The 51,202-nt window shown below is 73.4% G+C and carries 47 protein-coding genes and 2 riboswitches; of the genes, 27 read left to right on the forward strand and 20 right to left on the reverse strand.

The window, feature by feature from the left end:
* Positions 1-397 (reverse strand): TSUP family transporter (locus ACFPZN_RS42635; protein WP_378288307.1); only part of this gene is annotated, 397 nt, incomplete at its 3' end.
* 193 nt (positions 398-590) lie between these two features.
* Between ACFPZN_RS42635 and ACFPZN_RS42640 the strand changes: the two genes are divergently transcribed.
* The 4 genes from ACFPZN_RS42640 (at position 591) to ACFPZN_RS42655 (ending at position 4,684) form a co-directional block, all read left to right on the forward strand.
* Complete coding sequence (locus tag ACFPZN_RS42640; RefSeq protein ID WP_378288308.1) at positions 591-1,538, forward strand: 5-dehydro-4-deoxyglucarate dehydratase; 948 nt, start codon at positions 591-593, stop codon at positions 1,536-1,538.
* A gap of 144 nt (positions 1,539-1,682) precedes the next feature.
* A complete protein-coding gene (locus ACFPZN_RS42645) occupies positions 1,683-2,666 on the forward strand; it encodes a tripartite tricarboxylate transporter substrate binding protein (RefSeq protein ID WP_378288309.1) in 984 nt (327 codons plus the stop codon).
* A complete protein-coding gene (locus ACFPZN_RS42650) occupies positions 2,663-3,163 on the forward strand; it encodes a tripartite tricarboxylate transporter TctB family protein (protein ID WP_378288310.1) in 501 nt (166 codons plus the stop codon). The genes ACFPZN_RS42645 and ACFPZN_RS42650 overlap by 4 nt, the downstream gene beginning before the upstream one ends.
* A gap of 30 nt (positions 3,164-3,193) precedes the next feature.
* Entirely contained in the window at positions 3,194-4,684 is a 1,491-nt protein-coding gene (locus ACFPZN_RS42655) for a tripartite tricarboxylate transporter permease (protein ID WP_378288311.1), read from the forward strand.
* A gap of 261 nt (positions 4,685-4,945) precedes the next feature.
* Here the strand turns inward: ACFPZN_RS42655 and ACFPZN_RS42660 are convergent, their stop codons facing one another.
* Together ACFPZN_RS42660 and ACFPZN_RS42665 are read right to left on the reverse strand one after the other, a co-directional pair.
* Positions 4,946-5,620: a response regulator gene (locus ACFPZN_RS42660; protein ID WP_378288312.1), complete on the reverse strand. Its 675-nt coding sequence runs from the start codon at positions 5,618-5,620 to the stop codon at positions 4,946-4,948.
* Positions 5,617-8,220 carry a DUF4118 domain-containing protein gene (locus tag ACFPZN_RS42665; RefSeq protein ID WP_378288313.1) on the reverse strand — a complete coding sequence of 868 codons (2,604 nt, stop codon included), beginning with the start codon at positions 8,218-8,220 and terminating at the stop codon, positions 5,617-5,619. The genes ACFPZN_RS42660 and ACFPZN_RS42665 overlap by 4 nt, the downstream gene beginning before the upstream one ends.
* Before the next feature lie 443 nt (positions 8,221-8,663).
* Here ACFPZN_RS42665 and ACFPZN_RS42670 point away from each other — a divergent pair, with 443 nt between their 5' ends.
* The 7 genes from ACFPZN_RS42670 (at position 8,664) to ACFPZN_RS42700 (ending at position 15,242) form a co-directional block, all read left to right on the forward strand.
* On the forward strand, positions 8,664-9,923 hold the full coding sequence (locus ACFPZN_RS42670) for a PP2C family protein-serine/threonine phosphatase (RefSeq protein WP_378288314.1): 1,260 nt from the start codon (positions 8,664-8,666) through the stop codon (positions 9,921-9,923).
* A 135-nt stretch (positions 9,924-10,058) separates the two neighbouring features.
* Positions 10,059-11,165, forward strand: coding sequence for an ABC transporter ATP-binding protein (locus ACFPZN_RS42675; RefSeq protein ID WP_378288315.1), 1,107 nt, complete (start codon positions 10,059-10,061; stop codon positions 11,163-11,165).
* Positions 11,166-11,213: 48 nt separating this feature from the next.
* Positions 11,214-12,398 (forward strand): ABC transporter substrate-binding protein, encoded by a 1,185-nt coding sequence (locus ACFPZN_RS42680; RefSeq protein WP_378288316.1) that lies wholly within the window; start codon positions 11,214-11,216, stop codon positions 12,396-12,398.
* Between the two features lie 30 nt (positions 12,399-12,428).
* The gene (locus ACFPZN_RS42685) at positions 12,429-12,590 is read left to right on the forward strand and encodes a hypothetical protein (protein WP_378288317.1); all 162 of its coding nucleotides are present in this window, start codon (positions 12,429-12,431) and stop codon (positions 12,588-12,590) included.
* The gene (locus ACFPZN_RS42690) at positions 12,587-13,459 is read left to right on the forward strand and encodes a metallophosphoesterase (RefSeq protein ID WP_378288318.1); all 873 of its coding nucleotides are present in this window, start codon (positions 12,587-12,589) and stop codon (positions 13,457-13,459) included. The genes ACFPZN_RS42685 and ACFPZN_RS42690 overlap by 4 nt, the downstream gene beginning before the upstream one ends.
* Positions 13,453-14,421 (forward strand): carbohydrate ABC transporter permease, encoded by a 969-nt coding sequence (locus ACFPZN_RS42695; RefSeq protein WP_378288319.1) that lies wholly within the window; start codon positions 13,453-13,455, stop codon positions 14,419-14,421. Before ACFPZN_RS42690 ends, ACFPZN_RS42695 begins: the two co-directional genes overlap by 7 nt.
* Positions 14,418-15,242: a carbohydrate ABC transporter permease gene (locus tag ACFPZN_RS42700; protein ID WP_378288320.1), complete on the forward strand. Its 825-nt coding sequence runs from the start codon at positions 14,418-14,420 to the stop codon at positions 15,240-15,242. The genes ACFPZN_RS42695 and ACFPZN_RS42700 overlap by 4 nt, the downstream gene beginning before the upstream one ends.
* An 11-nt stretch (positions 15,243-15,253) precedes the next feature.
* On the opposite strand, the gene ACFPZN_RS42705 is transcribed toward ACFPZN_RS42700, so the two are convergent.
* From ACFPZN_RS42705 to ACFPZN_RS42715, 3 genes are read right to left on the reverse strand one after another with little or no spacing between them, the layout of a single operon-like run.
* Positions 15,254-16,060, reverse strand: coding sequence for an ABC transporter ATP-binding protein (locus tag ACFPZN_RS42705; RefSeq protein WP_378288321.1), 807 nt, complete (start codon positions 16,058-16,060; stop codon positions 15,254-15,256).
* Positions 16,030-17,118 (reverse strand): FecCD family ABC transporter permease, encoded by a 1,089-nt coding sequence (locus tag ACFPZN_RS42710; RefSeq protein WP_378288322.1) that lies wholly within the window; start codon positions 17,116-17,118, stop codon positions 16,030-16,032. Before ACFPZN_RS42710 ends, ACFPZN_RS42705 begins: the two co-directional genes overlap by 31 nt.
* The gene (locus tag ACFPZN_RS42715) at positions 17,115-18,083 is read right to left on the reverse strand and encodes an ABC transporter substrate-binding protein (protein ID WP_464042028.1); all 969 of its coding nucleotides are present in this window, start codon (positions 18,081-18,083) and stop codon (positions 17,115-17,117) included. The genes ACFPZN_RS42710 and ACFPZN_RS42715 overlap by 4 nt, the downstream gene beginning before the upstream one ends.
* Before the next feature lie 84 nt (positions 18,084-18,167).
* Positions 18,168-18,366, reverse strand: a riboswitch (cobalamin riboswitch).
* A gap of 61 nt (positions 18,367-18,427) precedes the next feature.
* Positions 18,428-18,600: riboswitch (cobalamin riboswitch) on the forward strand.
* A 44-nt stretch (positions 18,601-18,644) separates the two neighbouring features.
* On the opposite strand from ACFPZN_RS42715, the gene ACFPZN_RS42720 reads away from it, so the two are divergent.
* Genes ACFPZN_RS42720 through ACFPZN_RS42735 form a run of 4 tightly spaced genes read left to right on the forward strand, consistent with a single transcriptional unit; the run spans position 18,645 to position 23,508 of the window.
* On the forward strand, positions 18,645-20,210 hold the full coding sequence (locus tag ACFPZN_RS42720; RefSeq protein ID WP_378288324.1) for an ABC transporter substrate-binding protein: 1,566 nt from the start codon (positions 18,645-18,647) through the stop codon (positions 20,208-20,210).
* A 1-nt stretch (position 20,211) separates the two neighbouring features.
* Positions 20,212-21,150: an ABC transporter permease gene (locus ACFPZN_RS42725; protein ID WP_378288325.1), complete on the forward strand. Its 939-nt coding sequence runs from the start codon at positions 20,212-20,214 to the stop codon at positions 21,148-21,150.
* A 4-nt stretch (positions 21,151-21,154) separates the two neighbouring features.
* The gene (locus ACFPZN_RS42730) at positions 21,155-21,964 is read left to right on the forward strand and encodes an ABC transporter permease (protein ID WP_378288326.1); all 810 of its coding nucleotides are present in this window, start codon (positions 21,155-21,157) and stop codon (positions 21,962-21,964) included.
* Positions 21,961-23,508 carry an ABC transporter ATP-binding protein gene (locus ACFPZN_RS42735; RefSeq protein WP_378288327.1) on the forward strand — a complete coding sequence of 516 codons (1,548 nt, stop codon included), beginning with the start codon at positions 21,961-21,963 and terminating at the stop codon, positions 23,506-23,508. Before ACFPZN_RS42730 ends, ACFPZN_RS42735 begins: the two co-directional genes overlap by 4 nt.
* Positions 23,509-23,603: 95 nt before the next feature.
* Here the strand turns inward: ACFPZN_RS42735 and ACFPZN_RS42740 are convergent, their stop codons facing one another.
* Both ACFPZN_RS42740 and ACFPZN_RS42745 read right to left on the reverse strand, forming a co-directional pair.
* Positions 23,604-24,212 (reverse strand): superoxide dismutase, encoded by a 609-nt coding sequence (locus tag ACFPZN_RS42740; RefSeq protein WP_378288328.1) that lies wholly within the window; start codon positions 24,210-24,212, stop codon positions 23,604-23,606.
* A 103-nt stretch (positions 24,213-24,315) separates the two neighbouring features.
* A complete protein-coding gene (locus tag ACFPZN_RS42745; RefSeq protein WP_378288329.1) occupies positions 24,316-25,221 on the reverse strand; it encodes a LysR family transcriptional regulator in 906 nt (301 codons plus the stop codon).
* 214 nt (positions 25,222-25,435) lie between these two features.
* On the opposite strand from ACFPZN_RS42745, the gene ACFPZN_RS42750 reads away from it, so the two are divergent.
* Complete coding sequence (locus tag ACFPZN_RS42750) at positions 25,436-26,221, forward strand: PaaI family thioesterase (RefSeq protein ID WP_378288330.1); 786 nt, start codon at positions 25,436-25,438, stop codon at positions 26,219-26,221.
* Positions 26,222-26,491: 270 nt separating this feature from the next.
* Positions 26,492-27,799, forward strand: coding sequence for a vanadium-dependent haloperoxidase (locus tag ACFPZN_RS42755; RefSeq protein ID WP_378288331.1), 1,308 nt, complete (start codon positions 26,492-26,494; stop codon positions 27,797-27,799).
* A 27-nt stretch (positions 27,800-27,826) separates the two neighbouring features.
* On the opposite strand, the gene ACFPZN_RS42760 is transcribed toward ACFPZN_RS42755, so the two are convergent.
* Genes ACFPZN_RS42760 through ACFPZN_RS42785 form a run of 6 tightly spaced genes read right to left on the reverse strand, consistent with a single transcriptional unit; the run spans position 27,827 to position 34,950 of the window.
* Positions 27,827-28,873, reverse strand: coding sequence for an LLM class flavin-dependent oxidoreductase (locus ACFPZN_RS42760; RefSeq protein ID WP_378288332.1), 1,047 nt, complete (start codon positions 28,871-28,873; stop codon positions 27,827-27,829).
* A gap of 3 nt (positions 28,874-28,876) precedes the next feature.
* Positions 28,877-29,695: a DUF1684 domain-containing protein gene (locus tag ACFPZN_RS42765; RefSeq protein WP_378288333.1), complete on the reverse strand. Its 819-nt coding sequence runs from the start codon at positions 29,693-29,695 to the stop codon at positions 28,877-28,879.
* Positions 29,692-31,422, reverse strand: a complete 1,731-nt coding sequence (locus ACFPZN_RS42770; RefSeq protein WP_378288334.1) for a dipeptide ABC transporter ATP-binding protein — start codon at positions 31,420-31,422, stop codon at positions 29,692-29,694. The genes ACFPZN_RS42765 and ACFPZN_RS42770 overlap by 4 nt, the downstream gene beginning before the upstream one ends.
* Complete coding sequence (locus tag ACFPZN_RS42775; RefSeq protein ID WP_378288335.1) at positions 31,419-32,348, reverse strand: ABC transporter permease; 930 nt, start codon at positions 32,346-32,348, stop codon at positions 31,419-31,421. The genes ACFPZN_RS42770 and ACFPZN_RS42775 overlap by 4 nt, the downstream gene beginning before the upstream one ends.
* A complete protein-coding gene (locus tag ACFPZN_RS42780; RefSeq protein ID WP_378288336.1) occupies positions 32,345-33,304 on the reverse strand; it encodes an ABC transporter permease in 960 nt (319 codons plus the stop codon). Before ACFPZN_RS42780 ends, ACFPZN_RS42775 begins: the two co-directional genes overlap by 4 nt.
* Before the next feature lie 47 nt (positions 33,305-33,351).
* Positions 33,352-34,950: an ABC transporter substrate-binding protein gene (locus tag ACFPZN_RS42785; RefSeq protein ID WP_378288337.1), complete on the reverse strand. Its 1,599-nt coding sequence runs from the start codon at positions 34,948-34,950 to the stop codon at positions 33,352-33,354.
* 213 nt (positions 34,951-35,163) lie between these two features.
* Here ACFPZN_RS42785 and ACFPZN_RS42790 point away from each other — a divergent pair, with 213 nt between their 5' ends.
* From ACFPZN_RS42790 to ACFPZN_RS42800, 3 genes are all read left to right on the forward strand, one after another.
* Positions 35,164-36,186, forward strand: a complete 1,023-nt coding sequence (locus ACFPZN_RS42790) for an LLM class flavin-dependent oxidoreductase (RefSeq protein WP_378288338.1) — start codon at positions 35,164-35,166, stop codon at positions 36,184-36,186.
* Positions 36,187-36,231: 45 nt separating this feature from the next.
* Positions 36,232-36,723, forward strand: a complete 492-nt coding sequence (locus ACFPZN_RS42795) for a MarR family winged helix-turn-helix transcriptional regulator (RefSeq protein WP_378288339.1) — start codon at positions 36,232-36,234, stop codon at positions 36,721-36,723.
* Positions 36,724-36,820: 97 nt separating this feature from the next.
* Positions 36,821-37,315, forward strand: coding sequence for a beta-class carbonic anhydrase (locus ACFPZN_RS42800; RefSeq protein WP_378288340.1), 495 nt, complete (start codon positions 36,821-36,823; stop codon positions 37,313-37,315).
* A gap of 7 nt (positions 37,316-37,322) precedes the next feature.
* Here the strand turns inward: ACFPZN_RS42800 and ACFPZN_RS42805 are convergent, their stop codons facing one another.
* Complete coding sequence (locus tag ACFPZN_RS42805; protein ID WP_378288341.1) at positions 37,323-38,180, reverse strand: helix-turn-helix domain-containing protein; 858 nt, start codon at positions 38,178-38,180, stop codon at positions 37,323-37,325.
* A gap of 209 nt (positions 38,181-38,389) precedes the next feature.
* Here ACFPZN_RS42805 and ACFPZN_RS42810 point away from each other — a divergent pair, with 209 nt between their 5' ends.
* Positions 38,390-38,773 carry a VOC family protein gene (locus tag ACFPZN_RS42810; protein WP_378288342.1) on the forward strand — a complete coding sequence of 128 codons (384 nt, stop codon included), beginning with the start codon at positions 38,390-38,392 and terminating at the stop codon, positions 38,771-38,773.
* 39 nt (positions 38,774-38,812) lie between these two features.
* Here the strand turns inward: ACFPZN_RS42810 and ACFPZN_RS42815 are convergent, their stop codons facing one another.
* Genes ACFPZN_RS42815 through acuI form a run of 3 tightly spaced genes read right to left on the reverse strand, consistent with a single transcriptional unit; the run spans position 38,813 to position 42,766 of the window.
* Positions 38,813-40,510: a class I adenylate-forming enzyme family protein gene (locus tag ACFPZN_RS42815; protein WP_378288343.1), complete on the reverse strand. Its 1,698-nt coding sequence runs from the start codon at positions 40,508-40,510 to the stop codon at positions 38,813-38,815.
* A gap of 28 nt (positions 40,511-40,538) precedes the next feature.
* Positions 40,539-41,735 carry an FAS1-like dehydratase domain-containing protein gene (locus ACFPZN_RS42820; RefSeq protein WP_378288344.1) on the reverse strand — a complete coding sequence of 399 codons (1,197 nt, stop codon included), beginning with the start codon at positions 41,733-41,735 and terminating at the stop codon, positions 40,539-40,541.
* A 47-nt stretch (positions 41,736-41,782) separates the two neighbouring features.
* Entirely contained in the window at positions 41,783-42,766 is a 984-nt protein-coding gene (acuI, locus tag ACFPZN_RS42825; RefSeq protein ID WP_378288345.1) for an acrylyl-CoA reductase (NADPH), read from the reverse strand.
* Between the two features lie 263 nt (positions 42,767-43,029).
* Here acuI and ACFPZN_RS42830 point away from each other — a divergent pair, with 263 nt between their 5' ends.
* Together ACFPZN_RS42830 and ACFPZN_RS42835 are read left to right on the forward strand one after the other, a co-directional pair.
* Complete coding sequence (locus ACFPZN_RS42830) at positions 43,030-43,596, forward strand: TetR/AcrR family transcriptional regulator (RefSeq protein ID WP_378288346.1); 567 nt, start codon at positions 43,030-43,032, stop codon at positions 43,594-43,596.
* A 129-nt stretch (positions 43,597-43,725) separates the two neighbouring features.
* Positions 43,726-45,921, forward strand: coding sequence for an MMPL family transporter (locus tag ACFPZN_RS42835; RefSeq protein ID WP_378288347.1), 2,196 nt, complete (start codon positions 43,726-43,728; stop codon positions 45,919-45,921).
* Positions 45,922-45,940: 19 nt separating this feature from the next.
* Here ACFPZN_RS42835 and ACFPZN_RS42840 read toward each other — a convergent pair whose 3' ends face one another.
* Positions 45,941-46,867 carry an alpha/beta hydrolase gene (locus ACFPZN_RS42840; protein ID WP_378288348.1) on the reverse strand — a complete coding sequence of 309 codons (927 nt, stop codon included), beginning with the start codon at positions 46,865-46,867 and terminating at the stop codon, positions 45,941-45,943.
* Positions 46,868-47,138: 271 nt separating this feature from the next.
* Between ACFPZN_RS42840 and mftR the strand changes: the two genes are divergently transcribed.
* Positions 47,139-47,729: a mycofactocin system transcriptional regulator gene (mftR, locus tag ACFPZN_RS42845; protein ID WP_378288349.1), complete on the forward strand. Its 591-nt coding sequence runs from the start codon at positions 47,139-47,141 to the stop codon at positions 47,727-47,729.
* A gap of 18 nt (positions 47,730-47,747) precedes the next feature.
* Here mftR and mftG read toward each other — a convergent pair whose 3' ends face one another.
* On the reverse strand, positions 47,748-49,346 hold the full coding sequence (gene mftG / locus ACFPZN_RS42850; protein ID WP_378288350.1) for a mycofactocin dehydrogenase MftG: 1,599 nt from the start codon (positions 49,344-49,346) through the stop codon (positions 47,748-47,750).
* A 138-nt stretch (positions 49,347-49,484) separates the two neighbouring features.
* Between mftG and mftA the strand changes: the two genes are divergently transcribed.
* The 3 genes from mftA to mftC are packed head-to-tail and all read left to right on the forward strand — an operon-like array spanning position 49,485 to position 51,129.
* A complete protein-coding gene (gene mftA, locus ACFPZN_RS42855) occupies positions 49,485-49,607 on the forward strand; it encodes a mycofactocin precursor MftA (RefSeq protein ID WP_378288351.1) in 123 nt (40 codons plus the stop codon).
* 14 nt (positions 49,608-49,621) lie between these two features.
* On the forward strand, positions 49,622-49,897 hold the full coding sequence (mftB, locus tag ACFPZN_RS42860) for a mycofactocin biosynthesis chaperone MftB (protein ID WP_378288352.1): 276 nt from the start codon (positions 49,622-49,624) through the stop codon (positions 49,895-49,897).
* Complete coding sequence (gene mftC / locus ACFPZN_RS42865) at positions 49,894-51,129, forward strand: mycofactocin radical SAM maturase (RefSeq protein ID WP_378288353.1); 1,236 nt, start codon at positions 49,894-49,896, stop codon at positions 51,127-51,129. The genes mftB and mftC overlap by 4 nt, the downstream gene beginning before the upstream one ends.
* Positions 51,130-51,202: the final 73 nt, after the last annotated feature.

The raw sequence follows: 51,202 nt of genomic DNA on the forward strand, positions 1-51,202 counted from the left end.
CCGCGCGCGCCGCCCGCGCCTCGGCCCACGCGCGCAGGCGGTCGCGCGCCAGCAGCAGCGCCGATCCGAGCGCGATGAGCCAGGGCACCACCGCCTCGAACGCCGAGGCGGGGGTGGTGAGCAGGAGCCACGCGCCGAGGGACCCGCCCGCGGCGGCCACCGCGACCAGCCGCAGGACCCGGCGGGTCTGGCCGCGCAGTTCGGGACGCGACCCGGTGGCGGCGCCGACCGTGGTGGAGAACATCGCGACGGTGTTGGTGACGTTGGCGACGACCGGCGGCAGCCCGAAGGCGAGCAGGGCCGGGTAGCTGGCCAGGGAGGCCAGGCCTGCGATGGATCCGGCCAGCCCGGAGGCCAGGCCCGCCGCCATCAGCAGGGCGCCCGAGGACAGGTCCACCCGTCAGGCCGTCCGGGCGCGACGGAGATTGTCCGCTCGAAGGCCGGGGCGGGCGGCCCGGCGCCCTCGTGCGGGGGGAGTCATCACACCTCTTGGGGGGCTCTGAAATCGATCGCGGCCGGAGTATTGACACCCATACCGAAATGCGGCCAAGCTGCTCGCCACATGTCATCCAACTATATATGGAGACAAGTTGGCGGTAACGACGACCCACGGCGAGACGATCGAACGGCTGCGCCGGGGCATGGCGGCGGGAGTGCTCGCGTTCCCGCTGACCGCCTTGGACGCTGGCGGGCGCATCGCCCTCGACGCCTACCGCGCCCACCTGCGCTCCCAGCTCGCCGCCGGTCCCGGCGCGCTGTTCCCCTGCTGCGGGACGGGTGAGTTCTTCTCCCTCGCCGAGGACGAGTACGAGCAACTCGTCACGGCCGCCGTCCAGGAGGCGGCCGGCACCGTGCCGGTCGTCGTGGGCGCGGGCTACGGCTGGGCGCAGGCCGCCAGGTTCGCGGCCATCGCCGAACGCGCGGGCGCGGACGCCCTGCTCCTCCTGCCGCCCTACCTCGTCGAGACGCCGCCGCGGGGACTGGTCGAGCATGTGCGCCGCGTCGCCGCGAGCACCGCGCTGCCGCTCATCGTCTACCAGCGGGCCCAGGTGCGGATCGAGGTCGCCGACGCACCCGCCCTCGCCGCGATCCCCGGCGTGATCGGCGTCAAGGACGGGCACTGCGACCTCGACCGGCTCCAGCGCATCAAGCTGGCCGCCCCCGAAGACTGGCTGTTCTTCAACGGCGCGGCCACCGCCGAGATGCAGGCGCGCGCCTACCGCGCCATCGGCGTCCCGGCCTACTCCTCCGCCGTCCACGCCTTCGCCCCCGAGATCTCCCGGGCCTTCTTCACCGCCCTGCACGCCGAGGACCACGAGCGCGTCGACAGGCTGCTCGAGGAGTTCTACATGCCCTTCGTCGAACTGCGCGACAGGGGGACCGGGTACGCGGTCTCCCTCGTCAAGGCGGCGGCCAGGCTGCGCGGCGCGAACGTGGGCCCGGTGCGCGCTCCCCTCATGGACCCCGCCCCCCGGCATCTGGAGGAACTCGACACCCTGCTGACCACCGGACTGGCCCTCGTCGGCGCCACCCGCTGACCCCGCTCCTTCACTACCCCCGCCCCTTCAACACCCCCGCCCTTCGTCCCCCGCCCTCTCCGCCCACCCCCCATCCCAGCAACCCGGCCGAGTCCACGCTCAGGTCCGGCCCTCCCCTTCCGTGCTGGTGAAACGGAGAATGAAATGAGAATCGGCGTATTCCTGGCCGCCGTCACCGTCACCGTCGCCGCGTCCGCCTGCTCCGTCCAGGGCGGCGGCGCCGACAAGGGCTCCTCCGGCTACCCCGCCAAGCCCGTCGAGTTCACCGTGCCGCAGGACCCCGGCGGCAGCACCGACCTGCTCACCCGCGCCCTGGCCAAGAACATCGACAAGCCGCTCGGGCAGAAGGCCGTCGTGGTGAACAAGCCGGGCGCCAACGGCAAGATCGCGGGCAAGGACGTGTTCGGGAGCAAGCCCGACGGCTACCGCGTCGCGGTGATGCCGCAGTCGCTGTTCGCCATCGGCCCGCTGATGCTGAGCGACCCCGACGCCATCCAGGTCAAGGACATGACCCTCGTCAGGGGCCTCGCCGTCGAGGACTACGTCCTGGTGGTGCCCGCGTCCTCCGAGTACCGCACGCTCAAGGACCTGCTCGGCGCGGGCAGCCTCAAGTACGGCACCACCGGGCCCGGCACCGGCAGCCAGCTCTCGCAGGCACTGCTGTTCGGCACGGCCAAGGTCAAGGCCTCGCCCGTCCCGTTCGACGGCGGCGCCCCCACGGTCACCGCGGTGCTCGGCGGCAAGGTCGACGTCGCCTCCGTCCAGATCGCCGAGGGCTTCAAGCACGTGCAGGCGGGCAAGATGCGCGCCCTGGCGGTCTTCTCCGAGAAGCGGCACGAGGCGCTCCCGGACGTGCCGACCGCCAAGGAGTCCGGCTACCAGGTCCTGGTCGACCAGCGCCGGTTCGTCGCCGCCCCGGCCGGGCTGCCCACCGACGTCCGCGACAAGCTCGGCGCCGCCATCGACAAGGCCGTCGCCTCGCCCGACTACCTCCGGCTGCTCAAGGCGAGCTACATCGTGCCGTGGAACGCCGACGGCGAGCAGGCCGCGGCGCAGATCAACGAGAGCCTCAAGCGGTTCACCGCCATGTCGCAGCAGCTCGGCATCGACCTCAAGGCGCAGCAGTGACGCCGAAGGCCGAGGACGAGACGGCGGACGAGACCGGCTCGTCCCCCGACGTCCCGCGCGCACGCGCGCAGAACGTGGTGGCCGCGCTGGTGCCGCTCGCGGTCGGGGTGGTCGCCGCGGTCATGTCCTGGAACCTCGGGGTCGGCACGCTGCCGGCCCCGGGGCCGGGGCTGTGGCCGCTGCTCGTCAGCGTCGTCATGGTGGTCCTCGCCGCGCTGCTGGTCCTGCGGTCGCGGCCGCGCGGCGACGAGGAGCCGTTCACCAAGGACGTCGTGACGGTCGCCGTCGCGGTGGTCTCGCTCCTGTGCTACGCGTTCCTGTTCGAGCTCATCGGCTTCGAGGTGCCCACCCTCGCGCTCCTGGTGCTGTGGATGAAGGGGCTGGGCCGGGAGGGCTGGCGCGTCACCGCCGCGGTCTCGGTCGTCGCGACGGCGGCCCTCTACCTGCTGTTCATCACCGGGCTCGGGGTGTCGCTGCCCCACCTGATCCACCTGTGAACCCCCGCACCCGCCTGTGAGGACGACGACATGGACTTCCTCTCCCCGGTGATCTCGGGCTTCGGGGTGGTCTTCCAGCCGGAGAACCTCCTCTACTGCCTGCTCGGCGTCACCCTGGGCATGCTGGTCGGCGTCCTGCCCGGCCTCGGCCCGGCGGCCACCATCGCGGTGCTGCTGCCGATCACCTACAACATCGACCCGACCGCGGCGATCATCATGCTGGCCGGGATCTTCTACGGCGCCCAGTACGGCGGCACGATCACCTCGGTGCTGCTGCGCCTGCCCGGCGAGGCGTCCACCGTCGTGACCGCCCTGGACGGGCACGCGATGGCCCGGCAGGGCCGCGCCGGATCGGCCCTCGGCCTCGCCGCCATCGGCTCCTTCGTCGGCGGCACGGTCGCGATCGTCGCGCTGACGTTCGTCGCGCCGCTGGTGGCGGGGTTCGCGCTGGACTTCGGCCCGTCGGAGTACACCGCGCTCGCGCTTCTCGGCATCCTGCTGATCACCACGCTCGGCAGCGGGTCGCGGCTGAAGAGCGGCCTCATGGCGACGGTCGGCCTGCTGCTGGCCACCGTCGGCCAGGACCCGCTGGAGGGCGCCGCCCGCCTGACCCTCGGCGTCGACCAGCTACTGGACGGAATCGACTTCGTGATCGTCGCGATGGGCCTGTTCGGCGTCGCGGAGATCCTGCACAACCTGGAGTCGCTGCGGCGGCCGGGCGCCCCGATGGCCGAGGTGGGCTCGGTCTACCCGTCCCGCGAGGAGATCGGCGAGTCCAAGGCGGCGATCGGCCGCGGGTCGGTGCTCGGCTTCCTGCTCGGCATCCTGCCGGGAGGCGGCGCGACGATGTCGTCGATGGTCTCCTACGCGCTGGAGAAGCGGGTCGCCAAGAAGCCCGAGCGTTTCGGCAAGGGCGCGGTCGAGGGCGTCGCCGGGCCGGAGACCGCCAACAACGCCGCCGCCACCTCCTCCTTCATCCCGCTGCTGACGCTGGGCCTGCCCGCCAACGCCACCATGGCGGTCATGTTCGGCGCGCTGACCATCCAGGGCATCACGCCGGGCCCGACGCTGGTGGACGAGAAGCCCGACCTGTTCTGGGGCGTCGTCAACTCCATGTACGTCGGGAACCTGCTGCTCCTGGCGATGAGCATGCCGCTGATCGGGCTGTTCGTACGGGTCCTGCGCGTCCGGGCGGCGATCCTGGCCCCGCTCACGATCCTGATCACGATGATCGGGGTCTACACGGTCCGGATGAGCGTCTTCGACATGTTCCTGATGGTGGGGCTGGGCGTCGTCGGCTACCTGATGAAGAAGGCCGGTTTCGAGCCCGGCCCGCTCGTCCTGGCCTTCGTGCTCGGCTCCCTGCTGGAGTCGTCGTTCCGGCGGTCGATGCGCATCTTCGGCGGCGACCTCACCGGGTTCCTCACCCAGCCCATCACCGCCGTCCTGCTCGCCGCGATCGTCCTCATCGTGCTGGCGCCCGCCGCCCTGCGCCTGAGACGGCGCACCGCCGGGGCCTGACCAAACTGGTCCGATCCGACCGGGCCCCTCGTGTCACGGCACGTGCGCGCCTGGGGCCCGGCCGCCGGTGGGCAGGCGCGTTCCCACGACGACGCTGCCGTCCCTGTTCGGGTCTGCACGAGAACGCGAACCCGTGCCCGCGCGCCGCCCGCACGGCCCGCCGGACCAGCGGCGGGAGATCGTCGACGTCCTCGTCCTCGTACGCCCGCGTCCCCTCGAGCCCCATGCGGGAATTAGGGGCGACGGGGACATCGCGGTGGTTCAGAGTTCGAAGCGGTAGCCCATGCCCGGCTCGGTGATCAGATGGCGGGGGTGGGCCGGGTCCGGCTCCAGCTTGCGGCGCAGCTGGGCGAGGTAGACGCGCAGGTAGTTGGTCTCCTTCTCGTACGCCGGCCCCCACACCTCGCGCAGCAGCTGCCGCTGTCCGACCAGCCGTCCGGCGTTGCGGACCAGCACCTCCAGGATGTGCCACTCGGTGGGCGTCAGGCGGATGTCCGCGCCGTCCCGGTGCACCTTCTTGGCGGCCAGGTCCACGCTGAAGTCCCCCGCGTCCACCACGGCGTCCTGGTCGGCGGGCGCCGCCCGCCGCACCGCCGCGCGCAGGCGGGCCAGCAGCTCGTCCATGCCGAACGGCTTGGTGACGTAGTCGTCGGCCCCGGCGTCGAGGGCCTGCACCTTCTCGGCGGAGGCGTGCCGGGCCGACAGCACGATGATCGGGACGTTCAGCCAGCCGCGCAGCCCCCTGATCACCTCCACCCCGTCCATGTCCGGCAGCCCGAGGTCGAGCAGCACCACGTCCGGGTGCCGCCGCGCGGCCGCCTCCAGCGCGGTCCGGCCGTCGGCAGCCGTGTCCACCTCGTAGTCGCGGGTCCTGAGGTTGATGCGCAGGGCCCGGACGATCTGCGGCTCGTCCTCGATGACGAGAACGCGAGTCACGGCGTCTCCCTCCGTCGGTCCGGTGTTGCTCCGCCGGCGGGGACGGCGTCCGGCGGACCGGCCGCGTCCCCGTCCCCGGCGGCGAGCGGCAGGGCGAAGACCATGGTGAGGCCGCCGCCCGGGGTGTCCTCGGCGTACAGGGTCCCGCCGACGGCCTCGGTGAAGCCGCGGGCGACGGCCAGCCCCAGCCCGACCCCGGTGCCCCCGGGCGAGTCCCCGAGCCGCTGGAACGGCGCGAAGATCTGCTCCTTCGCCGTGTCGGGCACCCCCGGCCCCCGGTCGGCGACGCGGATCTCGACCCGGCCGGCTCCGCGGCCGAACCGCAGCTCCCCCGCCGACACCAGGACGGTCTCGCGGCTGTGCCGGACGGCGTTCTCGACCACGTTCGCCAGCGCCCGCTCCAGCAGTCCCGGATCGGCGGCGACCGCGGGCAGGGTCTCGGGCACCTCGACCTCGACCCGGTCCACCGGCACGCCCCGCAGCGCTCCCGGCACCACCTCGTCCAGCGCGACCGGACGGGTCAGCGGGACGACGGCGCCCGTCTGCAGCCGGCTCATGTCCAGCAGGTTGCCGATCAGCCCGTCCAGGCGGTCGGACGACTCCTCGATGGAGGCGAGCAGCTCGGCCTCGTCCTCGGGGGCCCAGGTCACGTCGTCGGCGCGCAGGCTGCTCACCGCGGCCTTGATCGAGGCCAGCGGGGTGCGGAGGTCATGGGACACCGCCGCGAGCAGCGCGGTGCGGATCCGGTTGCCCTCGGCGAGCCGGCGGGCCTGGGCGGCCTGCTCGTCCAGCCGCCGCCACTCCAGCACCGCGGCGGCCTGCGCGGCGAAGGCCGAGAGCACCCGGCGGTCGGCCGCGGGCAGCACCCGTCCGCGCAGGGCGAGCACCATCTCCCCCCGCCCGTCCGGCGCCTCGCCCTCGGCCACCTGGACCCGGGCCTCGGCCTGGCCGGGATCGGCGCACGGATCCGGGCCGGCGGCCTCCACCGCCTCCCAGCCGGCGCCGCCCCGTGCCAGGAGCACCGCCGAGCTCACCCCGAAGGTCTCCCGGACCCGCTCGAGCAGGGCGGGCAGCGCCTTCTCCCCGCGCAGCACGCTGGTGGCCAGCATGCTCAGCGTCTCGGCCTCGGCGCTGCTCTGCGCCGCCTGCCGGGTCCGGCGGGCGGCCAGGTCGACCACCGACGACACCGACATCGCGACCCCGATGAAGATCAGCAACGCGACGGTGTTCTGCAGGCCGGCGATGGTGAGGGTGTGGAAGGGCGGGGTGAAGAACCAGTTCGCCAGCAGGGTGCCCAGCACCGCCGCGACCACCGCGGGCCACAGTCCGCCCGCCAGCGCCACCCCGACGGTCAGCGCGAGATAGAACAGGATGTCGGTGACCAGCCCGACATGCTCGCTGATGCCGGCCAGGAGGGCGGTCAGGACCGGCGGGCCCAGCAGCGCCAGCACCCACCCGGCGGCCCTGCGGCGCCGGCTCAGCGCCGACCCGGCCGTCCCGGCGATCCCGCGGCCCTTGCCCACGTGCTCGTGGGTGACGATGTGGACGTCCAGCTCGCCCGACTCCCGGGCCACGGCGGCGCCGACCCCCGGGGCGAGCAGGAACTGCCAGCCGCGCCGCCGGCTCGACCCCAGCACCAGCTGGGTCGCGTTGACCCCGCGCGCGAACTCCAGGAGCGCCGTCGCCACGTCGTCGCCCACGACCTGGTGGTAGGTGCCGCCCAGGCTCTCCAGCAGGGCCCGCTGGCGGGCCAGCGCCCGCGGCGAGCCCTCGGCCAGCCCGTCGCTGTGCACCACCCGGACGGCCAGCAGGTCGGAGCGTCCCGCGCGGGCCGCGATGCGGGCGGCCCGCCGGATGAGGGTGTCGCCCTCCGGCCCGCCCGTCAGCGCCACCACGATCCGCTCCCTCGCCTCCCACGGCTCGGTGATCCCGTGCTGGTCGCGGTAGCGGGCCAGGCCCTCGTCCACCCGGTCGGCCACCCACAGCAGCGCCAGCTCGCGCAGCGCGGTCAGGTTGCCGGTCCGGAAGTAGTTGGCGAGGGCGGCGTCGACCTTCTCCGGGCCGTACACGTTGCCGTGCGCCAGGCGGCGGCGCAGCGCCTCGGGCGTCATGTCGACCAGCTCGACCTGCTCGGCCCGGCGCACCACCGCGTCCGGCACCGTCTCCCGCTGCCGGACGCCGGTGATGCGCTCCACCACGTCGTTCAGCGACTCCAGGTGCTGGATGTTGACGGCGGAGATCACGTCGATGCCCGCCTCCAGCAGGACCTCGATGTCCTGCCAGCGCTTGGCGTTGCGGCATCCGGGGACGTTGGTGTGCGCCAGCTCGTCCACCAGCGCCACCTGGGGCCTGCGGGCCAGGACCGCGTCCAGGTCCATCTCGGTGAACTCCGCCCCCCGGTACCGCACGGTGCGGCGCGGGACCACCTCCAGGTCGCCGATCTGCTCGGCGGTGCGGGCGCGCCCGTGCGCCTCGGCGAAGCCGACGACCACGTCGGTGCCGCGCCCGGCGCGCCGCCGCCCCTCGTTCAGCATCGCGTAGGTCTTCCCCACGCCGGGTGCGGCGCCCAGGTAGATGCGCCAGGTGCCGCGCGTGCCCATACCGGCTTCACCTCCCCCATCCGGACACTCCCCTGATTCCGGCCTGGCGAAATCTAGTCGATCAGACGCCGTGGCGGTCGCGGCGGGCGGGGTGACGATCACGGACGCCCCCGGCAGTAAAACGCCACAATCGGCGCATTTCCAGCCGTCTTGACGCGCCCTTAGCGCCCACCCGGACCCGCTTAACGCGCCCCTAGCGCTCCCGGCGCGGCGCCGACCTCACCGCCGCCAGACGCGCAGGCCCGGCGCCCCGGCGGAAGCGGCGGTAGGTGTTGATCCAGCGGATCAGATCATCCCTCGGGAACCGCCTCGCCGCAGGCCCCCGACCTGGGGTTTTTCCACCCGTACGGCAGGGCAGGGGAGGAACAAGCCGCGGAACGCCCGCCGATCACGGACCGCGCCCCCGTGCGAGCCCGACCGCGCGACCCGACGATGGAGAGGTGATGGGAGCCGACCGGGGGGAACGGCTGCTGGGGGACCTGGTGGAGGCCAGCCACCTGATGTCGATGCAGCAGATCCCCACCGCCGTGGCCGAGCACGCCGAGCGTGCCGGCATCCGGAACGTGCTGATCTACGTGGCTGACCTGCAGCAGAGCGTGCTGCGGCTGCTGCCCGAACGCGACGGGCAGCCCGTCCATCCCGGGGAGGCGGCGGAGCTGCGGGTCGAGGGCACCCTGGCGGGCCGCGCCTTCCGGACTCTGGACCTGGTCCAGGCGCAGGGCCAGGACGCCGGCACCGACGTGTGGTGGGCGCCGCTGCTGGACGGGACCGAACGCATCGGCGTCGTGCGGGCCACCGTGGACGGCGCCGACGAGGAGACCCTGGACATCCTGCGGCGCATGACCGGCCTGGTGGCGCTGATGGTGGTCAGCAAGCGCCCCTACAGCGACACCCACGCCCGGCTCGTCCGCGTCCAGCCCATGTCCGTGTCGGCGGAGATGCAGTGGCGGCTGATGCCGCCGCTCACCTTCGCCAACGACCGGGTGTCGATCGGCGCCGTCCTCGAACCGGCCTACCAGATCGGCGGCGACGCCTTCGACTACGGGCTGGCCGGCGACATCGTCAACCTGGCGATCTTCGACGCGATGGGGCACGACACCTCGTCCGGGCTCACCGCCACCCTCGCCATCGCCGCCTGCCGCAACAGCCGCCTCCAGGGCGCCGACCTCGTCGAGACCGGGCGGAGGATCGGGGAGGTCCTGAGCGGGCAGTTCGACTCCGGCACCTATGTCACGGCGCTGCTTGCCAGCCTGGACACCCGCACCGGACTGCTGTCCTGGGTCAACCACGGCCATCCGCCGCCGGTGGTCATCCGCGGCGGGCGCTGGGTCACCACGCTGGCCTGCCCGCCCGCCAGTCCCCTGGGCACCGGCCTCGGCGACGCCGCCGAAGCGTGCTCCGAGCAGCTCGAGCCCGGCGACCGGCTGCTGCTCTACACCGACGGGATCATCGAGGCCCGCAACGCGGAGAAGCAGGAGTTCGGGCTGCACCGGTTCGTCGACTTCATCATCCGCCACAACGCCGACGGGCTCCCCGTCCCCGAGACCCTCCGCCGCCTCATCCGCGGCATCCTCGACCACCACGCCGACCGGCTCGACGACGACGCCACCGTCCTCCTCCTGGAGTGGCACGGGCCCACCGGTCCCGGCCGGCCGGGACCGGACGACGACGTGCGCCAGCGAGAGGTCATCACTCTCGGTTGATCGCTCCTGCCTATCGCGCCGGAGCGGCAGTGGCGGAGTCCTCGCAGGTCATGCCGCATATAGCCGCGATCGGGCGGTGGCGGGCCGCGTCCCGCGTTCACCCTTTGTCCACGGACCGCTGCTGCACTCTGCGCCGTGAGCCGTATTCGATTGCAAGGGCTGACGCGGCGGTTCGGCCAGGTGACCGCCGTGGACGATGTGTGGCTGGACGTGGCCGACGGGGAGTTCCTGGTCCTGCTGGGCCCGAGCGGGTGCGGCAAGTCCACGCTGCTGCGCATGATCGCCGGCCTGCTGGAGCCGTCCGGCGGGCGGGTGCTGCTGGACGACGCCGACATCACCCACGCCCCGCCGCAACGGCGGAACCTGGCCATGGTGTTCCAGGGCTACGCGCTCTATCCGCACCTGTCGGTCGCCCGGAACATCGGGTTCCCGCTGCGCGCCAGGCGGTTGCCCAAGGCCGTCGTCCGCGCCAAGGTCGCCGAGGTCGCGGCCATGGTCGAGCTGACCGGGCTGCTGGATCGCAGGCCCCGTGAGCTGTCGGGCGGCCAGCGGCAGCGGGTGGCCCTCGCCCGGGCGCTGGTCCGCGACCCCGGCGCCTTCCTCATGGACGAGCCCCTGTCCAACCTCGACGCCAAGCTGCGGGCCACGACCCGGGCCGAGATCGCCGCGCTGCACCGCCGCCTGGGCGCCACGGTCGTGTACGTCACCCACGACCAGGTGGAGGCCATGACGATGGCCACCCGGATCGTGCTGCTGAACGAGGGACGTGTGGAGCAGACCGGCACCCCCGCCGAGGTCTACGACGAGCCGGCCTCGGTGTTCGTCGCCCGGTTCCTCGGATCTCCCCCGATGAACCTCCTGGACGCGACCCTGCACGCGGCCGGCTCCGACCTGGTCGCCCGCGCCCCCGATGTGGAGGTGGCGCTCGGTCTCGACGGCGCCGGGCTGCCCGACCGCGCGGTGACGCTGGGCGTGCGGCCCGAGCACCTGGGTTTCGCGCCCCGCGGGAACGCGCCGTTCCGTGCCGAGGTCATGTCCGTGGAGAACCTGGGCGGCGAGGAGGTCGCGCACTGCCGGGTGGGCTCCGCGCAGGTGAGCGTGCGCGGGGCGCGTCCGCTCGGAGTCGCGCCCGGCGATCGCGTGGGGCTGTCGGCCCGTCCCGGGCACCTGCATCTCTTCGACGCCGGAAGCGGGCGCCGGCTGGTCTGGCGGCCCGCCGGCGTCCAAGCGACGACCGTCTGAGCCCGCTTCGCCCCTTTCTGTCTGGCCCGTTTCTCTAAGGAGCACGCAATGAGAAAACCCCTGTCCTTGGCATGCGCTTTTTCGGCGGTGCTCGTGACGGCCGCCGCCTGCGGAATGGGGGGCGGCGGGGACGCGGCCGGCGATCCCGTGGCCCGCGTCTCCGCACTCGCCCCGGACCAGAAGGTCTCGATCGTCCTGGAGAGTTACAACTTCGGGCAGGCGGGCGCGTGGACGGACACGTTCACCGAGCTGATCGCCGCCTTCCAGAAGGAGCATCCCAACATCAGGGTCACCGCCCAGAAGCCGCAGGGCAACAGCGCCAACCCCGCCACCGACACGATCTCCAGCCTGCAGAACCAGATCGCCACCGGCGGGCCGCCCGACGTCGCCCAGCTCGGCTTCAGCGATCTGGACTTTACGGTCAACCGGCTCAAGGCCCTGCCCCTGGACGACCTGGTCGGCAAGGAGGAGGTCGCGCGCAACTTCGCCGGCGCCCGGCACCCGTACGCGCCCACGACGCGGACGCTCGGTGACTGGAACGGCAAGACCTACGGCGTGCCGTTCGTGCTCTCCACCCCCATGCTGTACTTCAACGCCGACCTGTTCGCCAAGGCCGGGCTCGACCCGTCCAAACCGCCCACGACGTGGGACGAGGTCCGGACCGCCGCGCTGGCCGTCAAGGAGAAGGGCGGCAAGGACGGCGTCTACGTCGACTGCCTCACCAAGGCCGCCAAGGACTGGTGCTTCCAGGCGCTCGCGCTGTCCAACGGCGGACGGGTCATCTCCCAGGACCGCACAAGGCTGACGTTCGCCGATCCGCAGGCGGCCGGCGCGGTCCGGACCATGCGGCACCTGGTCGCCTCGGGCGCCATGCCGAACCGCACGCAGCAGCAGGCGGTCGACGGGTTCGCGCGCGGCGACATCGGCATGATCCTCGAATCCAGCTCGATGCAGGGCACGTTCCTGAAGGCGTCGACCGGCAAGTGGCGGCTGGGTGCGACGGCGATGCCGGCCTTCGCCGGCCGGCAGGCGGTCCCGACCAACTCGGGGGCGGCGCTGTTCGTGTTCGCCAAGGACGCGGCCAAGCGGCGCGCCGCCTGGGAGCTGATCCGGTTCCTGACGAGCGAGCGGGCGTTCACCACCATCGCCAGCAAGATCGGTTACCTGCCGCTGCGCACCGGGCTGGTCGGCGACGCCGCCGGGCTCAAGCCGTGGGCGGACGCCAACCCCTAGCTCAAGCCCAACCTGGAGCAGCTGGCCAGGATGCAGCCGTGGGTGTCCATGCCGGGGGCGGGCTACCTGCAGGTCCGGGACGGCATGATGGCCGCCGTCGAGCGCGCCGTCTTCCAGGGCGCGGACGTGGACACCACGCTGCGCGCCAAGCAGGACGAACTCGCCGCCCTGATCAGGACGGACCGCAAGTGACCGCGCCCCGGGCCGCCGCGAGCACGCGGCCGGATCTGACGTTCGTCCAGCTCACCGACACCCACGTCCTCGCCGAAGGCGAGCTCATGCACGGCGTCGTCGACACCGCCGCGAACCTGCGGGCCGCGCTGGCGATGCTCGAGAAGTCGGGGCAGCCGGTATCGGCGCTGCTGCTCACCGGCGACCTCACCGACGACGGCCGCCCCGCCGCCTACCGGCGGCTGCGCGAGCTGGTGGAACCCGCGGCGCGGCGGATCGGCGCCGAGGTCCTGTACGCCATGGGCAACCACGACGAGCGCGCCGCGTTCCGCTCCGAGCTGCTGCGCGAGGAGCCGTCCGCGGACGCGTGCGACGCCGTCCGGACGGTCGGCGGCATGCGCGTCGTGCTGCTGGACAGCACCGAGCCGGGCAGGCACGACGGGCACCTGTCGGCCGCGCAGCTGGACTGGCTCGCGGACGTGCTGGCCAGGCCCGCGCCGCTCGGCACGATCCTGGTGTGCCACCACCCGCCGCTCCCCTCCCCCGTGCCGACCGTGCACCTGCTGCGGCTGCGCGGCGCGGAACGGCTGGCGCGGGTGATCGAGGGCAGCGACGTGCGCATGGTGGTGTCCGGCCATGCCCACCACGCGGCGGCGGGCGCGCTGTCGGGCGTGCCGGTGTGGGTGGGGCCCGCCCTGGCGTACGGCGTTGCGGGTTTCCCTCCGCGGGGCCGGCTCCGCGCGGCCGCCGAGGCCGCGTTCAGCCGGATCGACGTGTTCGGCGGTCGGGTGGTCGCGACCGCCGTCCCGGTCCCGTCGGCCGCCGGGGTGTACGACGTCGCGGCGGCGGACCGGATCCGCATGATCGAGAACGTGGTCGGGGCATGGTGACCGGAACGTTCGTCGAGGTCGCGCCGCCGTCCCGGCCCGCGACCGTGGAGGGCGCGCCGCCCGCCGCCGCACGTCCCTCCCTGGCCGCCCGGCTGCGGCGGGCGGCCCCGCCGTACCTCTACCTGGCGCCCGGGCTGGCGCTGCTGGCCGTATGGACCTACCGGCCGCTCGCCCAGACGCTCTACCTGTCGTTCCACTCCTGGGACCTGAGCCCGGCCTCGCCGCTGGTCCCGGTCGGCACCGCCAACTACGAGCGGCTGCTGACCACGCCGGAGCTGGGCGCCTCGGTCGTCCGGACGCTCGTGGTCATCGGGGGGATGCTGCCGTTCACCGTGGCGGTCCCGCTCGCGGTGGCGCTGCTGGCGCGCGGCGTGCGCGGCCGGGCGGGCGCCGCCTATCGCGGCATGGTGTTCGCCCCGATGCTGGTCGCGCCGGTCGCGGGCGCGGCCGCCTGGCAGTGGCTGCTGGACCCGTCGGCGGGCGCGGTCAACGCGGCCCTGGGCACCGGCGCGAACTGGCTGAACGACACCGCGACGGCCCAGTGGGCGATCATCGTCATCGCCGGATGGCATGTCGTCGGGTTCGCGGTGCTGGTCGTGTCGGCGGGCCTGACCGGCATCGATCCCGAGTACGCGGCGGCGGCGCGGGTGGACGGCGCCTCGCGGGCCCAGACCACGCGGTGGATCACCCTGCCGCTGCTGTCGCCGACGCTGGCTTTCCTGGCGCTGGTGACCGTGCTCCTGTCGGCGCAGTGGACCTTCCCCCTGGTCGACACCCTCACCCAGGGCGGCCCGGCCGGCTCCACCACCACGATCTACTACCTGCTCTGGGAGTTCGGCTTCCGCAGCCACGACGCCGGGCTCGCGGCGGCCGCCGGAATGCTCTTCTTCGCGGGCTTCCTGCTGGTCGCGGCGCTGCCGGCCCGCCTGGCCGACCGCGCGCCGCGCGAGGAGGGAGCGTGAGGGGGCACGGCGGGAGCGGACGGATCGAGCGCGCGGCCGGGCACGCGGCCCTGGGGCTGCTCGGCCTGGCCTGCCTCTTCCCGATCTACTGGATCTACGCGACGTCGCTGCGCGCGCCCGGCGACGTCCACGACCTGTCGCCGCTGCCCTGGCCGCTGTCGCTGGACAACTACTCCGACGCGCTGGCCAAGAACGACGTCGCGGGCATGCTGCTCAACACCACGGTCATGGCGGCGCTGTCCGCGCTCGGCCAGCTGCTGGTCGCCCTGCCGGCCGCGTACGCGTTCGCCGCCTGGCGGTTCCGCGGGCGGGGGCTCGCCCACCTGGCGTTCGTGGGCACCTGGCTGGTGCCCTTCCAGGTGGCCATGCTGCCCAACTACGCGCTGCTGGCCCGGCTCGGGCTGCTGGAGACGCTCGCCGGGGTGATCGTCCCGAACCTGTGCTCGGCGCTGGGCGTCCTCCTCCTGCGCGAGCACCTGATGAGCTTCCCCCGCGAGCTGCTGGACGCGGCGCGCATGGACGGGCGCTCGTCCTGGGGCACGCTGTGGACCGTCGTCGTCCCGAACCTGCGGCCCGCGCTGGCCGCACTGGGCATCCTGCTGTTCATCACCTCGTGGAACGAGTACTTCTGGCCGGCGATGGTCCTCCAGCGGTCCAACTCGGTGATCCAGCTCGGCCTGCGCAGCTTCATGGGGACCGAGGGCACCGACTGGGGACCGCTGATGGCCACCGCCGGGCTGGCCGGCCTGCCGGTGCTGGTCCTCTACGTGTTCCTGCAGCGGCACATCGTGAACGCCTTCGTCCGCTCCGGCCTGAAATAGCGACGGTCGCTTCAGGGGAGGACGGTGATCTGGGGGGCGCCGGTGCGGGGATGCGCGTGCACCTCCGCCTCGACCCGGTAGACCTCGGCCAGCAGGCCGGGGGTGAGGATGTCGGCGGGCGGCCCGGCCGCGACCAGGCGTCCGCCGTGCAGGACGTGGAGCCGGTCGCAGAAGGCGGCGGCGAGGTTGAGGTCGTGCAGCGCGATGACCGCGGTGACGCCGAGGCGGCGGACGAGGTGGAGCGCGTCGATCTGGTGCCGCAGGTCCAGGTGGTTGGTCGGCTCGTCGAGGACGAGGGTCCCGGTGCGCTGGGCGAGGGCGCGGGCGATGAGGACGCGCTGCTTCTCGCCGCCCGACAGCCGCTCGAAGGGCGCGTCCACCAGGTGCGCGGCCTCCAGTTCGGCCAGCGAGCCGGTGATGATGTCGCGGTCGCCGGCGTCATCTCCCTGGAAGGCGCGTTTGTGCGGGGAGCGGCCCATCGCCACGACGTCGTACACCGTCAGCTCGAAGTCGCCGGGGGCTTCTTGCAGGACGGCGGCCAGGCGCCTGGCCAGGTGCTTGCCGGGCATCCGCCAGATGTCGTCGCCGTCCAGGAGGACCCGGCCCGAGGTGGGGCGCAGCGCGCGGTAGAAGGTGCGCAGCAGCGTGCTCTTCCCCGCGCCGTTGGGCCCGACGAGCGCGACGACCTCTCCCGGCGCCACGTCGAGGGAGACCGCGTCCACCAGTGTCCGCCCGCCGGCGACGACCGACACCTCCTCGGCCCGCAGGCGGGACGGTCCGGGGCCGTTCACCGTGCCGCCCTCCGTCTCATCAGCCAAAGGAAGAAGGGGCCGCCGACCAGGGCGGTGAGGATGCCGACCGGGATCTCCTCGGGGGCGGCCAGGGTCCGCGCGGCCAGGTCGGCGGCGATCAGGAAGGCCGCGCCCAGCAGCGCGGCGGCGGGCAGGGCGCGGCGGTGGTCGGCGCCGACCAGCAACCGCACCACGTGCGGCATGATCAGGCCGACGAAACCGATCGAGCCGCTGACCGCCACCATCGTCCCGATCATGAGGGCGACCAGCACGAACAGCGCCGCGCGGAAGCGGTGCACGTCCAGGCCCAGGGCGGCGGCGGCCTCCTCCCCGGCCAGCAGCAGGTTCAGCGGGCGCGACAGCCCGACCAGGACCGCCGTGCCCGCCAGGACCACGGTCGCGGGGATCCACAGCACCGTCCACGTGGTGCCGGCCAGCCCGCCGAGCATCCAGCGCAGCGCGGACTCGGCGGCGCGCGGATCGTCTGAGGTGATGACCAGGTAGCTGGCGACGGCGTACAGCACCTCGGCGGTGGCCACGCCCGCCAGCACCAGGCGCACCGTGGTCATCCGGCCCCCGGACCGGGCCAGCGAATACACCAGGATCAGCGCGAGCAGGGCCCCGCCGAAGGCGGCCAGCGGCAGCGAGAACATCCCGAACCAGGTCAGGTGGAACACCACCACGAGCACCGCGCCGACCGTGGCACCGGAGGAGACCCCCAGCAGCATCGGGTCGGCCAGCGGATTGCGCACCAGGGCCTGCAGCGCCGTCCCGCACACCGACAGCCCGGCGCCGACCACGCCGCACAGCAGCACCCGGGGCAGCCGCACGTCCAGCACGATCGTCTCGCGGACCGGCGACCAGACCGGCTCGGCCAGCACCGGATGCAGCCGGTGCAGCAGGATCCCCCAGACCTGTCCGGGCGGCACCCGCACCGACCCGGCCGCGATCCCCGCCGTGGCCGCGACCAGCACCAGCGCCGCCAGCAGCGCCAGCACCAGCGGAAACGGGACGCGGGCTCGGCGTCGCACGGCCGCCGTGCCCGCAACGCTCCCGGTCGCGGGCCGGTCGGCGACGCCGGTCACGCGAAGCGGTCCGGGTGCAGCTGCCGGGCCAGCGACTCGACCGCGGCCGCCACCCGCACACCGGTCACCGTGGACGACAGCGGCAGCACCGCGAACCGCCTGTTCCTGATCGCCGGGACGTCCTTGAGGGCCGGGTTGCTCAGCAGGAACCTCTTCTTGTCCTCGGCGGACCGGTCGCCGTAGTCGTAGATGAGCACGACCTCGGGCGCCCGCTCGGCGAACTGCTCGAAGGAGACGTCGCCGTACGCCTTCTTCACGTCGGAGAACAGGTTGGCGCCGCCCGCCAGCCGGATCATCTCGTCGCCGATCCCCGCCCCGCCCGCGGTGAACACGGTCTTGTCGCCGCTGTCGTAGACCGCGACCTTGACCGGGGCCGCGCCCGACAGCCTGCCCTCGACCCCCGACAGGACGGTGCGCAGCGAGGCGATCCGCCGCTCGGCCCGGTCCGGCACGCCGAAGATCCTGGCGACGGTCCGGATCTCCTCCTCGACCGTGGCCGTGGTCACCGGCCCCTTGGGGCACTCCTCGATGTTGAGATGGGTGTCGATCCCGGCCTTCTTCAGGACCGCGCGGCCCCGGCCCTCCTTCTCCTCGAACGTGCTCGCCCACCCGCCGTAGACGAAATCGGGCTCGGCCGACAGCAGCGCCTCGAACGAGGGGTACTCCTCAGAGATCACCTTCACCCGGTCGTAGGCGGCCTGGAACTCCGGTAGAACCTTGTCGTCGAGGTAGCCGGTGCCGACCATCGACTTCTCCAGCCCGAGTGCCAGCATCACCTCGGTCGCGTGCTGGTTCAGCGACACCGCCCGCTGCGGAGGCCGCTGATAGGTCGTCGTCACCCCGCAGTTGGCCACCGTGACCGGGAAACCGGACGGCACCGCGCCGCCCCGGGCGCCGCCGGCGCGCTCCGTACCGCCGCCGCACCCCGCCACCAGCAGCACCGCGCACAGCAGCGATGCCAGCACCGGTGGCACCCGGCACGCTGCCGGGCCTGACGAGCCCATGGGCATGTCGCCCTCTCCTCTCTGGGGAGATCCGCCCCAGGTCCTTCGAGGAGGCGACCGCGTGAGTCTCCTGGCTCTCGGGTCGAAGCTCGTCCCGGCCTTCCCACCCGCGGGCGCGGGCAGTGGCGTGGTTCGGGATCCGCTCGCCGATCACAGTGGCGGGACCGCGCCGGATTCGCACCGGCTTCCTCGTTCCGCCGTCGCCTACACCGCACATGGTGGCACATGCGGCACCTGCACAACAGTCGCAATAACGACAAGTACCGGAACCGCCGCGGGGACCCTCTCCACGGCACCGATTGGCGCGACTGGTCTAATGTCAGCGCAAAGGCGACGGGGACCAGGAAGCCGGTGTGATTCCGGCGCGGTCCCGCCACTGTGACCGGGGAGCGAACCCCCTCGCACGCCACTGCCCGCGTGAGCGGGTGGGAAGGCCGGGGGCCAGCGACGATCCGGGAGCCAGGAGACTGACCCGTCGCCGGTCCGCCGGAAGGGGGCGAGGACACCCCCGGGAAGGATCCGATGAACGGTCATGCCCCTGAACGGGCCGGCGAAGGGCGAGGGGGGCGGGCGGTCGGCAGGCGCACCCTGCTGGCCGGGAGCGGAGCGGCGCTCCTGTCCCCCGCGCTGCTCACCGGCTGCGGCGGGAACGGCGACGGCGGCGGCACGAACCGCTTCCGCGCCGCGTTCGCGGCCGGCGGTTCGCAGGAGACCCTCGATCCCCACGTCGCGCCCAACTTCGTCGACCAGGTCCGGGCGAAGGCGCTGTTCGACACGCTCGGCACCTACAACGACGACATGTCGGTCCGTGAGCGCCTGGCCGAGTCCTGGGAGAGCGATGCCTCGGGAACGCGCTGGCACATCCGGCTGAGGCGGGCGCGGTTCCACGACGGCCGTCCCGTCACCGCCAGGGACGTGCTCTACAGCTACCGGCGGGCGGCCGCCCCGGAGACCGGTTCGCCCTCCCAGCAACTGCTGTCGGCGATCGACTTCGGTGCCAGCCGCGCTACCGGGGAACGCACGCTGACGCTGGCGCTCGAGCGGCCCGACTTCACGTTCCCCACGGCGTTCGCCGGCCCCGGCACGGAGATCGTCCCGGAGGGCGCCACCGGCTTCCGCGCACCGGTCGGCTCGGGTCCCTTCCGGTACGTCTCGTTCACTCCGGGCGGGCCCGCGCTGTTCAGGCGCTGGGAGGGGCACTGGGCGGGCGCGCCGTCCATCGCCGAGCTGGAGATCGTGCCCGCCAACGAGGAGTCCACGCGGGTCAACGCGCTGCTGTCCGGGCAGGTGCAGTACGCGGCGGACCTGTCGGGGGCCTCGGTGAACCGCCTGAATGGACGGCGGTCGACGCGTCTGCTGACCGTTCCGCGGGCCACGGCGCAGCAGATCCTGCTGCGCACCGAGCGCGCCCCCTTCTCCGATCCCCGGCTGGTCCAGGCCGTGGCGCTGGGCATCGACCGGGAGGCGCTCGTACGGATCGCGCTGGCCGGTCACGGCGAAGTCGGCAACGACCTGTTCGGGAAGGGTCTGCGCGGCTATCCGCCCGACCTCCCCCAGCGCGCACGCGATGTGGATCGCGCCAGGGAACTCGTGCGCGAGGCGGGCGCGGAGGGCCTGGCCGTCACGCTGGAGACCAGCGCGGTCGACGCGGCGTGGGAGCCTGCGGCCAGCCTGATCGCCCGGCAGCTCGGCGAGGTCGGATTGCGGATCACGCCGCGCGCGCTCGCCGCCACCACCTACTTCAGCGAGATCAAGAAGCGCGGTGTGGCGGCGTTCAACACCACCTCGACGCTGCCGCTCTCCGACTTCCTGGAGCAGCGCATGCGCGGCGGGGCCGCGCGGAACATGACCGGGTTCCGTTCCGGACGCTTCGACGACCTCCTCGAACGGGCGCGCACCACCCGCGACGAGAAGCGGCGGCAGGACCTGCTCGCCCGGGCCCAGCGGATCGCCCGGGACGAGTCCGGCCTGCTGGTGTGGGCGTTCTCCGACGCCAACGACGCGATCTCCGCGTCGGTGCGCGGGCTGCGCGCGGCCCCGCCCAACTCCGGCGACTGGGCCCGGTTCGACCGGGTCGCCCTCGGCTGAGGTGCGCCGCTACGCCGCCGGCAGGTGCCTGCTCGCGGTGGCGCAGTGCCTGGCGGTGCTGGTCGCGGTCTTCGCGCTCGGCACGCTGCTGCCGGGTGACACCGCCGACGTCCTGCGGGGCGAGCACGGCACGCCGGAGCAGGTCGCCGCGCTCCGCGAGGGGCTCGGACTGGACGAGCCCGCCTGGCAGCGGTTCGGGCAGTGGCTGGGCGCGCTGTTCGCCGGCGACCCGGGCAGGTCTCTGATGACCGGCGTCCCGGTGAAGGAGGAGATCGGGCGCCGCGTGCTGGACTCGGCGGTGCTGGGCCTGCCGGCGCTGGCCGCCGTGATCGTGCTGGCGCCGCTGCTGGGCGTCGTCACGGGCCTGCGCGAGGGCACGCGGCTCGACCGGGTGCTCAACGCGGTCGCGGTGCTGCTGCATTCGGTGCCGGAGTTCGTCCTGGGACTGCTGCTGGTCGCCTCGTTCTCCCTGGCCGCGGGGCTGCTGCCCGCCACCGCCGTCGGGCTGGAGGGGGCGGCGCTGCTCGCGCACCCTTCCGTGCTGGTGCTGCCGGTGACGGTGCTCGCCGCCCGCCACCTGTGCGACCTGGCGCGGCAGATACGCGCCGGGATCGCCGCCCAGCGGGACGGGCCCGTGGCCGAGCACCTGAGGCTGCTGGGCCAGCGCGAGCGGACCGTGGTGCTGCGCCATGTGGTCCCCAACGCGCTCGGCCCGGCCGTCCAGCAGTTCGCCCGCTGCGTGGAGGGGCTGCTGGGCGGGGCCCTGCTGGTGGAGTCCCTGTTCGGCGTCCAGGGCTTGGGGACCGGCTTCGTCGAGGCCGTGCAGAACCGGGACGCGCCGCTGGTGCAGACCTACGCGCTGCTGTTCGCCGGGACCGCGGTCGCGGTTCACCTGGCGGCCGATCTGGTGTCCACCGGCTGGCGCCGCGCAGGGAGGTGACGGCATGACCGCCCGCCTCCGGGGCGTGCTGGAAGGGGTGCTGCTGGGGTTCCCGATCCTGGTGGCGCTGGCCGGGCCGCTGGTGGCGGGCCCGGTGGACGCGCCCCTGTCCGGCGCCGCGGCTTCGCCCTCCCTTCCGCCCGGCGGGGGCCATCCGCTGGGCACCGACGTGCTGGGGCGGGACATGCTGGCCTTGGTGCTGCGCGGCGGGGTCTCCGTGCTGGGCACCACGGCGGGGGCGCTGCTGCTCGGTTACACCGCCGGGGTCCTGCTCGGCCTGCTGGCCGCCGGGTCGCGCCGGCCGGTGGACGAGGCCGTCATGCGCACCCTCGACCTGCTGCTGGCCTTCCCGGGCCTGCTGCTCCTGGTCACCCTGGCCGCCACCGACCGCAGGCAGTGGTACTGGCTGGTCGCCGCGGCCGGCCTGCTGCAGATCCCGCCCATCGCGCGGCTGGTACGGGGAGCGGCCCTGGCGCCCGCGTCCCGCACGACCGTGGAGGCACTGCGCATGCAAGGGCATCGCTGGGCCTACATCCACCTGCGCCACCTGGCCCGCGAGGTCGCCGCTCCGATCGCGACCGACGCAGGCACGCGCTTCTCGGTGGTGCTCTACCTGCTGGCCTCCGCGAACTTCCTCGGCCTCGGGCTGCCCTCGTCCTCGCCGGACTGGGCCGTGCTCATCGAACGCAACAGCGACGCGATCTTCGCCCAGCCCGCCGCCGTGCTCGTTCCGGCCGCACTGCTGATGTCCCTGTGCGTGGGCGGCAACCTGCTCGTCGACCACGCCCTGGCCCGCAGGAGGCTCATCCCGTGACCGGCACTCCGCTGCTGCGGATCGAGCGCCTGTCGGCGCGCGTCCACGGCACAGACCTCCGGCTGCTGCAGGACATCGACCTGACCGTGTCCGCGGGCTCCGTCGTCGCGGTCGTCGGCCCGTCCGGCAGCGGAAAGACCACCCTGGGACTGGCGGCGCTCGCCGCCGCCCGCGCAGGCATACGGCTGGACGGCCAGGTACTGCTGGAGGGCACCGACCTGCTGCCTCTCCCCGAGCCCCGCCGCCGGGCCCTGAGAGCCGGCACCGCGGGCCACCTTCCCCAGCACCCGGAAATCGTGCTCGACCCGATCCGGCGCATAGGAAGCACTCTCGGCGAACTCGCCGCGCTCCAGCACCGCGCGCGGCCGGCCCGCGCGGCGGCCGTGGACGCGGCGCTGGCAAGCGCGGGACTGCCGGAGCCGGCGCTCGCCCGCCGGCTGCCCCACCAACTGTCCGGCGGACAGCAGCAGCGCGCGGCCCTGGCCTCCGCCCTGGTCACCGGCGCCCGTCTCCTGGTCCTGGACGAACCCACCAGCGGCCTCGACCCCATCACCGCCACCGCCCTCGGCCACCGCCTGCGCGCCCTGGTCGCCGGCGGCACCGGCATCCTGCTGCTCAGCCACGACCTGCCGTTCACGCGGATGCTGGCCGCGCAGGTGGCGGTGCTGGAACAAGGCCGCATCGTGCGGCAGGGCCCGGCGGCACAGGTGCTGGGCGGACCACGCGCCACGGCAGCCCACGGCATGCCGAACGCCGGGGCCGAGCCGGCGGCGGCTCGTGGCGACGGCGTCCAGGCGATCGCCGTGGCCGTACGCCGCCGTACCGGGACGTCCCCGTTGCCGGGACCGGTGACGATGTCGTTCCCGCCCGGCAGCAGGACCGCGCTGATCGGCCCGTCCGGCGCGGGCAAGACCACCTTCGGCCGCCTCCTCGCCGGACTCGTCCCGTCCGGCTCGGGGCGCCTCGCGCACAACGGCGTCCGGCTGCCGGCCCGGATCCAGCGCCGGAATCCCGCCCAGCGCAGGACCGTCCAGTACGTCCATCAGAACAGTGCGGACTCCTTCGAAGGGCACCGGCCGCTGCTCGGGCAGATCGCCGCCGCCGGACGGCTGCTGCGCGGCATGAGCGCGCAGGACGCCGAAGCCGAGGCGCACGTGATCGCGACGCGGCTCGGTCTCGACGACGACCAGCTCGCCAGGACTCCGGGCCGGCTGTCCGGCGGCCAGCTCCAACGCTGCGCACTGGTCAGGGCGTTGATGGCCCGGCCCGCACTGCTGGTGTGCGACGAGGCGACGTCGGCGCTGGACGCCCTGGCCCGCGAACGGGTCCTCGGCGCACTGCCGGACCTGCTCGCCCCGTCCGCGACGGCGCTGCTGTTCATCACCCACGACCTCGCCGCGGTCAGGGAGATCGCGCACACGGTCGCCGTCTTCGACGCCGGGCGCTGCGTCCAGCACGCTCCCACGGCCGAGTTCTTCCGGTCGCCCGCCCCGGGAGCGCCCACCCTGCTCGTCCGGTCCGCGAATGCGCACAGCGACGCCTGAGGCCGTTCGGAAGGTGCAGAATACGAGGCGACGCCCACCGGACCGAGGGAATATGTTCTGAGCATGATCCGTAGTCCGGTGGGCGCCGCGGCTTGTCAGGCCGCCGCCGTGCTCCTGGCGGCGGCGAGGCGGGCGGCGACGTCGTTCCAGTTCACCAGGTCCCACAACTTCTCGACGTAGTCCGGCCGGACGTTGCGGTACTGCAGGTAGTAGGCGTGCTCCCAGGCGTCGAACACCAGCAGCGGGGTCGCCCCGATGCCGACGTTCCCGTGGTGGTCGTACACCTGCTGGACGATCAGGCGCCGCCCGAGCGGTTCCCAGCCCAGCACGCCCCAGCCCGAGCCCTGCACGGTGGCGGTGGCCGAGGTGAGCTGCTTCCTGAAGCCCTCGAACGAGCCGAAGTGCTCGTTGATCGCGGCCGCCAGGTCGCCGTCGGGCCGGTCGCCGCCGTCGGGGGACAGGTTGTCCCAGAATATGGTGTGCAGCACGTGGCCGGACAGGTTGAACGCCAGGGTCTTCTCCAGGCCGACCAGCCCGCCGAGCTGGTCCTTGTCGCGCGCCTCCTCCAGCTTCTCCAGCGTGTCGTTGGCGCCCTTGACGTAGGCGGCGTGGTGCTTGGAGTGGTGCAGCTCCAGGATCTCCCCCGTGATGGCGGGCTCCAGGGCGGCGTAGTCGTAAGGAAGGTCGGGCAGCGAGTACGTCATGCCGCCACTATTGCAAACTTCTCGCAACTGCATCAAGGATGCGACGATGCCGCCGTGGCAGCGCCCCTCGCCTCCGCCGGGCGCCGGGACCTCTCGTGAGTTGTCAGGCGCGGAGGCGGTCGTTCGCGTCGGGCAGGCAGCGCAGGAAGGACTCCACGAGCGGGCCCGGATCGGCGTTCCAGACCGCGTACAGGTCCAGCAGCGGGACGGGGTCGTACAGGCGGACCGTGGTGGTGCCGGGCCCTCCGGGGGCCGCCTGAGCGAAGCCGCCGCGGAGCGCGGAGGCGAAGCCGACCAGCGGCTTGACGGCGGCGATGATCGCGGTGGCGCCCGGGTCGTCGACCTCCTCGGCCACGTTCAGCCGGATGCCGCTGGCGCGCGCGGCGGAGAAGATCGCGTCGTACATCGCCGACGACTGGGCCCGGTGGAACAGGATGCAGCTCTCCCCCGCCAGTTCCTCGAACGGCACCCCGTCCCGGCCCGCCCAGCGGTGTTCCAGGCCCACCACCGCCACCAGCGGGACCCGCAGCAGGCGGCGGCTGCGCAGGCCGTTCGAGGCGGGCTCGCCGTAGACCATGGCGACGTCCAGGCGGCCGTCCTGGAGCGCGGCCAGCTGCGGTCCCGTGCGCATCTCGGCCATGACCACGTCGACCTCGCGGTGGCGGGCGTCGAAGCGGGCCAGCGTGCCGGGCAGCACCCGGCGGCCCGCCGGGAAGTTGTACCCCACCCTGATCGTGCCCGCGCGGCCCGCCGCGGCGGCCCGCGCCGCCTCCTCGGCCCGCTGGACGCGCTCCACGATGTCGCCGGCCAGCTCGCGGAAGACCACGCCCGCCGGGGTCAGCCGGACCTCGCGCGAGTTCCTGGAGACCAGTTCCACCCCGACCGAGCGTTCCAGCTGCCGCAGGTGCTGGCTGAGGGACGGCTGCGCCAGGTGGAGGCGCGCCGCGGCCCGGCCGAAGTGCAGCTCGTCGGCGATGGCGAGGAACGATCTGACATGGCGCAGTTCCACGCGGGCGACGCTAACCTGGGCGGGCGAGCACCCGGTGAACGGTCCGGAACCCCGGTATGACGCGTGACACCCCTGCCGCCCCTCGCCCGCGGGCCCCGCATCAGGGGAGAATACTATTCTCCTAACGAGCAAGTGAGATTTCGCCGCCGCGGGCGGCCCGCGCCCGGCCGGCCCGCCGGGCGTGCCCGCGGCGCGAGCGCGAAGGGATGTCGCAGTGAGCGTCAACGCCGACCAGGAAACCGACCAGGAAAGCCGACGGCACATCCTCCGGGAACTCGGCCTCACGACCCGGCAGGTCGGCGAGGAGCTGCACGGCTCCGCCGTGATCACCCCCCACATGCACGTGCCCGGCACCCCGCACCTGCGGACGTCGATCCTCGCCACGTGGGCCGACACCCTCACCGGCCTCCTGGCCGCGGGGACCATGGCCCCGCGGGTCCCGGTCACGATCGAGCTCGACGTCCACCTCTACCGGCCGGCGCCCTCCTCGGGGCGGGTCCTGGGGTTCGCCAGGACGATCAAGGCCGGTCGTTCGATCTTCGTCGCCGGGGTCGACTTCACCACCGAGGACGGAGAGCCGATCGCCATCGGCGCCGGATCGTTCATGCTCGCGCCCGACCCGTCCGTCCGGCTGCCGGGCCGGCTCAGCGTCGACATGCCGCCCCCGCAGGAGCTGCTCTCGGTCCCGCTGGCCGAGCGGGCCGACTGCCGCCGGACGGAGCCGGGAGTGGCGGTCCTCCAGCGCTCCGACGACGGGCTCAACGCCTCCAACACCGTCAACGGCGGGCTCATCGCCCTGGTCGCCGAAGAGGCGGTGCTGTCGCTGGCGCCGGGCGGCACGCTGTGCTCGCTCGGGCTGCGCTACCTGCAGCCCGTCCGCGTCGGGCCGGTCGTCGCCACCGCCGAGCTCAACGCGGGCCTCGGCCGGGTGAACCTCCGCGACTCGGGCAACGGCGACCGCCACTCGGTCGCCGCCAGCGCCAGGACCTTCGGAGCCTGACCCCGCGCCCGGCGCCGCCGCCGCGCGGCTTCCCGGTCACCAAGGGACCACCAAAAGGGGTATTTCCTACTTTTTCCATCTAGACAGTGGGGAATATCGGTGCAAGCATGATCACATGACTCCGGGATGCGATCTGGTGGCGCGGCGCCACGTGGATCTTCTGCGCGTGTGCAGCGCGTGCTGTCGGTAGCGACCGCGCACGGCCCCACCGCTCCCCCGTCACCGCCCTGTCGGGCGCCTGCCCCCGTGTGACCTGAGCAAGGAGTAGGCATGTCCTCGTCCAGCCCCCCGCACCCGGTGCGATCCGCCCTCCGAGCGGCTCGCCCTCGCAACGCCCGCCCGCCCCGTATTGTGCTGACCTCCGCCGCGGCACTGCTGGCCCTGTCCGCGACGCTGACCCCAGCGGCGAACGCCGAGGAGAGCACCGACGCGGCCCTGGAGTGGTACGACGCCACGGCCGAGACGATCGCCGCCGCCGGGGCGCCGACCCAGTCCACCAACAGCCGCACCTGGGCCATCGGCTGGCTGTCGGCCGCCCGCGCCCTGGGCTCGCCGCCCGCGGACGTGAACCGGCGCCACTTCCAGGACGCGGCGCTGGCGAGCGCCGTGCACGCCTCCCTGGTCGCCCTGGTGCCCGCCCGCGCCGCGGAACTGGACGCCGCCCTGAGCCGTACCCTGGGCCGGATCCCCGACGGCCCGGCGGAGGAGCGGGGCGTCGCGGCCGGACGGCAGCAGGCCCGCCAGGTGCTGGCGTCCCGTGAGGGCGACGGCCTGGACCCGGCCTCGGTCAACGAGGCCTTCCCCGTCCCCGAGCCCAAGCCCGGCATCTGGCAGCCGACGCCGCCCGCCTACGCCGCAGCGACGCAGGCGGGCAACCGGAAGGCGCGTCCCTTCCTCCTGGAGAAGGCCGACCGGTTCAGGCCGGGCCCGCCGCCCGCGCCCGGCTCCCGCCGCTACCGGTCCGACCTGGCCGAGGTGCGCGCCTACGGAGCGGCCGACAGCACCGTGCGGACGGCGCGGCAGACCGAGACCGCCGCCTTCTGGTTCGGTTCCTCGCTCACGCTCTACACCGAGCCGCTCCGCGTCGCGCTGGCGCGGTCGCAACGGCCGGTGGCGGCGCGGGCGTCGCTGGTCGCGCTCTTCCACGTGGCCCTGGTGGACACCCAGATCGCCACGTCCGACACCAAGTACGCCTACGTGAGCTGGCGTCCCGTCACCGCGATCCGGTCCGCCGGCTCCGACGGCGATCCCGCCACCTCGCCCGACCCGGACTGGACGCCGCTGCACGTCACGCCCGCGCACCCCGACTACCCGAGCGGGCACAACACCTACTCGGGCGCGGCCGAGGAGGTGCTGACCGCCCTCACCGGCCCGCGCACCGCGCCGTTCCCCCTCACCAGCCCCACCGCGCCCGGGGTCACGCGCACCTACACCGACTGGCGCACGCTGACGCTGGAGAACGTCGACGCGCGCGTCTGGTCGGGCATCCACACCCGTTACGCGGACGAGGTCGGCGTCACCCTCGGCCGCGACGTCGCCCGGCACACCCTCCGCAACGCCGGCGCCCTGTTCCGGTAGGGCCCGCGCACGGCCGAGCCGCGCCCCTCACACCGCGGTGTCCGCGTGGGAGGGGGGCGCGGGGTCGGTCGCGGGCCGCCAGCCCAGCTCGGGCGCGATCAGCGTGCGGACGTCGTGCAGGATCTGCTCGTAGTCGTGCGCCTCGAACTCGTAGGGCAGCTCGAGGCGCAACTCGGACACGGCCGCGACGGCGGCGTCGGCCCGCAGCCGCTCGACGATCTCCTCCGCCGGGCCGACCAGGTCGGGGGCGAACACGAACCGGTGCTCGCCCTGCGGCGCCAGGGTGCGCTCGTGCCGGCCCGCCGCGTAGGCCCGGTAGCGGTCCCGGGTGGCGGCGTCCGCGCCGTCGAACGGGACGATCACCCGGCCCAGCGCCACCCGCCCCGGCCGCCCGGGCGCGAGCAGCCGCCGGTACTCGGTGATCTGCGCGAGCTGCGCGGTCACGAAGTCGTCGGTGCCCTCCCCCCGGACGATGTTGCCGGTCAGCAGGTTCAGCCCGTGCTCGGCGGCCCAGCGGACCGAGCGCAGGCTGCCGCCGCCGTACCAGACGCGGTCCAGCAGGCCCGGGCTGTGCGGCTGCAGCCTGGGCCGCTGGACGTTGCCCGGCGAGTGGATCACGGTGTCCGGGCCGCCGAGGAACTCCCCGCGCAGATGCTCCAGCAGGCGGGCGATGCGCCCGTACGCCAGGTCGTAGCCGCGCCAGTCGCCGTCGTGGACCAGGTCGCCGAGCAGCTCGGCGTGCGGCATCCCGGTGCTGAACCCCGCCTGCAGGCGGCCGCGGGACAGCACGTCGGCGGTCGTGAGGTCCTCGCCCAGCCGGAACGGGTTCTCGTAGCCGATCGGGATCACCGCGGTGCCCAGCTCGAGGCGGCGGGTGCGCTGCCCGGCGGCGGCCAGGAACACCGCCGCCGAGGAGACGCCGTGCTCCAGGTGGCGCTGCCGGATCCAGGCGCCGTCGAAGCCCTCGTCCTCCCCGAACTCGAACAGCCGGAGGGTCGCCTCCAGCCCGGCGTACGGGTCGTCGTCGCGGTAGTTGCCCGGGCTCAGGAAGGACAGGGAACGGATCGCGTTCATGCGTCAGCCGTGCTCGTAGGGGATCTTCTCGCCCGCCTCGACGGCGACCGGCAGCCGGTTCTCCGCGGGCGGCAGCGGGCAGGTCGCGAAGGCGGTGTAGGCGCAGGGCAGGTTGGCGGCGCGGTTGAAGTCCAGCGTCACCGTGCCGTCGGCGGCGGGCGCGTCGATCTGCAGCGCCCGGTTGGCGGCGTAGGTGGTGACGCCCGAGGTCGCGTCGGTGAACAGCACCAGCAGCGCGCCGGGCGCCGCGCCGTTGAACGCGGTGAGGCTCAGGGCCTGCCCGTCAAGCTCGAACTCGACGCGGCCGGGCGCGTCGTACACGTGCTGCAGCCCCTCGACCGCGGCGCCGACCGTCGTCGGCCGCGGCTCGTCGAAGGGGACGTAGCGGCCGGTGGTGACCCAGCGCGGGTCCGGCGGGAACGCGGGCGTGCCGGCGAAGCCCGTCCGCAGCGGGTGGTCCGGGTGCCGCGGCCGGACGATGTCGTGCCCGCCCCGCTTGGCGACCTCGATCGCGGCGTCGCCCCACAGGACGGTCACCCCGCCGCGTTCGGGCAGCACGCCGAACCGGTGCTCGCCGCGCACCGGCGAGCCGTCCACGACGATCTCCTCCCCCTCGCCCAGGGTGACGGCGACGCCGTCCGGCCCGGTCGACCAGGTGCCCGGGGCGCCGTCGAAACGCTCCGGCTCGCCGCCCAGCCAGTGCAGGCCGGTGATGGCGAGGAAGCCGTGCGGTTCGGCCAGGCGCGCCTCCTGCGCGCGGTGCCAGACGTGCCACTCCTCGATGAACGCGTCCAGGTCGGTGCCGGTGCTCGCGGCGGTCATGTCGTCTCCTCGATTCTCGGTCGCTCGTCACGGCGTGGGTTCGGAACGGAGCCGGCGCGCGCACGGGCGCCGGGGATGGCGGCCAGCAGTTCACGGGTGTACGGGTGGGCCGGGGCCGCGAAGATCTCGCCGGTCGTGCCCGTCTCGACGATCCGCCCGTCCTTCATGACCGCGACCCGGTGCGCGATCTGCCGGACGACGGCGAGGTCGTGCGAGATGAACAGGTAGGCCACGCCGGTGCGTTCCTGGAGCTCGGCGAGCAGCTCCAGCACCTGGGCCTGCACGGACACGTCGAGGGCGGAGACCGGCTCGTCGCACACCACCAGGTCGGGGCCCAGCGCGAGGGCGCGCGCGATCGCGACCCGCTGCCGCTGGCCCCCGGACAGCTCGGCGGGCCTGCGGTCCAGCGTCGAGGCCGGCAGGGCGACGCGGTCGAGCAGTTCCCGGGCGCGGGCCGAGCGCGCGGCCCGGTCGCCGACCCGGAAGGCCCGCAGCGGCTCGGTGATCACCTCGCCGATCGAGAACCGCGGGTCGAGCGAGGCGTAGGGGTTCTGGTAGATCAGCTGGGCCCGGCGGCGCAGCCGCCGCAGCCCGTTGCCGCGGACCGCGGTGACGTCCTCGCCGTCGAAGACGATCCGCCCCGAGGACGGCGGGACCAGGCGCAGCACCAGCCGGGCCGTGGTCGACTTGCCCGATCCCGACTCTCCGACCAGCGCAAGCGTCCGTCCGCGGTGGATCGTGAGGCCGACGTCGTCGACGGCGCGCACGGTCCGGGCCGTCCCCCGCCCGTGGGGCAGCGGGAACTCCTTGACCAGGTGCTCGGTGACGACCAGCGGCTCCTCCTCCGACGCGGCCGGGGCCGGGGCCGGGAGGCCCTCTGGGCGCGGTGCCGGCTCGGCCACGGCCAGGCTCGGCGCGTTCCGCAGCAGCCGCCGCGTGTAGGGGTCCCGGGGGTCCCCGAGGATCCGCCCGGCCGGTCCCTCCTCGACGACGCGGCCCCCCGACATCACCGCGATGCGGTCGGCGCGGTCGGCGGCCACGCCGAGGTCGTGGGTGACCAGCAGAACGGCGCTGCCGAGCTCGCCGGTCAGGTCCTGGAGGTGGTCGAGGATCCGGCGCTGGACGGTGACGTCCAGGGCGCTGGTCGGCTCGTCGGCGACGATCAGCTCCGGCCCGGCGGCGATGGCGATCGCGATCAGCGCGCGCTGCCGCATGCCGCCCGACAGCTCGTGCGGATACTGCCGGGCCCGCACCCGCGGGTCGGGCAGCCCCGCGCGCTCCAGCACCTCCACCGCCTCCAGCGGCGCCGAGCGGCGGGTGGCCAGCCCGTGCAGGCGCAGCACCTCGGCCACCTGCTCGCCGACCCGCTTGACCGGGTTGAGGGAGACCGCCGGGTCCTGCGGGATCAGCCCGATCCGGGCGCCCCGGACGGTGCGCAGCTCGCGCTCGGACAGGCCGGTCAGGTCCCGGTCGCCGAACAGGATCCGGCCCGCGTCGATGGCGGCGTTGCCGGCCAGCAGCCGGGTGACGGCGTGCGCGGTGGTGCTCTTGCCCGACCCCGACTCCCCCACCAGCGCGACGATCTCGCCCGGACGCACCTCCAGGGCGACGTCCCGGACCGCGGACACCAGGCCGGTGCGCGTGCGGTACGAGACCGACAGGCCGGCCACCTCCAGCAGCGCGCCCTCCGCCCGGCCGCCGCCGCGCTCGCCGTCGCTATCGGTCATCGCTGCTTCGCCCACTCTCCGTCCAGGGCCCGGGCGATCCGGTTGGTGGCCAGCACGGTCGCCACGATCGTCAGCCCGGGCAGGGCGGTCAGCCACCAGGCGTTGGCCAGGTAGTTGCGTCCGTTGGAGATCAGGCTGCCCCATTCCGGGGCGGGCGGCGCCGCGCCGTACCCGAGGAAGCTCAGCGACGACACCGCCAGGATCGCCCCGCCGAAGTCCACCGTGGCCAGCACCAGCACCGGGCCGATCGCGTTGGGGAGCACGTGCCGTCCCAGCACGCTGTACCAGCGCGTCCCGCAGGAGCGCGCCGCCTCGACGAACACGGCCTGGCGGACGCGCATCACCTCGGCCCGCATCACCCTGGCGAACGCCGCGACGCTGGCGATCCCCACCGCGACCGCGACCTTCACCGTCCCGTAGCCGAGCGCGGTGACCAGCGCCAGGGACAGGAACAGCGCCGGTATGGACAGCAGCACGTCGACGAACCGCATCAGGACGTCGTCGACCCACCTGCCGACGAACCCGGCCAGCAGGCCCAGCAGGCCGCCGATCACGAAGGCGACCGCCAGCGCGATCAGCGTGGCCTGCAGCGACAGCGCGGCGCCGTGCACGACCCGGGCGTACAGGTCGCGGCCGAGCTCGTCGGTGCCGAACCAGTGCGCGCCGCCGGGCGGGCGGAAGCTCAGCGAAGGCGTCCCCGCCAGCGGGTCGCGCGAGGTGAACAGGCCCGGCAGGAACGAGGCCGTGAACACCGCCGCGATGACCGCCACCGAGACCACCAGGCCCGGCCTGCGCAGGAAGAACCTCCCGGTGCGCGTGAGGTCGAAGCGGCGGTACGGGGTCCAGCGGCCCGCGTCCGGCTCACCGGCCGGGCGTGCGGGGGCGGCGGCCTCGGCCACCGGCTCTTCGTCCAGCGTGCGGCTCATACCAGGCTCCATCGCCGGCTGCCCGCGACCACGATCCGCGGGTCGACCAGCGGGTAGATCAGGTCGACGACCAGGTTGACGAGCACGAAGACCAGCGCCCCGAACACCACCACGCCCTGCACGACGGGGATGTCCTGCGCGGTGACCGCGCTCGCGGTGACCCGCCCCAGGCCGTTGCGGGAGAACACCGTCTCCACGACCACCGACTGGGCCATGAGCTGCCCCACCAGCAGCCCGATGATCGTGAGCGCGGGCAGGGAGGCGTTGCGCAGCGCGTGCCGGAGGTGGATCCGCGCCCGGCCCGCGCCCTTCGCGCGCGCCGTCTGCACGTACGGCTCGTCCAGCGCCCGCGCCAGGCTCTTGGCCAGCACCTGCGCGATGACCGCCCCGGTGGGGATCGCGATCGTCACCGCCGGCAGCACCAGCCCGCGCAGCCCCTCGTTGCCGAACGCCGGCAGCAGCCCGGCCTGGAAGGAGAACACCTCCACCAGCATCAGGCCCGCCCAGAACGTCGGGACCGACACCCCCAGCGGCGGCAGCGACAGCAGCGTCTGGCGCAGCCAGCGCCGGGAGGTGTAGGTCGCGGCCATGGCGAGCCCGCCCCCGGCGAGCACCGCCAGCAGCAGGCCCGCCCCGGTGAGCACCAGGGTCTGCGGCAGCGCCTCGCCGATGGTGGTGGTGACGGACCTGCCGGTGGCCACCGAGTCGCCGAACTCGCCGCGCAGCGCCCTGCCGAGATGCTCGGCGTACTGCACCGGCAGCGGCTCGTCGAAGCCGTACTCGGCCTTCAGCGCCTCGATCTGGGCGGGGTCGATCGCCGCCTGGTCGGCCCCCTGCCCGGCCATCGCCGACACCGGGTCGCCGGGCAGGTAGTGCAGGATCAGGAACGACACCGTGTAGGCCGCCCACAGCACCCCGGCCGCCTGCGCGAGGCGCCTGAGCACGTAACGACGCATGTCTGCGCACCTTTCTTCCGGCGCCCCAGATGGGCTGAGCCGGTCGCCTAACCGATCCAGGTGTCGTGCAGCTGGATGCGGCTCGACGCGTCGAACTTCAGGTCGTGGACCTTCTTGGCCACGCCCAGCACCGTCTGCAGCTCCACGACCGGGATCACGTGGGCGTGCTCGACGACCTGCCGCTGCGACTGATCGACCAGCCGACGGCGCTCGGCGGGGTCGGCGGCGGCGGCCTGCCCGTCCAGCACCTCGTCCAGGGGCGTGGACGGCAGCCGGTAGACGTTCGACAGGCGGGTGGAGAGCGAGGTGCGCAGGAGGTCGGGGTCGGCGCGGGTGCCGTTGCCCCAGATCGCGTCGAAGTCGCCCGACTGCTGGACCTGCGCGAACTGGGCGACCTGCTGCTCCTTGATCTCCACCTGGACGCCCACGGCCTTGAGCTGCTGCTGGATCAGTTCGAGCGAGGGCCGGTTGGTGGGCGCGTTGGCGAACCAGCTGACGGTCACGGCCAGGCGCGCGCCGTCCTTCTGCCGGATGCCGTCGGCGCCGGCCGTCCACCCGGCGGAGTCCAGCAGCGACTTGGCCTTGGCCGGGTCGTGGGCGAGCAGCGACCCGAGGTCGGAGTACCCGGGCGTGGTGTGGGCCAGGATGCTGGTGGCCGGACGGGTCCCGGTCGGGAAGACGGTCTGGGCGATCTGCCCGCGGTCGATCCCCGCGCTGATCGCCTGGCGGACCTTCTCGTCCTTGAAGCGCTCGTTGTTGACGTTGAGGGCGAAGACGAGCCCGGGGTTGGCCCGGGCCGGCAGCTGGACGCCGGCCGCCTTGAGCGCCGCCTCGTCCGCCCGTCCCACGCTGCCGATGGCGTCGACCTGCCCCGACTGCAGGCTGCCGGTCCGCACGCCGGACTCGGGCAGCACCTTGAAGACCAGGCGGTCCAGGTAGGCCCCGCCCTGCTTCTTCCACAGCGACGAACCCCAGGCGTAGCCCTTGCGGTTGGTCAGCGTGATCGACTGGTTCGCCGTGTACTTCGACAGCACGAACGGCCCCGAGCCGATGATCCCCTCGCTGCAGCGCTGCTCGGGCGTCTTGCGCACGCTGGCCGCCGCGACGATCCCGAGCGAATGCGTCGCGGTGGCCTGCAGGAACTGCGCGTTCGGCGTCTTGAAGGCCACCCGCGCCGTGAGGTCGTCGACGGCGGTGGTGCTCTCGTAGCCGTTCAGGTAGCCCTTGGGCAGGATGCCCAGCACGCCCAGCTTGGGGACGGCGTCGAAGTTGGCCTTGACGACCTCCGCGGTCAGCGGCGTGCCGTCGCTGAAGGTCACCCCGGGACGCAGTTTGAAGGTGAACGTCCGCGCGTCCTTGCTGACCGTCCAGCTCTGCGCGAGCCACGGCACGATCTTGCCGGTCGCGGGGTCCTGGTCGGTCAGCGAGTCGACCAGCTGCCGTACCGAGTAGATCGTGTCGTTGCTGCCGACCTGCTGCGGGTCGACGCAGCCGGAGTCCGACCCGACCGCGAAGGTGAGGGTGCCGCCGGTGCGCGGCGCGCCCGCGGCGCCGGCGTCGGCCTCGCCGGAGCCGCACCCGCTCGCCAGTCCCACGGCGACGGCCATTCCCCCGGCCAAGGCTCCGGCACTCCACGTTCGTCTCACGCGCGGTTCTCCCCTTCAGCGGTCCGACCTGCCGACACGGTAGGCAACCAGGCCACTTGCCGTCAATACCTACCAATAAAGTAGGAAACATGAGTTGACATGTCAACTCGCCCGCGCTCATGATGCCCCTGCCCCCGCCGTCCCTGGCCGGCGGGCAAGATCCCTACTTTCCCGATCGTCTGACCGGGGAAATCGCGCTGAGAGAGGGCACCGATGAAGTTCCTGCTCCTGCCGTACGTTCCGAGCCAGGACAAGTCCGACGAGCTCCAGCTGCGGGAACTGGTCGACAACGCCGTCCGCGCCGAGGAGTGGGGCTTCGACGGCTACGGGATCGGGGAACGGCACGACAGGCCCGTCGTGTCGTCGTCCCCGCCGGTCATCCTCGGCCACATCGCGGCCAGGACGTCCGCGATCCGGCTGTTCACCACCGTCACCACGCTCGGGATGCTGGACCCGCTGCGGGCGTTCGAGGACTACTCCACGCTGGACAACCTGTCCGGCGGCCGGCTCGACCTCGTGATCGGCAAGGGCAACTACCCGCGGACGGCCAAGCTGTTCGGCATCACGCCGGAGAACCGCTGGACCCGGCTCCAGGAGAACTACGAGCTGTTCCGCCGTTTGTGGGAGAGCGACGACGTCACCTGGGACGGCCCCCGCGCGCTGGAGAACGCCGAAGCGCTGCCGCGCCCGCTGCAGAAGCGGCTGCGGGTCTGGCACGGCAGCGCCACCAACCTCGAATCGGCCGACTTCGCCGCCAGGCACGGCGACCCGATCTTCTCCGCGAACGGCGGTGGACGGCCCGAGCCGTACGCCGAGTTGGTCCGGCACTACCGGGAGCGGTGGGCGCACTACGGGCACGCCCCCGCCGGCGCGCTCGTCGGGATCGGCACCTCCGGGTACTTCGGCGCGAAGACCTCGCAGGAGGCCGTCGCCCGCTACCGCCCGGTCTTCGAGGCCCTGGTCGCGCTCAACCGCAGGTTCGACGGCGGATCCCTCCCCTTCGACGACGTCACCGAGTGGATCGAGCACAGCTCGGTGCTGGTGGGCAGCCCGCAGCAGATCATCGAGAAGGTGCACGCGCAGCACGCGCTGTTCGGCCACGAGGCGCTGCACATCCACGTCGACGCCAAGATCCTCGGGCGGGACGACTACCTGCGCACCCTCGAGCTCTTCTTCTCCGACATCGCCCCCGTCCTGCGCCGGGAGCTGCCCAGCCGCCCCCTCACCTCGGGCTAGACCGTGTTTCACAGTCCCGGCCCACGGCGTCCTAGACTCCGTCGCATGCACGACGGCACCGGCGAGTGGCTCGACGAGCACGAGGAGCGGGCCTGGCGCGCGTTCTTCGACGCGCAGGTCCTGTTCTGGCGGCGCATGGCGCGCGATCTGCAGCGGGACACCGGCCTCTCCGAACCCGACTTCGCGATCCTCGGCGCGCTGCTGGAGGCGCCCGGCGGGGCGCTGCGCCCGTACGAACTCGGCGGCGTGACCGACTTCGAGAAGAGCCGGCTGCACCACCACCTCACCCGGATGGCCAAGCGCGGGCTGGTCACCCGCGAGTCCTGCCCGGACGTCCCCCGCGCCGCCATCGTCACGCTGACCGCCGAGGGCCGCGCCGCCATCACCGCCGCGTTCCCGCGCCGCGCCGACCACATCCGCCGCCGGCTCATCTCCCCCCTGACGCGGGCCCAGCTCGACTCGCTCACCGAGATCTCCGACCGGATCCAGGCCCCCCTCCGTTCCGACGGGCCGTCCGGGAAGGCGACAACCGACTAATCCCGTCGGTTTAGTCTTGTTTTCCCGTGAGCCCGTCGCTACGCTCGGTCGCGATCCGATCCTCCGGACCATCGAACGCGACCCCTGGAGCGACGCGATGAGCGTGACGGACGAACTGCTGGCCAACGCCGAACGGTACGCGGCCTCCTTCGACAAGGGCGAGCTGCCGCTGCCGCCGGCCCGGGGCTTGGCCGTGGTCGCCTGCATGGACGCCCGCCTCAACCCCTACGGCCTGCTCGGGCTCGCCGAGGGCGACGCGCACGTGATCCGCAACGCCGGCGGGGTGATCACCGCGGACGAGCGCCGCAGCCTGGCCATCAGCCAGCGGCTGCTCGGCACCCGCGAGATCATCCTGATCCACCACACCGACTGCGGCATGCTGACCTTCACCGACGACGAGTTCAAGAACGGCATCCTCGCCGAGACGGGCCAGAAGCCGGACTGGTCCGCCGAGGCGTTCTCCGACCTGGAGGGGGACGTGCGCCAGTCCATCGCCCGGATCAAGGCCGACCCGTTCATCCCGCACACCGACCAGGTCCGCGGCTTCGTCTACGAGGTCGAGACCGGCCGGCTCCGCGAGGTCAAGCCCTGACCCGCGATCACTCCGGGGACGCGTGCTCCCGGGACCCGTGATCGTTCAGGCGGGTCGCGGCGATGCTGCCGAGCAGGCTCATCGCGGTCGCGCTGGGCGTTCCGGGCTCGGCGTGGTAGACGACGAGCTCCTGGCCGGGCGCGGAGCGGATGTCGAAGGTCTCCATCGACAGCGTGATCCGGCCGACCTCGGGGTGGTCGAAGGTCTTGGTCTCCAGCGCCTTGCCGCGCACGTCGTGCCGGGCCCACAGCTCGCGGAACTCCGCGCTCCGCTCCAGCAGCGCGGTGAGCACGGCCCGCACGCGCGGGTCCTCGGGGGCGGTGCCGTGGCCGAGGCGGAAGCCGGCCACCGAGTTGGCCGCCACCCGGGGCCAGTCGGCGTAGAAGCCGCGGGCCCGGGGGTCCAGGAAGATGAGCAGCATCAGGTTGCGCTCCGGGCCGTAGTCGCCGAAGAGCGCGTCGGCGATCGTGTTGGCCGCCAGGACGTCGTAGGCGCGGTTGTAGACCAGGGCGGGGTTCCCGGGCCAGGCGTCCATCAGCCGCAGCAGTGAGGGCTCCACCCGGTCGGCGACCGCCCGCCCGCCGGCCTTCGGCGCGAGCCCGGCCAGCCGGAACAGGTGGGCCCGGCCGTCGCCGTCGAGCCGGAGCGCGACGCTCAGGGCCTCGGCCACCTGCGCGGACGGGTTGCGTTCGCGTCCCTGCTCGAGCCGCACGTAGTAGTCGACGCTGACGCCAGCCAGCATCGCGACCTCCTCGCGGCGCAGGCCCGGCACGCGCCGGTGGCCGACCGCCGGCAGGTTCACCGCGGCCGGGGTGATCTGGGCGCGGCGGGTGGTCAGGTAGTCCCCGAGAGCCGAAGTGCTCATGCCTCCAGCGTAGGGCGCACGCGCCGGACGAGCCTGGGTGCGGCACTCCCAGGAAGCCCGCGACCTGCCAGAACGCTCTCCCCCGCGGGAATCTGGATCGCGGCGGGACAGCGCAGGGCCCCGCTCTCCGACGACGGACGCTGCTGCATGTCTGAAAGCCCAGCCCGGACGATGATCGACTCCCGGGTCGTCTGCGTACACTGACGGTCATGGCATGCCGCATCAGTGAGCTGGTCATCGAAGCCTCCGACCCCGATCGGCTCGCCGCGTTCTGGAGCGAGGTCCTCGGCTACGTCGAACTCGGCCGGGAGGACGACGGAAGCATCGAGATCGGGCCGCCCGACGCCGGCTTCGGCGGCCCGCAGCCCACCCTCGTCTTCAGCCCCAGCGGCGAACCGCGGACAGGGAAGCCCCGGTTGCACATCGATGTCAACGCCACCGACCGCGACCAGGACGCCGAGCTGGAGCGGCTGCTCGCCCTCGGCGCCAAGCCCGCCGACGTCGGCCAGACCGGGACCGAGAGCTGGCACGTCCTGGCCGACCCGGAGGGCAACGAATTCTGCCTTCTGCGCACCCGGCTCCAGCCGCTCTGAACACGCGCACCGCGGACGGCGGGCGGGGCTCGAGAACGCCTAGGCCTGGAGCCGTTTCGCGGCCAGTTCGCGGAGGTCGTTGGTCTTGATCTTCGCGCTGCCGGTGAGCGCGATCTCGTCCTCGCGGAACGCCAGCACATGGCGCGGGACCTTGTAGCTCGCCAGCCGTTCCCGCAGGTAGGCGCGGATCTCCTCGGGATCGGCGGACGCGCCCTCGTGCGGGACCACGCACGCGACCACGACCTCGCCGAGCGTCTCGTGCGGCACGCCGACGGTGTGCGCCACCTTCACGCCGGGATGGCCGGCCAGCGCCTCGCTGACCTCCAGCGGTGAGACGTTGGCCCCGCCGGTCTTGATGATGTCGGTCAGCCGCCCTTCCCAGAAGAGCCGGCCGTCCGCGTCGATGTAGCCGCCGTCGCCCGTGTGGAAGAAGCCCTCGGCGTCGAGCGTCTCGTCGAGCGGGACGCCGATGTAGCCCAGCATGAGCGTGGGGCCCTTGACGCAGATCTCGCCGCGCTCGCCGCGCGGGACGACGGCGCCGGTGAGCGGATCGACGACGCTGACGGTGTTGCCCGGCAGCGGTACGCCGCTGCTGTTCACGTGCACGTCCTCGGGCGTGTCCCCGGGGTAGCCCGTCGAGATGGTGAACGTCTCGGTGTTGCCGTAGGCGTGCCCCGGCTCGAACCACTTGCCCGACGACACCGTGGGGTGGTGCGCCAGCGGGGTGCCGTGGTCGGCGTACCGGACGCTGCTCAGATCGACGTCGCCGTAGTTGGGGGCGCCCTGCAGCTGCGCCCACTGGTGCGGCCAGGCGACCGGGAAGTTGACCCGCTCCTCCTGCATGAGCTCGAGCGCCTCCTCCGCGGCGAACGTCGTCTGCAGCACGAGGCTGCCGCCGCTGGAGAAGGTCGTGCCGAGCGCCATGGCGAAGTTGCCGGACCAGAAGAAGCCGTTGGCCGTCCAGCAGCGGATGTCGTCCTCCGGGCCGAAGACGTACATCCTCCGGAAGCGCCACAGCTGGACCGTGACGCCGCGGTGCGCGCTCAGGATGCCCTTCGGCTTGCTGGTGGAGCCGGAGGAGAAGAAGAGCACGGCCGCGTCGCTCGGCCGCGTCGTCTCCGCCGTCGCCTCCACCAACTCGCGCGGCTCCCCGCGGCCACGGGCCAGGAACGCGTCCCAGGTGTCGATCGCTCCGCCCGGCAGGGCGTCCCCGACCATCGCCAGCCCTCGCAGGAACGGGTACTTCGACGACCGCAGGGCGCCGGGCGCGGCCCGGCCGATCTCGGGCTCCAGTTCGGTCAGGACGGCGGCGAAGTCCTTCTTCAGCACCGTCCGCTCGAACAGCAGCACCGAGACGGCCGAAACCTGCAGCAGGTGGTCCAGCTCGGACGGCGTGGAGAAGGTGCTGAGCGTGACGGCCACGCCCCCGGCGAGCGAGACCCCGAAGACCGCCGCGATCCATTCGGGGCGGTTGGTCATCAGGACGCCGACGCGGCCGTCCTTGCCCAGCCCGGACGCGCGGAGCGCGCACGCCACCTCGACGGCGCGCTCCCACACCTCCGCGTACGTCCAGCGCACGGTGCCCTGCGGCGAGCTCAGGACGAGCGCCTCGCGCTCGCCGTACCGCCGGGTCACCTCACGCAGGTAGCCGGGCAGCGTGAGCGGCCCGAGCCCCGGCTCGGCGTCGAGCGGCGGGCCCGACACGATCGACGGTTCCGGGTTCATCTCGGCGCTCATCGCTCGCACTCCCCATCGTCTCCGGCCGCTAGAACGGCAGTTCGATCTCGGCCGTGCAGACCACCAGCGTGCCGCCGTCCTGGTTGGTGAGGCGCAGCTTCACCTGGACGAGCGGCACGCCCAAGGCGGACTCGGTCTGCTTGTCGACGATCTCGCCGTCGAAGTAGGTCACGTCGCCCTCGAAGGCGGGCAGGCGGAAGTCGGCCTTGGAGTGGCGCACCAGGCCGTCGTGGCCCGCCCAGTAGGCGAGGTAGTCGGTGCACCAGGCGCCCATCGTGGCGCCGTACCCGTAGGCCCGCGCCATGCCGACCTCGCTGGCCTTGTCGGCGTCGATGTGGCCGCGCGAGGGCCCGACGTAGAGGCCGTCGCGCTTGCGCGGGTCGATCCTGGCGCCCTCCTCGTCGAAGGCGAAGCCCTCGACCCATCCCGGGTCCTGGTTGATCCAGGGGTCCTCGATGCCGGGCGGCGCGGTCCAGTGGAAGGTGCCCCAGATGTTGAACAGGAAGGCGCGGTACTCGGTGGTGAAGCTGGCGATGCTGTGCGGTCCGATCACGCGCCGCGGCAGCTTGTCGCCGACGTTCACCTCCTCGAAGTGCGGGGAGGCGCCCTCCCGGTTCGACAGGATCCAGTCGTGCCGGACCTTCTCGACCTCGTTCAGCTCGGTGGGGGTCCAGCGCTTCACCTCGCCGAGCTGGTTCTCGTACATGCCGCGCTTCTCGGCCTCGGAGGCGAGGTAGCGGATCGCGGTCGAGCGCTCGCGCGCCACCAGGGCGCCGTGCTGGTTGGTGTGGGTGGTGTCCCCGCGCGAGAACATCGTGGGTCCGGCGAACTTGGTGTCGGTCACCTTGTAGTCGTGGAAGCGCCGCTCCTGGAACAGCTTGTCCCCGGGCCGCACCGGAACGCCGTAGAACCACCACTCCTCGCCACCGAAGATCAGGTGGCTGCCGGGGATGTACCCCACGCACGCGGGCTGCGCGCCGTGCCCGAAGTCCAGGCCCACCGCGATGGACTGCGGCGCGACGATGCCGCCGAACTTGGACTCGCGGGCGAACTCCTGGTCCCAGTGCAGCGGGTTGGCGTAGTCCATCGCCATCACCCAGCGGCGGATGTCGGAGGAGCTGCACGGCTCCCACAGCTGCCCGCCGCCGACCGGCTTGCCCACGCGGTGGTCGACGTCGGTCAGGTCGAGTTCGGTGATCTCCGCTTTCGAGGACTTCTTGCTCATTGGTGCTCCCGTTCCGTTCCCGCTTCGGCTGCGGCTGCGGTTCCCGATCAGCGATTGACGTCGACGACGATGCGGCCGCGTACCTTGCCCGCCAGGAGCCGCTCCGCCGCGTCGATCGCCTCTCCCAGGGGGATCTCCTGCGCGATCGCGTCGAGCGCGCTCACGTCCAGGTCGCGTGACAGGCGGTCCCAGGCGGTCCTGCGCCGCTCGATGGGCGCCATCACGCTGTCGATGCCGAGCAGGGACACGCCGCGCAGGATGAACGGGGCGACCGACGCCGGGAAGTCCATGCCCTGGGCCAGGCCGCACGCGGCGACCGCGCCGCCGTAGCGCGTCTGCGCGCAGGCGTTGGCCAGGGTGTGGCTGCCGACGGAGTCGACGACGCCCGCCCAGCGCTCCTTCTGCAGGGGCTTGCCCGCCTCGGCGAGCTCCGCCCGGTCCAGCACGGTCGAGGCGCCGAGCCGCGTGAGGTACTCGCCCTCGGAGGACTTCCCGGTCGCGGCGGCCACCTTGAACCCGGCCTTGGACAGGAGCGCGACCGCGACGCTGCCGACGCCGCCCGTCGCGCCCGTGACGAGGACCTCGCCCTGGTCCGGGCTCACGCCGTGGTTCAGCAGGGCGTCCACGCAGAGGCTGGCCGTGTAGCCGGCGGTGCCGATCGCCATGGCCTGCCGGGCGGTGAACGCCGAGGGCAGGGGCACGAGCCAGTCCCCCTTGACGCGCGCGCGCTGCGCGAGACCTCCCCAGTGGGTCTCCCCTACGCCCCACCCGTTGAGCACGACCCGGTCGCCCTTGTTCCAGTCCGCGTGCTCGCTCTCGGTGACGACGCCCGCCAGGTCGATGCCCGGGACCATGGGGAACGTGCGGACGACGGGCGATGTGCCGGTGATCGCGAGGCCGTCCTTGTAGTTCAGCGTCGAGTACTCGACGTCGACGGTGACGTCGCCGTCCGGGAGCCCGGCCTCGTCCAGGCTCGTCAGCGCGACCGTCCGCCCCGCCTCGCCCTTCTCGATGGAAATCGCCGAAAACACTGGTGACCCGCCCTTTCCTTGACCGACCAAGGACCCGTCAGGCCCGTACCGGCGGGCCGCGCGTGCCGCGGATCGGCCCGGTCCGCATCCTGACATGGCCGCATTCATCATTACAAGTATTGCAAGACTATTGCTCTATGTCGGCGCCGCCCCCCACCTCCGGGTGATCGCGGGGCGACGCGACGTGAGCCGGTGACGAAGGCCACGCCGCCTTCCCTGTCCGATCGGTCAGGTCTGACCGATCGGACAGTTAGCGTGGTGCCATGGCACGAACGACCGGCGGGGCGCGCACGTCCGGCGGACTGCGGGAGCGGCTCCTCGCCTCGGCCCTGCGGCTCTTCGTCGAGCACGGGTTCCGCGGGACGTCGCTGGCGGGCATCGCCGCCGACGTCGGCTGCTCGAAGGCGTCGCTGCTGTACCACTTCAGCAACAAGGAGGCGATCCTGGCCGAGCTGCTGCTCCCGATCGGCAGGGAGGTCGCGGCGCTGGACGTCCGCCTGGCCGGCCTCGACGGCGAGAAGGCCGCCGCGGCCACGGTCCACGGCTTCGTCGACCTCACCCTGCGGTACCGGCGCGAGATCAAGCTGCTGTTCGACACCGACGCCGAGTGCCGGCCCGACCTGGAGGTCGAGGGCCTCGAAGGCGTCGAGGAGCGGCTGCTCGACGCGATGGCGGGCCGCTCGGCCGAGCCCTCGGACCGGGTCGCCGCGCTGATGGCGCTCAGCGGCATGTTCGTCACCAGCGCGGCCGACCTGCCGTACGACGACGACACCCTGCGCGCGGCGATGGTCGCCGCCGCCCTGCGGACCCTGGGCCGCGCCCATGACTGACCCGCGCTGACCTCACGCGGACCCACCCCCGTTCTCCCGGACGCCGCACCCGCGGCGGCTTCGCGCTGCCCTCCGACCGATCCGATCGACCGATCCGCCCGACCGATCAAAGGAAGGTTCTTCTCCCCGATGGCGACTTTGCTGTACCGGCTGGGCCGATGGTGCTTCGGGCGCCGCGGCCTCGTCGTGGTCACATGGCTGCTCCTGCTGGGCGTCATGGGCGGGGCGGCGGCCGCGTTCAGCGGCTCGACCACCTCCGAGTTCCGCATGCCCGGCACCGAGTCCCAGCGGGCGATGGACGCCCTGGGCGAGCAGTTCCCGCAGGCCGGGGGCGCCACCGGCACCATCGTGATCGCCGCCCCGCGGAACGCGCCGCTGACCGCGGAGCAGGTGACGCCCATCGTCCGGCAGGCCGCCGCGATCCCCGGCGTGACCGCGGCCACCGACCCCTTCCAGACCCGGTCGCTGTCGCCCGACGGCAGGTACGCGCTGGTCCAGGTCCAGTTCGCGACCAAGGCCGCCGACATCACCGACGCCCAGCGCACCGCCTACGAGAACATCGCCCGGGACGGCGACGGCGCCCAGGACCTGCGGGTCGAGGCCGGCGGCGACCTCACCCAGGCGCCGCACGGCGCCGCGGCCACCGAGGCCGTCGGCGTCGCGGTCGCCGCGGTCGTCCTGGTCATCACCTTCGCCTCCCTGGTGGCCGCCGGGATGACGCTGCTCAACGCCCTGGTCGGCGTCGGCGTCGGGATGGCCGGGCTGTACGCGCTGACCGGCGTGGTGGAGCTCAACGCCACCAGCCCGGTCCTGGCGCTGATGCTGGGCCTGGCCGTCGGCATCGACTACTCGCTGTTCATCACCTCCCGCCACCGGCAGAACCTGATGGAGGGCCTGGACGCCCGCGAGGCGGCCGGGCGCGCGATCGGCACCGCCGGGTCGGCGGTGGTGTTCGCCGGAGCCACCGTGGTCATCGCCCTGGCGGGGCTGTCGGTGGTCGGCATCCCGTTCCTGACCGCCATGGGCCTGGCCGCGGCCGCCACCGTCGCGGTGGCCGTCGTGGTCGCGCTGACCCTGCTGCCCGCCGTCCTGGCCTTCGCCGGTGACAAGATCCTGCCCCGCAAGCTGCGCGGCCGTGCCGCGGCGCAATCGGCGCAGGCCCCGGGCGGCTCACCGGAACGGGCGCTCGGGTTCCGGTGGGGCCGTGCCGTGACGCGCCTGCGCGTTCCGGTGCTGCTGGCCGGGGTGCTCGCGCTGGGTGCGCTGGCGCTGCCCGTCCAGGACATGCGCCTCGCCCTGCCCGACGCGGGCACCGCGGCCGAGGACTCGGCCCAGCGCCAGGCCTACGACCTGACCAGCGAAGGGTTCGGCGAGGGGTTCAACGGCCGGCTGATCGCCGTGGTGTCCGGCCCCGACGCCGCCTCCACCCAGGCCGCCGCCCGGCGGACCACCGAGATCATCGGCGGTGTGGAGGGCGTGCAGGCGGTCGCGCCGGCGCAGTTCAACCAGTCGCGCACCACGGCGCTGGTCGCCGTCATCCCCAGGACGGGCCCGACCGACACCGCCACCGAGGAGACCGTCCACGCCGTCCGCGACCGGGTCGCCGGCGTCCAGGGCGCCGAGGTCGCCCTCACCGGCACCACCGCGGTGGGGATCGACATCTCCGAGAAGCTCGCCGACGCCCTGCCGGTCTACCTGCTGCTGGTGGCCGGCCTGTCGATCGTGCTGCTGATGCTGGTGTTCCGCTCGGTCCTGGTGCCGGTCAAGGCCGCCGCGGGCTTCCTGCTGACCGTCGGCGCGACGTTCGGGATCACCACCGCGGTGTTCCAGCAGGGGCACCTGGCCGGGCTGGTCGGCATCGACACTCCCGGCCCGCTGGTCAGCTTCCTGCCCATCATCCTGATCGGCATCCTGTTCGGCCTGGCCATGGACTACGAGGTGTTCCTGGTCTCGCGGATGCGGGAGGACTTCGTCCACGGCGACACTCCCCGCCGCGCCACCGTCAACGGCCTGGGCCACAACGCGCGCGTCGTCACCGCGGCCGCGCTCATCATGATCGCGGTGTTCGCCGGGTTCGTCGTCACCCCCGACCCGATCATCAAGTCCATCGGGTTCGCGCTGGCGATCGGGGTGTTCATCGACGCCTTCGTCGTCCGGATGACCCTGGTCCCGGCGGTGATGTCGCTGCTCGGCCGGGCCGCCTGGTGGCTGCCCCGGTGGCTGGACCGGGCCCTGCCCGACCTCGACATCGAAGGGGAGAAGCTCCGCCGCGAACTGGACGAGCCCCCGGCCCGCCAACTGGAGTACAGCGGCATGGGCCGCTAGCCGCGGTGTCCGGGGGCGCTCAGGCGTCCTCCGGGAGGGCCTTCCGCAGCCAGGCACGGGCCGTCGCAAGGTAGTCGCGGGCGAGGCCCGTGCCCGCCGCCCACGCCTCGAATCCGTGGGGTGCGCGGGGCACGACGTGGAAGGTGGTGTCGACGCCTGCGGCGCGCAGCCGCCGGGCGTAGTCGCGGTCCTCGTCGTGGAACAGGTCGATGTCGCCCACGCCGATCCAGGCGGGCGGGAGCCCGCCGAGGTCCTCGCGCCGCGCGGGCACGGCGTAGGGCGGCACGTCCGGCGAGCCGGGCTCGGCGCCGAGGTACGAGCGCCAGCCGAAGCGGTTGAGCCGGTTGTTCCAGACGCGGTGGCCGACGGCGTCGAGGTCGCGCCGGGCGGCGGTGCGGTCGTCGAGCATGGGGCAGAACAGCCACTGCGCGACCGGCCGCGGGCCGCCCGCGTCGTGCAGCCGCTGGGCGAGGGCCGCGGCGAGCCCGCCGCCCGCGCTCTGCCCGCCGACGGCCACGCGGGACGGGTCGACGCCGAGCGCGGCCGCGTGCTCCTGGAGCCAGGTCCAGGCGGCGTGGCAGTCGTCGAGCGCCGCCGGGTAGGGGTGTTCGGGCGCGAGGCGGTACTCGGCGGACACGACGGTGATGCCGAGCTCCAGCGCGGTGGAACCGCAGAGCCGGTCGTCCTGCACGGCGCCGCCGATGACCAGGCCGCCGCCGTGGATCCACAGGAGCGCGGCGCCCGAGCGGCGCCGCCGGGGCCGGTACACGCGGATGCCGGGGGTGACCCCAGGGGCGAGTCCGAGGGTGACGCCGGGCTGCCGCGCCGGGGGCATCCGGCGCGTGGCCACCTGCATGAGGCGGCGGGCGGGCGTGCGCTCCAGCGGCAACGGCGGCATCAGGCGCAGCCTGCCGCGCAGCTCCGGCGCGACCGCCGAGAGCCTCATGATCGCTGCTCCGGAGTGGCGATCGCCTGCATGGACGGCTCCCTCCTGGTTCACGGCCCACGCGCCGGCGACGCGCGGCCGACCGGACGGTGGACGTGGCCGGAACGGCAGCATACGCGCGCGCCCTCGCCGGCGCCCGGGCGGCCGGGCGGGCGCACCGGGGCGGGCCGCCCGGTTCCTGATCACCCGAACCGGCCGACCATGGCAGGCTGGTGTCGTGACGACCGACAGCGGAAGGCGGAACGCGTCCACGTCCATGGGGAGGCCGCGTGTGACGTCGCGGGCCGCCCTGGAACGGCTGGCCTTCGGGCTGTTCGCCCGGCAGGGGTTCGACGAGACCACGGTCGACGACATCGCGGCGGCGGCGGGGATCGGCCGGCGGACGTTCTTCCGCTACTTCGCCTCCAAGAACGACCTGGTCTGGGGCGACTTCGAGGAGCACCTGACGAGGCTGCGCAGGCTGCTGAACGAGACCGATCCGGCCGTGCCGCCGGTGGAGGCCATCCGGCGGGCGGTGGTGGAGTTCAACCGGTTCGACCCGAAGGAGGTGCCCTGGCACCGGCAGCGCATGCGGCTCATCCTGGAGGTGCCGACCCTGCAGGCCGACGCCACCCTGCGGTACGCGTCCTGGCGCGCGATCATCACCGAGTTCGTCGCCGCCCGCACCGGCCTCCCGCCGACGGAGATGGTGCCCCTGCTCGCGGGCAACGTCGTCCTGGCCGCCGCGATCAGCGCCTACGAGCACTGGCTGTCGCGCGAGGACGAGCCGGGGCTGTCGGCCCTGCTGGACGAGACGATCCGCCAGGTGGCGGCCGGTCTGGCGACCGTGCTGGACCTGGCCGGAACGCCCGCCCCGCCCTGACCTGGCACTCCACCGGGCTCACCCCCCGTCCTGCCGGACGGCGTGGGCGATCAGCTCCCCGATGAGGACGGCCGTGGCGGCGGGACCGCGCAGCGGCGACGTGGGGAGGATGGAGGTGTCGGCGACGCGGAGCCCGGACAGGCCGTGGACCCTTCCGCGGGCGTCGACGGCTGCCGAGGGGTCGGCGGCCGGGCCCATCGGCACGGTGCCGCAGGTGTGCTGGGACGTGCCGAGACGGGCCGCCGTCCACTCGTCGAGCAGGCGGTCGTCGTCCAGTGTCCGGGGCAGGGGGTCCACCGGCCCCAGGGCGATCTCGCTGAAGGCCTCGGTGGCGACCAGGGCGGCGGTCGCCCGCACCGCCTCGCGCATGCGGCGCCGGTCGTCGGCGGTCCGCAGGTAGCCGTAGTCGATGTGCGGCGGGGTCGCGGGGTCGGGCGAGACGGTGCGCACGCCGCCGGTGAGGCGGGGCGTCTGCACCGAGGCGAGGAAGGCCAGGGGCGCGCCGGGCACCGACGTCCGCCCGCCGACCAGCCCGGCCATCGGCACGAGGGACTGGAGGATCTCCAGGTCGCCCGCGCCGTCGCCGTCCGTGGAGGGCAGGTGCAGGGCGCCGCCGAGCCAGGAGCCGGAGGGCTCGTCCATCGGCCGCCCGGGCATCCACTCCAGCACGACCTGCGGGTGGTCGCTCAGCGTGGCCCCGACCGCGGGGAGGTCGTGCACGACGGGGATGCCCAGGCGGTGCAGGTCCCGCGCGGGCCCGATGCCGGACAGGTGCAGCAGGTGCGGTGAGGCCAGGGAGCCCGCGCACAGCACGATCTCGCCGGCCTCCAGGACGGTCCGGCGTCCCTCGCGTTCGACCACCACCCCGGTCGCCCGGCCGCGGCGGACGACGACCGACCGCACCGGGCAGCCGCCCGCCACGGTCAGGTTGGGGCGTCCGAGCGCGCCGAGCAGGTAGGCGATCCCGGTGTTGACCCGCCGTCCGTCCACCGCGTTGGAAGGGACCGGGCCGAACCCGGGCGGGTCCTGGGCGTTCTTGTCGGGTTCGTCGGCGTGGCCGAGTTCGCGGGCGGCGGCCTGGAACGCCGCGGCGGCGGGGTGCTCCAGGCTGGTGCGGCGGATCGGGACCGGTCCGCGATCGCCGTGCAGCGGGGTGGCCCCGTGGTCGAGGTCGTTCTCCAGGGCGCGCATGAACGGCAGCGCCCGCTCGTAGGACCAGCGGGGGTCCCCCGCCCTGGCCGCCCACCGGTCGAAGTCCCCGCGGCGCGCCCTGATGAAGTAGCCGCCGTTGACGGCGGTCGATCCGCCGAGGAAGCACCCCCGGGTGACGGTGTAGGGCATGCCCGGCGTGAGGCGGGCCGGGAACGTGCGGACGGCGGGGTGGCCCGGTTGCGCGCCGGGGACCAGGCGCGCGTCGAGCAGGCCGGCGGGGAACTCCGGCGGCGTGCGCGGTACCGGCCCGGCCTCCAGCAGTAGGACCTCGCGGCCGGGGTCCTCGCTCAGCCGGGCCGCCAGGACCGCGCCGCTGCCGCCCGCGCCCACCACGAGCACGTCGGGCCGGGAGCCGCCGCGCCCACCCGCGCTCCCCTGGACGCGGCGCACGCGTTCATCGGGCACCGGCACAACAGCCTCCCACCGAATCGGCCCCCGGCCCTTCCTTTTGACACTCGATGCACTTACTATCGCCCACAGGCGGCACGGACCGCCACCCCGCCCCCCGCGGGCGGCCCACCGCTCATCAGCCGAGGAGGCCCCATGGAGACCACGACCCCCGACGCCCAGGCCGCGGACCAGACCGACGACCGCACCGCGGAGCTCGCCGACGCCGAGTCCCTCATCGAGGAGGTCTCGATCGACGGCATGTGCGGCGTCTACTAGAACCAGAGAGCGCCATGCCCGTGATCGACATGGACCGCGCCTGGGACCTGCACCCGCAGGTCTCGGTGCGGCCGGAACCCTTCGGCGCGCTGCTCTACCACTTCGGCACCCGCAAGCTGTCGTTCCTCAAGGACCGGCGGCTGCTGGCGGTCGTGCAGGGCCTCGGGGACGCGCCCACCGCGCGGGCCGCCTGCACGGCCGCCGGGGTCCCCGCGCCCGACCTGGACCGGTACGGCGCGGCGCTCGCCGCGCTGCACGGGTCGTCCATGCTCGTCGAAAGGACTCCATGAGCACCACAACGCGGCCGGCGTCCGGGACGCGGCTGGTCGACCTGTTCGAGCACGGGCTCGACGCGCCGATCTGCCTGACCTGGGAGCTCACCTACGCCTGCAACCTGGCCTGCGAGCACTGCCTGTCCAGCTCGGGGCGGCGCGACCCGCGCGAGCTGAGCACCGCCGAGGCCAAGGCCGTCATCGACGAACTGGAGGCCATGCAGGTCTTCTACGTCAACATCGGCGGCGGCGAGCCGACCGTCCGCTCCGACTTCTGGGAGCTGCTGGACTACGCCACCGCCCACCACGTGGGCGTGAAGTTCTCCACCAACGGCGTCCGCATCACCCCGGAGGCGGCCCGGCGGCTGGCCGCCAACGACTACGTCGACGTGCAGATCTCGCTGGACGGCGCCACCGCCGAGGTCAACGACGCGCTGCGCGGCCCCGGCTCCTACGACACCGCCCTGCGCGCCATGCGCAACCTCGCCGACGCGGGGATGAAGAACTTCAAGCTCTCGGTGGTGTGCACGAGGCACAACATCCCGCAGATCGACGCGTTCAAGGCGCTGGCCGACGAGTACGGCGCCCAGCTGCGCCTGACCCGGCTGCGCCCGTCCGGCCGCGGCGCCGACGTGTGGGACGAGCTGCACCCCACCCCCGCGCAGCAGCGCGAGCTGTACGACTGGCTGGTCGCCAACGGCGACAACGTGCTGACCGGTGACTCCTTCTTCCACCTGTCCGCCTACGGCGACCCGCTGCCCGGGCTCAACCTGTGCGGCGCCGGGCGGGTGGTGTGCCTCATCGACCCCGTCGGCGACGTGTACGCCTGCCCGTTCGCGATCCACGACGAGTTCCTGGCCGGGAACGTGCGGCAGCCCGGCGGGTTCGCCCGGGTCTGGCGCGAGTCGGAGCTGTTCCTCGGCCTGCGCGAACCGCAGACCGGCGGAGCCTGCTCCTCCTGCTCCTTCTACGACAGCTGCAAGGGCGGCTGCATGGCCGCCAAGTTCTTCACCGGCCTGCCCCTGGACGGCCCCGACCCCGAGTGCGTCCAGGGCCACGGTGAGAAACTCCTGGCGCAGCGGCCCGAAGACCGGGCGGGCATTCCCAAGCCGTCGGCCGACCACTCGCGCCGTACCGCCCCGGCCCGGCGGGCACCGGTGCCGGTGACGATCGGCCGCCGCCCGGACCTGGACCGGCCCCCGGTCAGCGCCTGCGCCGAAGACCCGCTGGCTGGCCTGCGGGCCCCCTAGGACGACGCTCCCAGGACGACACAGCGACGACACAGCCCTACTCTTCTCGGGCGGGGCGCGGGGCGCGGGCCGC

The organism is Actinomadura rugatobispora, assembly GCF_042656285.1.
GTDB lineage: Bacteria > Actinomycetota > Actinomycetes > Streptosporangiales > Streptosporangiaceae > Spirillospora > Spirillospora rugatobispora.

What these genes read in the sequence shown, in the direction of transcription:
- ACFPZN_RS42740 (WP_378288328.1), bottom strand. Translation starts at nt 24,212, where the DNA reads ATGACGTACTCGCTGCCCGACCTTCCTTACGACTACGCCGCCCTGGAG.
- ACFPZN_RS42840 (WP_378288348.1), bottom strand. Translation starts at nt 46,867, where the DNA reads ATGAGGCTCTCGGCGGTCGCGCCGGAGCTGCGCGGCAGGCTGCGCCTG.
- ACFPZN_RS42765 (WP_378288333.1), bottom strand. Translation starts at nt 29,695, where the DNA reads ATGACCGCCGCGAGCACCGGCACCGACCTGGACGCGTTCATCGAGGAG.
- ACFPZN_RS42820 (WP_378288344.1), bottom strand. Translation starts at nt 41,735, where the DNA reads ATGAGCAAGAAGTCCTCGAAAGCGGAGATCACCGAACTCGACCTGACC.
- ACFPZN_RS42670 (WP_378288314.1), top strand. Translation starts at nt 8,664, where the DNA reads ATGGGAGCCGACCGGGGGGAACGGCTGCTGGGGGACCTGGTGGAGGCC.
- ACFPZN_RS42780 (WP_378288336.1), bottom strand. Translation starts at nt 33,304, where the DNA reads ATGCGTCGTTACGTGCTCAGGCGCCTCGCGCAGGCGGCCGGGGTGCTG.
- ACFPZN_RS42695 (WP_378288319.1), top strand. Translation starts at nt 13,453, where the DNA reads ATGGTGACCGGAACGTTCGTCGAGGTCGCGCCGCCGTCCCGGCCCGCG.
- mftA (WP_378288351.1), top strand. Translation starts at nt 49,485, where the DNA reads ATGGAGACCACGACCCCCGACGCCCAGGCCGCGGACCAGACCGACGAC.
- ACFPZN_RS42795 (WP_378288339.1), top strand. Translation starts at nt 36,232, where the DNA reads ATGCACGACGGCACCGGCGAGTGGCTCGACGAGCACGAGGAGCGGGCC.
- ACFPZN_RS42655 (WP_378288311.1), top strand. Translation starts at nt 3,194, where the DNA reads ATGGACTTCCTCTCCCCGGTGATCTCGGGCTTCGGGGTGGTCTTCCAG.
- ACFPZN_RS42830 (WP_378288346.1), top strand. Translation starts at nt 43,030, where the DNA reads ATGGCACGAACGACCGGCGGGGCGCGCACGTCCGGCGGACTGCGGGAG.
- mftC (WP_378288353.1), top strand. Translation starts at nt 49,894, where the DNA reads ATGAGCACCACAACGCGGCCGGCGTCCGGGACGCGGCTGGTCGACCTG.
- ACFPZN_RS42835 (WP_378288347.1), top strand. Translation starts at nt 43,726, where the DNA reads ATGGCGACTTTGCTGTACCGGCTGGGCCGATGGTGCTTCGGGCGCCGC.
- ACFPZN_RS42665 (WP_378288313.1), bottom strand. Translation starts at nt 8,220, where the DNA reads ATGGGCACGCGCGGCACCTGGCGCATCTACCTGGGCGCCGCACCCGGC.
- ACFPZN_RS42775 (WP_378288335.1), bottom strand. Translation starts at nt 32,348, where the DNA reads ATGAGCCGCACGCTGGACGAAGAGCCGGTGGCCGAGGCCGCCGCCCCC.
- ACFPZN_RS42800 (WP_378288340.1), top strand. Translation starts at nt 36,821, where the DNA reads ATGAGCGTGACGGACGAACTGCTGGCCAACGCCGAACGGTACGCGGCC.
- ACFPZN_RS42680 (WP_378288316.1), top strand. Translation starts at nt 11,214, where the DNA reads ATGAGAAAACCCCTGTCCTTGGCATGCGCTTTTTCGGCGGTGCTCGTG.
- ACFPZN_RS42815 (WP_378288343.1), bottom strand. Translation starts at nt 40,510, where the DNA reads ATGAGCGCCGAGATGAACCCGGAACCGTCGATCGTGTCGGGCCCGCCG.
- ACFPZN_RS42720 (WP_378288324.1), top strand. Translation starts at nt 18,645, where the DNA reads ATGAACGGTCATGCCCCTGAACGGGCCGGCGAAGGGCGAGGGGGGCGG.
- ACFPZN_RS42685 (WP_378288317.1), top strand. Translation starts at nt 12,429, where the DNA reads ATGCAGCCGTGGGTGTCCATGCCGGGGGCGGGCTACCTGCAGGTCCGG.
- ACFPZN_RS42755 (WP_378288331.1), top strand. Translation starts at nt 26,492, where the DNA reads ATGTCCTCGTCCAGCCCCCCGCACCCGGTGCGATCCGCCCTCCGAGCG.
- ACFPZN_RS42805 (WP_378288341.1), bottom strand. Translation starts at nt 38,180, where the DNA reads ATGAGCACTTCGGCTCTCGGGGACTACCTGACCACCCGCCGCGCCCAG.
- ACFPZN_RS42645 (WP_378288309.1), top strand. Translation starts at nt 1,683, where the DNA reads ATGAGAATCGGCGTATTCCTGGCCGCCGTCACCGTCACCGTCGCCGCG.
- ACFPZN_RS42730 (WP_378288326.1), top strand. Translation starts at nt 21,155, where the DNA reads ATGACCGCCCGCCTCCGGGGCGTGCTGGAAGGGGTGCTGCTGGGGTTC.
- ACFPZN_RS42760 (WP_378288332.1), bottom strand. Translation starts at nt 28,873, where the DNA reads ATGAACGCGATCCGTTCCCTGTCCTTCCTGAGCCCGGGCAACTACCGC.
- ACFPZN_RS42790 (WP_378288338.1), top strand. Translation starts at nt 35,164, where the DNA reads ATGAAGTTCCTGCTCCTGCCGTACGTTCCGAGCCAGGACAAGTCCGAC.
- ACFPZN_RS42770 (WP_378288334.1), bottom strand. Translation starts at nt 31,422, where the DNA reads ATGACCGATAGCGACGGCGAGCGCGGCGGCGGCCGGGCGGAGGGCGCG.
- ACFPZN_RS42810 (WP_378288342.1), top strand. Translation starts at nt 38,390, where the DNA reads ATGGCATGCCGCATCAGTGAGCTGGTCATCGAAGCCTCCGACCCCGAT.
- mftB (WP_378288352.1), top strand. Translation starts at nt 49,622, where the DNA reads ATGCCCGTGATCGACATGGACCGCGCCTGGGACCTGCACCCGCAGGTC.